The organism is Streptomyces sp. NPDC016562, assembly GCF_043076955.1.
GTDB lineage: Bacteria > Actinomycetota > Actinomycetes > Streptomycetales > Streptomycetaceae > Streptomyces.
Map to the genome: position 1 here is coordinate 1,395,249 of NZ_JBIBRZ010000002.1, position 45,001 is coordinate 1,440,249.

Annotated in this window: 48 protein-coding genes (1 of these 48 running past the window's edge); 25 read left to right on the forward strand and 23 right to left on the reverse strand. The window is 72.4% G+C overall.

The window, feature by feature from the left end:
* Positions 1 to 1,318 carry the 3' portion of an amidase gene (locus tag ACF059_RS13930; RefSeq protein ID WP_392055906.1) on the forward strand. Its footprint begins 116 nt before the window's first position, so the window shows 1,318 of its 1,434 coding nt (coding positions 117–1,434); the start codon falls outside the window, past its left edge; it ends in the stop codon at positions 1,316 to 1,318.
* An 86-nt stretch (positions 1,319 to 1,404) separates the two neighbouring features.
* Here the strand turns inward: ACF059_RS13930 and katG are convergent, their stop codons facing one another.
* Entirely contained in the window at positions 1,405 to 3,594 is a 2,190-nt protein-coding gene (gene katG, locus ACF059_RS13935) for a catalase/peroxidase HPI (RefSeq protein ID WP_392055909.1), read from the reverse strand.
* Between the two features lie 257 nt (positions 3,595 to 3,851).
* On the opposite strand from katG, the gene ACF059_RS13940 reads away from it, so the two are divergent.
* Positions 3,852 to 4,088 carry a hypothetical protein gene (locus ACF059_RS13940; RefSeq protein WP_392055912.1) on the forward strand — a complete coding sequence of 79 codons (237 nt, stop codon included), beginning with the start codon at positions 3,852 to 3,854 and terminating at the stop codon, positions 4,086 to 4,088.
* Between the two features lie 17 nt (positions 4,089 to 4,105).
* Here ACF059_RS13940 and ACF059_RS13945 read toward each other — a convergent pair whose 3' ends face one another.
* A complete protein-coding gene (locus ACF059_RS13945) occupies positions 4,106 to 4,429 on the reverse strand; it encodes a DUF3040 domain-containing protein (RefSeq protein ID WP_392055915.1) in 324 nt (107 codons plus the stop codon).
* 135 nt (positions 4,430 to 4,564) lie between these two features.
* Positions 4,565 to 4,765 carry a hypothetical protein gene (locus ACF059_RS13950; RefSeq protein ID WP_392055918.1) on the reverse strand — a complete coding sequence of 67 codons (201 nt, stop codon included), beginning with the start codon at positions 4,763 to 4,765 and terminating at the stop codon, positions 4,565 to 4,567.
* Between the two features lie 197 nt (positions 4,766 to 4,962).
* On the opposite strand from ACF059_RS13950, the gene ACF059_RS13955 reads away from it, so the two are divergent.
* Entirely contained in the window at positions 4,963 to 5,238 is a 276-nt protein-coding gene (locus tag ACF059_RS13955) for an isoamylase early set domain-containing protein (protein WP_360903638.1), read from the forward strand.
* A gap of 12 nt (positions 5,239 to 5,250) precedes the next feature.
* Here the strand turns inward: ACF059_RS13955 and ACF059_RS13960 are convergent, their stop codons facing one another.
* Positions 5,251 to 6,606: an FAD-binding protein gene (locus ACF059_RS13960; RefSeq protein WP_392055921.1), complete on the reverse strand. Its 1,356-nt coding sequence runs from the start codon at positions 6,604 to 6,606 to the stop codon at positions 5,251 to 5,253.
* 147 nt (positions 6,607 to 6,753) lie between these two features.
* Positions 6,754 to 7,185 carry a hypothetical protein gene (locus tag ACF059_RS13965; protein WP_392055924.1) on the reverse strand — a complete coding sequence of 144 codons (432 nt, stop codon included), beginning with the start codon at positions 7,183 to 7,185 and terminating at the stop codon, positions 6,754 to 6,756.
* Positions 7,186 to 7,426: 241 nt separating this feature from the next.
* On the opposite strand from ACF059_RS13965, the gene ACF059_RS13970 reads away from it, so the two are divergent.
* Positions 7,427 to 8,815 (forward strand): hypothetical protein, encoded by a 1,389-nt coding sequence (locus tag ACF059_RS13970; RefSeq protein ID WP_392055926.1) that lies wholly within the window; start codon positions 7,427 to 7,429, stop codon positions 8,813 to 8,815.
* 12 nt (positions 8,816 to 8,827) lie between these two features.
* On the opposite strand, the gene ACF059_RS13975 is transcribed toward ACF059_RS13970, so the two are convergent.
* Positions 8,828 to 9,664: a class I SAM-dependent methyltransferase gene (locus ACF059_RS13975; protein WP_392056696.1), complete on the reverse strand. Its 837-nt coding sequence runs from the start codon at positions 9,662 to 9,664 to the stop codon at positions 8,828 to 8,830.
* A gap of 286 nt (positions 9,665 to 9,950) precedes the next feature.
* Between ACF059_RS13975 and ACF059_RS13980 the strand changes: the two genes are divergently transcribed.
* Complete coding sequence (locus ACF059_RS13980; protein ID WP_392055929.1) at positions 9,951 to 10,661, forward strand: alpha/beta fold hydrolase; 711 nt, start codon at positions 9,951 to 9,953, stop codon at positions 10,659 to 10,661.
* Positions 10,662 to 10,701: 40 nt separating this feature from the next.
* On the opposite strand, the gene ACF059_RS13985 is transcribed toward ACF059_RS13980, so the two are convergent.
* Both ACF059_RS13985 and ACF059_RS13990 read right to left on the reverse strand, forming a co-directional pair.
* Positions 10,702 to 11,502, reverse strand: coding sequence for an SDR family NAD(P)-dependent oxidoreductase (locus tag ACF059_RS13985; RefSeq protein ID WP_392055931.1), 801 nt, complete (start codon positions 11,500 to 11,502; stop codon positions 10,702 to 10,704).
* A 96-nt stretch (positions 11,503 to 11,598) separates the two neighbouring features.
* Positions 11,599 to 11,874 carry an isoamylase early set domain-containing protein gene (locus ACF059_RS13990; RefSeq protein ID WP_366864629.1) on the reverse strand — a complete coding sequence of 92 codons (276 nt, stop codon included), beginning with the start codon at positions 11,872 to 11,874 and terminating at the stop codon, positions 11,599 to 11,601.
* A gap of 361 nt (positions 11,875 to 12,235) precedes the next feature.
* Between ACF059_RS13990 and ACF059_RS13995 the strand changes: the two genes are divergently transcribed.
* Complete coding sequence (locus tag ACF059_RS13995; protein ID WP_392055934.1) at positions 12,236 to 12,916, forward strand: esterase/lipase family protein; 681 nt, start codon at positions 12,236 to 12,238, stop codon at positions 12,914 to 12,916.
* A 145-nt stretch (positions 12,917 to 13,061) separates the two neighbouring features.
* Here ACF059_RS13995 and ACF059_RS14000 read toward each other — a convergent pair whose 3' ends face one another.
* The 4 genes from ACF059_RS14000 to ACF059_RS14015 all read right to left on the reverse strand — a co-directional run bounded on the left by ACF059_RS14000 (position 13,062) and on the right by ACF059_RS14015 (position 16,964).
* Positions 13,062 to 13,760 (reverse strand): UdgX family uracil-DNA binding protein, encoded by a 699-nt coding sequence (locus tag ACF059_RS14000; protein WP_392055936.1) that lies wholly within the window; start codon positions 13,758 to 13,760, stop codon positions 13,062 to 13,064.
* A 44-nt stretch (positions 13,761 to 13,804) separates the two neighbouring features.
* Complete coding sequence (locus tag ACF059_RS14005; RefSeq protein WP_392055939.1) at positions 13,805 to 14,443, reverse strand: endonuclease; 639 nt, start codon at positions 14,441 to 14,443, stop codon at positions 13,805 to 13,807.
* Positions 14,444 to 14,543: 100 nt separating this feature from the next.
* The gene (locus ACF059_RS14010; RefSeq protein ID WP_392055941.1) at positions 14,544 to 15,803 is read right to left on the reverse strand and encodes an aromatic acid exporter family protein; all 1,260 of its coding nucleotides are present in this window, start codon (positions 15,801 to 15,803) and stop codon (positions 14,544 to 14,546) included.
* Positions 15,804 to 15,956: 153 nt separating this feature from the next.
* Positions 15,957 to 16,964 carry a glutathione S-transferase family protein gene (locus ACF059_RS14015; protein WP_392055943.1) on the reverse strand — a complete coding sequence of 336 codons (1,008 nt, stop codon included), beginning with the start codon at positions 16,962 to 16,964 and terminating at the stop codon, positions 15,957 to 15,959.
* A gap of 84 nt (positions 16,965 to 17,048) precedes the next feature.
* Here ACF059_RS14015 and ACF059_RS14020 point away from each other — a divergent pair, with 84 nt between their 5' ends.
* The 4 genes from ACF059_RS14020 to ACF059_RS14035 all read left to right on the forward strand — a co-directional run bounded on the left by ACF059_RS14020 (position 17,049) and on the right by ACF059_RS14035 (position 18,823).
* The gene (locus ACF059_RS14020) at positions 17,049 to 17,252 is read left to right on the forward strand and encodes a hypothetical protein (RefSeq protein ID WP_392055946.1); all 204 of its coding nucleotides are present in this window, start codon (positions 17,049 to 17,051) and stop codon (positions 17,250 to 17,252) included.
* A 50-nt stretch (positions 17,253 to 17,302) separates the two neighbouring features.
* Positions 17,303 to 17,917, forward strand: coding sequence for a DUF2231 domain-containing protein (locus ACF059_RS14025; protein ID WP_392055948.1), 615 nt, complete (start codon positions 17,303 to 17,305; stop codon positions 17,915 to 17,917).
* A gap of 75 nt (positions 17,918 to 17,992) precedes the next feature.
* Positions 17,993 to 18,280 carry a hypothetical protein gene (locus tag ACF059_RS14030; protein WP_392055951.1) on the forward strand — a complete coding sequence of 96 codons (288 nt, stop codon included), beginning with the start codon at positions 17,993 to 17,995 and terminating at the stop codon, positions 18,278 to 18,280.
* A gap of 147 nt (positions 18,281 to 18,427) precedes the next feature.
* Positions 18,428 to 18,823: an ATP-binding protein gene (locus ACF059_RS14035; protein ID WP_392055954.1), complete on the forward strand. Its 396-nt coding sequence runs from the start codon at positions 18,428 to 18,430 to the stop codon at positions 18,821 to 18,823.
* A gap of 7 nt (positions 18,824 to 18,830) precedes the next feature.
* Here ACF059_RS14035 and ACF059_RS14040 read toward each other — a convergent pair whose 3' ends face one another.
* Positions 18,831 to 19,202, reverse strand: a complete 372-nt coding sequence (locus tag ACF059_RS14040) for a hypothetical protein (RefSeq protein WP_392055956.1) — start codon at positions 19,200 to 19,202, stop codon at positions 18,831 to 18,833.
* Between the two features lie 122 nt (positions 19,203 to 19,324).
* Here ACF059_RS14040 and ACF059_RS14045 point away from each other — a divergent pair, with 122 nt between their 5' ends.
* Positions 19,325 to 19,582, forward strand: coding sequence for a hypothetical protein (locus ACF059_RS14045; RefSeq protein ID WP_392055959.1), 258 nt, complete (start codon positions 19,325 to 19,327; stop codon positions 19,580 to 19,582).
* A 34-nt stretch (positions 19,583 to 19,616) separates the two neighbouring features.
* On the opposite strand, the gene ACF059_RS14050 is transcribed toward ACF059_RS14045, so the two are convergent.
* Positions 19,617 to 20,852, reverse strand: coding sequence for a GDSL-type esterase/lipase family protein (locus ACF059_RS14050; RefSeq protein WP_392055962.1), 1,236 nt, complete (start codon positions 20,850 to 20,852; stop codon positions 19,617 to 19,619).
* On the reverse strand, positions 20,849 to 21,463 hold the full coding sequence (locus ACF059_RS14055; RefSeq protein ID WP_392055965.1) for a TetR/AcrR family transcriptional regulator: 615 nt from the start codon (positions 21,461 to 21,463) through the stop codon (positions 20,849 to 20,851). The genes ACF059_RS14050 and ACF059_RS14055 overlap by 4 nt, the downstream gene beginning before the upstream one ends.
* A 108-nt stretch (positions 21,464 to 21,571) precedes the next feature.
* Between ACF059_RS14055 and ACF059_RS14060 the strand changes: the two genes are divergently transcribed.
* The 3 genes from ACF059_RS14060 to ACF059_RS14070 all read left to right on the forward strand — a co-directional run bounded on the left by ACF059_RS14060 (position 21,572) and on the right by ACF059_RS14070 (position 24,910).
* The gene (locus ACF059_RS14060) at positions 21,572 to 22,210 is read left to right on the forward strand and encodes a nucleoside/nucleotide kinase family protein (protein WP_392055968.1); all 639 of its coding nucleotides are present in this window, start codon (positions 21,572 to 21,574) and stop codon (positions 22,208 to 22,210) included.
* Positions 22,211 to 22,312: 102 nt separating this feature from the next.
* Complete coding sequence (locus ACF059_RS14065; protein ID WP_392055971.1) at positions 22,313 to 22,846, forward strand: hypothetical protein; 534 nt, start codon at positions 22,313 to 22,315, stop codon at positions 22,844 to 22,846.
* A gap of 210 nt (positions 22,847 to 23,056) precedes the next feature.
* Positions 23,057 to 24,910, forward strand: coding sequence for an ABC transporter ATP-binding protein (locus tag ACF059_RS14070; protein ID WP_392055974.1), 1,854 nt, complete (start codon positions 23,057 to 23,059; stop codon positions 24,908 to 24,910).
* Positions 24,911 to 24,931: 21 nt separating this feature from the next.
* Here ACF059_RS14070 and ACF059_RS14075 read toward each other — a convergent pair whose 3' ends face one another.
* The gene (locus ACF059_RS14075; protein WP_392055977.1) at positions 24,932 to 25,339 is read right to left on the reverse strand and encodes a DUF3662 domain-containing protein; all 408 of its coding nucleotides are present in this window, start codon (positions 25,337 to 25,339) and stop codon (positions 24,932 to 24,934) included.
* Between the two features lie 187 nt (positions 25,340 to 25,526).
* On the opposite strand from ACF059_RS14075, the gene ACF059_RS14080 reads away from it, so the two are divergent.
* The 5 genes from ACF059_RS14080 to ACF059_RS14100 all read left to right on the forward strand — a co-directional run bounded on the left by ACF059_RS14080 (position 25,527) and on the right by ACF059_RS14100 (position 29,515).
* Positions 25,527 to 25,976: a PRC-barrel domain-containing protein gene (locus ACF059_RS14080; RefSeq protein WP_392055979.1), complete on the forward strand. Its 450-nt coding sequence runs from the start codon at positions 25,527 to 25,529 to the stop codon at positions 25,974 to 25,976.
* A 271-nt stretch (positions 25,977 to 26,247) separates the two neighbouring features.
* The gene (locus ACF059_RS14085) at positions 26,248 to 26,883 is read left to right on the forward strand and encodes a hypothetical protein (protein ID WP_392055982.1); all 636 of its coding nucleotides are present in this window, start codon (positions 26,248 to 26,250) and stop codon (positions 26,881 to 26,883) included.
* A 214-nt stretch (positions 26,884 to 27,097) separates the two neighbouring features.
* Positions 27,098 to 27,271 (forward strand): hypothetical protein, encoded by a 174-nt coding sequence (locus ACF059_RS14090; protein WP_366864654.1) that lies wholly within the window; start codon positions 27,098 to 27,100, stop codon positions 27,269 to 27,271.
* 121 nt (positions 27,272 to 27,392) lie between these two features.
* Positions 27,393 to 27,998, forward strand: a complete 606-nt coding sequence (locus ACF059_RS14095) for a hypothetical protein (protein ID WP_392055985.1) — start codon at positions 27,393 to 27,395, stop codon at positions 27,996 to 27,998.
* A gap of 146 nt (positions 27,999 to 28,144) precedes the next feature.
* Positions 28,145 to 29,515: a globin domain-containing protein gene (locus ACF059_RS14100; protein ID WP_392055988.1), complete on the forward strand. Its 1,371-nt coding sequence runs from the start codon at positions 28,145 to 28,147 to the stop codon at positions 29,513 to 29,515.
* A gap of 113 nt (positions 29,516 to 29,628) precedes the next feature.
* Here the strand turns inward: ACF059_RS14100 and ACF059_RS14105 are convergent, their stop codons facing one another.
* The 5 genes from ACF059_RS14105 to ACF059_RS14125 form a co-directional block, all read right to left on the reverse strand.
* The gene (locus ACF059_RS14105) at positions 29,629 to 31,005 is read right to left on the reverse strand and encodes a protein kinase (protein WP_392055990.1); all 1,377 of its coding nucleotides are present in this window, start codon (positions 31,003 to 31,005) and stop codon (positions 29,629 to 29,631) included.
* Between the two features lie 387 nt (positions 31,006 to 31,392).
* Positions 31,393 to 32,067, reverse strand: a complete 675-nt coding sequence (locus ACF059_RS14110; RefSeq protein ID WP_392055993.1) for a DUF3618 domain-containing protein — start codon at positions 32,065 to 32,067, stop codon at positions 31,393 to 31,395.
* A complete protein-coding gene (locus ACF059_RS14115) occupies positions 32,043 to 32,456 on the reverse strand; it encodes a phage holin family protein (RefSeq protein ID WP_392055996.1) in 414 nt (137 codons plus the stop codon). The genes ACF059_RS14110 and ACF059_RS14115 overlap by 25 nt, the downstream gene beginning before the upstream one ends.
* A 77-nt stretch (positions 32,457 to 32,533) precedes the next feature.
* On the reverse strand, positions 32,534 to 33,307 hold the full coding sequence (locus ACF059_RS14120; RefSeq protein WP_392055999.1) for a hypothetical protein: 774 nt from the start codon (positions 33,305 to 33,307) through the stop codon (positions 32,534 to 32,536).
* Positions 33,308 to 33,706: 399 nt separating this feature from the next.
* Positions 33,707 to 34,252, reverse strand: a complete 546-nt coding sequence (locus ACF059_RS14125) for a DoxX family membrane protein (protein WP_392056002.1) — start codon at positions 34,250 to 34,252, stop codon at positions 33,707 to 33,709.
* Positions 34,253 to 34,589: 337 nt separating this feature from the next.
* Here ACF059_RS14125 and rph point away from each other — a divergent pair, with 337 nt between their 5' ends.
* Complete coding sequence (rph, locus tag ACF059_RS14130; protein WP_392056005.1) at positions 34,590 to 37,208, forward strand: rifamycin-inactivating phosphotransferase; 2,619 nt, start codon at positions 34,590 to 34,592, stop codon at positions 37,206 to 37,208.
* Between the two features lie 70 nt (positions 37,209 to 37,278).
* On the opposite strand, the gene ACF059_RS14135 is transcribed toward rph, so the two are convergent.
* Together ACF059_RS14135 and ACF059_RS14140 are read right to left on the reverse strand one after the other, a co-directional pair.
* Positions 37,279 to 39,822 carry a discoidin domain-containing protein gene (locus ACF059_RS14135; RefSeq protein ID WP_392056007.1) on the reverse strand — a complete coding sequence of 848 codons (2,544 nt, stop codon included), beginning with the start codon at positions 39,820 to 39,822 and terminating at the stop codon, positions 37,279 to 37,281.
* A gap of 106 nt (positions 39,823 to 39,928) precedes the next feature.
* Positions 39,929 to 40,873, reverse strand: coding sequence for a nucleoside hydrolase (locus ACF059_RS14140; protein ID WP_392056010.1), 945 nt, complete (start codon positions 40,871 to 40,873; stop codon positions 39,929 to 39,931).
* Positions 40,874 to 41,013: 140 nt separating this feature from the next.
* Here ACF059_RS14140 and ACF059_RS14145 point away from each other — a divergent pair, with 140 nt between their 5' ends.
* The 5 genes from ACF059_RS14145 to ACF059_RS14165 all read left to right on the forward strand — a co-directional run bounded on the left by ACF059_RS14145 (position 41,014) and on the right by ACF059_RS14165 (position 44,866).
* Positions 41,014 to 41,307: an acylphosphatase gene (locus ACF059_RS14145; RefSeq protein ID WP_392056013.1), complete on the forward strand. Its 294-nt coding sequence runs from the start codon at positions 41,014 to 41,016 to the stop codon at positions 41,305 to 41,307.
* 110 nt (positions 41,308 to 41,417) lie between these two features.
* On the forward strand, positions 41,418 to 42,515 hold the full coding sequence (locus tag ACF059_RS14150; protein ID WP_392056016.1) for a hypothetical protein: 1,098 nt from the start codon (positions 41,418 to 41,420) through the stop codon (positions 42,513 to 42,515).
* Positions 42,516 to 42,578: 63 nt separating this feature from the next.
* Entirely contained in the window at positions 42,579 to 43,919 is a 1,341-nt protein-coding gene (locus tag ACF059_RS14155) for a cytochrome P450 (protein ID WP_392056020.1), read from the forward strand.
* Positions 43,891 to 44,220, forward strand: coding sequence for a plasmid stabilization protein (locus tag ACF059_RS14160; protein WP_392056023.1), 330 nt, complete (start codon positions 43,891 to 43,893; stop codon positions 44,218 to 44,220). Before ACF059_RS14155 ends, ACF059_RS14160 begins: the two co-directional genes overlap by 29 nt.
* A gap of 85 nt (positions 44,221 to 44,305) precedes the next feature.
* The gene (locus ACF059_RS14165; RefSeq protein WP_392056026.1) at positions 44,306 to 44,866 is read left to right on the forward strand and encodes a type 1 glutamine amidotransferase domain-containing protein; all 561 of its coding nucleotides are present in this window, start codon (positions 44,306 to 44,308) and stop codon (positions 44,864 to 44,866) included.
* Positions 44,867 to 45,001 lie beyond the last annotated feature (135 nt).

The window sequence follows — 45,001 nt, forward strand, 5'->3', positions numbered from 1 at the left end:
GGTCGCCCGCGACGCGGCGCGGCGGGTCCGAGAGGTCGAGGCCCGGCTCCACGCCGTCCAGACGCACAGCGACGTACCGGCCGGACCCACCGCGAACGGCGGCGCCTTCGCCGGGAGCGGCGCCTTCGCCGGCGTGCCGACCTTCGTCAAGGACAACACCGACTACCTGGGACTGCCCACCGGCCACGGCAGCGCGAGCTTCACCCCGAGGGCCGCGCGGCGGCACGCGCCGTTCGCCCGGCAGTTCCTCAGCAGCGGCGTCACGGTGCTGGGCAAGACCCGGCTGCCCGAGTTCGGCTTCAGCCCGACCACGGAGTACGAGGGCGGCGAACCGGTGCGCAACCCGTGGAACCCGGGATACTCGGCGGGTGGCTCCTCCGGGGGCAGCGCGGCGCTCGTCGCCGCCGGAGCCGTGCCGATCGCGCACGCCAACGACGGGGGCGGCTCGATCCGGATCCCCGCCGCCTGCTGCGGACTCGTCGGCCTCAAGCCGACGCGCGGCCGGGTCGTGGCGAACGCCCAGAGCCGTCAACTGCCGCTGGACATCGTCTCCGACGGGATCGTGAGCCGTTCCGTCCGCGACACCGCCGCGTTCCTCGCCGCTGCCGAGGCGTACTGGCGCAACCCGAAGCTGCCGCCCCTGGGCCTGGTCGAAGGTCCCTCGGGACGGCGGTTGCGCATCGGCTTCCTGCTGGACTCCCCGAACGGCGTCCACTGTGACCCCGCCACCCGGGCGGCCGTCACGCAGACGGTGGCCACGCTCGAACGGCTCGGGCACGTCGTCGAGCCGGTCGAATTGGCCATCGACCCCTCCTTCACCGACGACTTCCTCGCGTACTGGGGGATGCTGTCGTTCCTCCTCGGCCTCACCGGCCGCACCCTCGGTCCCGACTTCGACCGGCGCCGCATGGACGGCCTCAGCCGCGGGCTGCGCGAGACGTACCTGACGAACTGGCAGCACACCGCCGGTGTACTGCGCAGGCTCAAGCGTACGAAGGAGGCGTACGCGGCGGGGTTCCGCGGGCTCGACCTCCTGCTGACGCCCGTGCTCGCCCACACCACACCGCCGATCGGACACCTCAGCCCGGCCGTTCCCTACCCGGCGCTGATCGAGCGGATCCTCGCGTACGTGGCGTTCACACCGGTCAACAACGTCGTAGGCACGCCGTCGATCTCGGTGCCCGCCGCGAGCGCGACGGACGACGGACTGCCCATCGGCGTCATGTTCTCCGGCCGTCCGGGCAGTGAACGCACCCTGCTGGAGGTGGCGTTCGCCCTGGAGGCGGACCGCCCCTTCCGGCGCATCCAGGACCTGTGACGACGTGAGCACCCGGTCCCGGTCGGCCGGCGAGGGGCCGACCGGGACCGGGCCGACCGGGGACGGGCCGACCGGGGACCCTGGGCTCAGGCGAGGTCGAACCGGTCGAGGTCCATCACCTTGCTCCACGCCGCCACGAAATCGCGTACGAACTTCTCTCCCGCGTCCGCGGACCCGTAGACCTCCGCGACGGCCCGCAGCTGGGAGTCCGAACCGAAGACGAGGTCGACGGCGGTGGCCGTCCACTTCACCTGGCCCGTGGCCCGGTCCCGGCCTTCGAACACGTTCTCGGCCGAGGCGGACGCCTTCCACTCCGTGCCCATGTCGAGCAGGTTCACGAAGAAGTCGTTGGTCAAGGTCTCCGGCCGGTCGGTGAACACGCCGTGCGGGGTCCGCCCGACGTTGGTGTTCAGGGCCCGCATGCCGCCGGTCAGCACCGTCATCTCGGGCGCCGTCAGCGTCAGCAGGTTGGCTCGGTCGAGCATGAGCGTCTCGGGGGACAGCTTCTCCCCGGACCGGAGGTAGTTGCGGAACCCGTCCGCCCGCGGTTCGAGTACGGCGAACGACTCCACGTCGGTCTGCTCCTGCGACGCGTCCGTGCGCCCCGGCGCGAACGGGACCGTGACGGTGTGCCCCGCGTCGCGCGCCGCCTGCTCGACCGCCCCGCAGCCGCCCAGGACGATGAGATCGGCGAGCGAAACCCGCACGCCGTCGCTCCGGGAGCCGTTGAATTCCTCCCGGATCCGGTCGAGGGTCTGGACCACCTCGGCCACCTCGGGAGAGGCGTTGACCTCCCAGTCCTTCTGCGGCGCGAGCCGGATCCGCGCCCCGTTGGCGCCGCCCCGCTTGTCCGTGCCGCGGAAGCTCGCCGCCGCCGCCCACGCGGTCGCGGCCAGCTGCGAGACGGACAGCCCCGAGCCCTGGATCCGGTCCTTGAGGTCCGCGATCTCCGCGTCCCCGACCAGTTCGTGATCGACCGCCGGGACGGGGTCCTGCCACAGCTGCGGCTCGGGGATCCACGGACCCAGGTAGCGCGAGAGGGGTCCCATGTCACGGTGCAACAGCTTGTACCACGCCTTGGCGAACGCCTCCGCGAGCCTGTCCGGGTTCTCGTGGTAGCTCTTCGAGATCGGCCCGTAGACGGGATCCAGCTTCAGCGCCAGGTCCGTGGTCAGCATCATCGGAGCGTGCCGCTTCGAGGGATCGTGCGCGTCGGGCACCGTGTCCCGGGCCGAGGGGTCCGTGGGGGTCCACTGGTGCGCGCCGGCCGGGCTCGTCGTCAGCGTCCAGTCGTACCGGAACAGGTTGTCCAGGTACCCGTTGTCCCACTTGACGGGCTGCGAGGTCCACGCGCCCTCCAGCCCACTGGTGAGGGCGTCGGGACCCTTGCCGCTGCCGTACGAGTTCATCCAGCCGAGCCCCTGCTGCTCGACCGGGCAGGCCTCGGGTTCCGGCCCGATGTACTCGGGCCCGACCGCGCCGTGGCACTTGCCGAAGGTGTGGCCGCCGACGATGAGTGCGACGGTCTCCTCGTCGTTCATCGCCATGCGGGCGAACGTCTCGCGAATGTCCCTGGCGGCGGCGAGGGGATCCGGGTTTCCGTTCGGACCTTGCGGATTGACGTAAATGAGCCCCATCTGCACGGCTCCGAAAGGACCGGTGAGTTCCCTGTCGCCGCTGTAGCGTTCATCTCCGAGCCATGTGTCCTCGGGGCCCCAGAAGATTTCCTCGGGCTCCCAGATGTCCTCCCGCCCGAATCCGAACCCGAACGTCTTGAATCCCATCGACTCAAGGGCGCAGTTGCCGGCGAAGACGAGAAGGTCGGCCCATGAGATCTTCCGGCCGTACTTCTGCTTGACCGGCCACAGCAAACGGCGCGCCTTGTCGAGGCTCGCATTGTCCGGCCAGCTGTTGAGGGGAGCGAAACGCTGAGCGCCGGAGCCGCCACCGCCGCGCCCGTCGGCGATCCGGTACGTTCCCGCGGCGTGCCAGCTCATCCGGATGAACAGCGGCCCGTAGTGGCCGTAGTCGGCGGGCCACCAGTCCTGCGACCTGGTCATGACCTCGAAGACGTCCTGCTTGAGCGCGTCGACGTCGAGCGTCGCGAACTCTTGCGCGTAGTCGAAGTCCTCACCCATCGGGTTGGAGCGGGGCGAGTGCTGGTGGAGGACCTGGAGGTCCAGCTGGTTGGGCCACCAGTCCCGGTTCGTCTTGGGGCGCGCCGGCGCGGGGGCCGGGGCGGGAATGACTGGGTTCTCGCTTTCGCTGCCGGACACGTCCGTCCCTCTTCCTGTCGTGGCAATCCGTCGTGGCAATTCCATCTGCCGGCTGTTTGCTCTCGGCGCTGTCCGCTGTCCGCTGTCCGCTGTCCGCTTTCCGCTTTCCGCTTCGGGCATGGGGACCGCGCCCGGCGTCCGTATGGTCGCGCACCGAGGACCACACCGCTACGGGAACACGCAGAACACCCCCGCATGGCAAGAAGCCAAAGTCCCGCGTTCGTGACACCCTGGCCATGAAATGGAGGCGGGTCGCCATGACGGAAAGCGCGAGTCCATACATCTCCGCGGCGCGGGTCACGGTACTCGGCGTGCAACCCGGCGACCCGCCGTTTCGCATCGTGGAAATCGACGGTGACGTCGTCAGCACGGCGACGTCCATGACGGACGTCATCCTGGCCGCGGCCGCATCCGGCATCACGATCCACGACCTGGACGACCCGGGCGAGGTCCGCTGGGTCGGCGGGGGGAAGTTCCACTGGAGGACGCACTGAGGGGGCGGGCCGCGGCCCTACCTCGGCCCGCTGCGGCCCCGACGGCACGCCATCAGGATCAGCCCGGTCGCGGTGGGCACCCACAGAGCGGCGAAGAGCCACAGCGCGGCCGCTGAGGCCGTCGCCGCAGCTCGTACGAAGAGCACCGCGCAGACGAGGGCGAGGAGCGACGTGCACAGGCCCAAACGGTGGGCGCGGGCGCTGCCGCGGGACCCCGTCCACGGTCTGAGTCCACGCTGCATGGTGCGCAGCCTGCGGTCGAGCCGTGCGTCGGCCCGCAGGTCGCCCTCGATGCCGTTGAGGATGGTGCGCTCCTGTGCGGAGAGCTCGGGGCCGTCCATGGCAGGTCCTCACGAGTGTGCGGCGTGCGCGGGGGCACGCTCCGGGCTGCGCGGTGCGTCTACCCGCTCCCGGGCCCTTCACACGGCGGCCCTGCAGGCCGGAACCCGCCGTGTGAACGGCGGGTTCCGCGCCGGTCAGAGCTCGTCGTCGAGCGCCTGCTCCTCGCCGCCGCCCTCGCGCCGCTTCTCGTCCTCCCGGCGCTGCCTGAGCTCCTCGGGACTCTTGCCGCGCGCGCCCTCCTTGCCCCGCGTGGGCGCAGCGGGGTCCTGGCCCGGGCGGTGCATCCGCTCCTGCTCCTCGCGGCCCTTGCCCGGTTCCTGGTGCTTCTCCTGCATGCCGACTCCTCTGGGGTGGTGGGGAGGTTTTCCTCCCTCACCACGCTGACACCCTCCGTGATGCCCCGCATCATTTGCGTGATCGGCCGGGGGCCGCCGCGGAGCCCACCGCGGGGAGCGGCTCGGGGTGCGGTCGGCGGGCGCGCCCCCGACGATGGGGGGCGTACCCATCCGCTGCAACCGTCAGGAGCCCGCCCATGCTGGAACGCACCCTGCGCAAGGACCGGACCGAGGTCACCTTCATCCTTCCCGCCGACACCCCGCCCGGTCCGGTCAGCGTGGTGGGTGACTTCAACGACTGGCAGCCCGGCGTCCACACCCTGAGGTCCCGCAAGGACGGCAAGCGCGCCGTCACGGTCGAGCTGCCGAGTGAGAGCACCCACTCCTTCCGCTACCTGGCCGCCGGGGACTACTGGTTCAACGACGAGAGCGCCGGTGACCGGGACGGCCCCAACAGCCGCCTGCACACCTGAGGTCCGCGCCCGTCAGAAGATGCGCTGCCCCGGCGTGAGGATGCCGTCGGGGTCGTAACGGCGCCGGGCGGCCATGAACTCGCCCCAGAAACCGCCGAAGTGACGCACCCAGTCGGCCCGGGTGAGGGGCACGGACCCGATCGGGTACCAGTGGCCACCGGCGTGGACCGTGGCGTCGTACTGCGTGCGGTTCGCGGCGACCATCTCCTCGGGGGAGTCCGCCCCGGGCGAAGCCGTCTTGAGGAGGGAGAAGAGATAGGCGAGTTCCTCGTCCGGCATGACCGGAAGCGGGGTCGCGCACTTCTCGGTGAGGACGGGGTACAGCAGGATGACCGCACTCGCCCCGAGGGACCGGGACTTGAGGCTCGCGAGCGTCGTGGTGACGACGGCGTCGACCGAGGATGCGGGGAGCAGGCTGTCGTACCAGGGGTGGGGCCGCTGCCACTCGCCGATGGACTTCAGCGTCTCCACCAGCGGGGCGATCCGGTCGAGGAACTCGAAGTAGGGCAGGTCCTGGGCCTGGACCGCGAGGTGTTCCAGATCGCCGGTGAGCCGGGCGTCGTCGGCGCGCGTCGCGTCGTAGGCGGCGGCCTCGATCACGTAGGTCCAGCCTTCGCCGGAAGGCGACTGGACCTGGCCGACGAGGTAGTCGAAGCGTCCCTCGCCGATCAGCTCGGCCTGCTGCGCGGTGAGCGCCTCGACGCTCGGGCAGGTCAGCGTGTAGAGCCGTACGGAGCGGGGCGCCCGGACCAGGGGGATCGTGGCGCGGGTGATGAGCCCGCACTGCCCCAGACCGCCGAGGACCGCCCGGAACAGGTCGGGGCGCACGGTGGGTGAACAGGTCGTCAGCTCGCCCTCGCCGGTGACGACCTGGAGTTCGAGCACGTTGTCGGCCTGGGTCCCGTAGCGGCCGATCTGCCCGCCGAGGCCTCCGGCCGACAGCGTCCCGCCTATGGACAGCTCCAGGTAGTCGGTGAAGACGGGCGGGGTGAGGCCCACGGCCAGGGTGGCCCGGACCAGGGCGCTCCACACCGCGCCGCTCTGGACGACCGCGGTGTCGTCGCGGATCTCGATGGAGTTCAGGGTGCTGAGGTCGATGACCAGCCCGGAGGGCACCTGGGCCTGCCCGTGGGTGGAGTGCCCCTGGCCCCGCGCGGCCACGTGCAGGCCGCGCTCGCGGCAGTAGCGGACCATCGCGGCGACGTCCTCGGCCGACCCGGGCTTGAGGACCGCCGCGGGCCGCCGGTGGACGAGGCCGCCGAAGTCGGTGGACGCCGCGTCGAGAGCGGCCTCGTCCCGGCACAGTTCTCCGTCCAGGGGCGGGACCGCGTCGAAGGCACCGGCGGCAGGGTGGTGGGGTAACGTCACGCTCGCTCCAGGCGGCTCGGGTACGCGGGAACGCCCCGCAGGGCGCACGGCCGCTGCGGGACGGGCCCATTCCCGCTCAGTGTGGTCGTCACCCCGTCAGAAGGTCCACCGGAACGGCACTTTGCGCTGAGAGCCGAGCTCCGGCGGTCAGGCCGGGGCGAGGAGACCCTCCGGTGCGTCGTCGAGGACGAAGCCGTTGTCGAGACGCACGCGGACCGTCACGCGCAGCCTTCGACCCTGGTAGGCGACCCATGCGGGCTCCAGCGCGAGGACCTGCTCCGCGAGCTGCTTGCGGGTGCCTGGCGGCATCTGGTGGCCGAAGTCGTCCAGGAGCGACTTGAGCCGTACGTACTCGCGGACCTCCTGGCTCTGCTGCTGATACGGCGCGTTCACCCGCTCGACGGTGCCCTCGGTGCCCGAGGCCAGGGACAGGGACAGGGGCGGGGACCCGGGCACGGCGTCAGCCGCCGCCCCGCCGTCCGTACGGCCGTCCGTCCCGCCGTCCCAAGCCGGAGCGAGCGACCCGTCCAGTCTGAGGTCCGCCGCCAGCTTCACCCGCTGGCCTTCTTCGAGTGTCATCGATCCTTCGTCTCTCCGGTCGGCCGGGCCAGGGCCGTGCACGCGCACGGCGGCACCCGGGGTCGGTGCCATTATCCGGCGGTCCCCTTCGTCCGTTCGCGCGTCCCGGTGCTCCGTCCGGGCTGTCCGCCCGCGCGTACGCAGCGGGCGCGAGAGCCGACGGCCCCCGCGCGTGGTCGGCTGGGCGCGGTGGGCCGCATCCCCTGCCGGCCGGCCGTACCCCTGACAGAGGAGTCCTTCGATGTCTCGTCGGCATGTCCCGGCCGTCCTCGGCCTGGTGGCGGGCGCAGTCGTGGCCGTCCCCGCCCCGGCCGCCCACGCCACCACGGTGCAGGTGCGCTGCTCCGTCCCGGATCTCGTCGCGGCGATCAACACCGCGAACCGTTCACCGGGCCCCGACACGCTCCGGCTGGCGCGCTCCTGTACGTACGCACTGACGGCGCCCGACCCGCTGCACCCCGGCAACGGGCTGCCCGTGATCTCCAGTGAGATCAGGATCGAGGGGCGCGGGGCCACCATCAGGCGGGACGGGGGCGAGAGCGCGGCGGCGAAGTTCCGGATCCTGTTCGTCGGCCCGACGGGCAACCTCACGCTCACCCGCACGACGATCAGCGGCGGTTTCGCGACGGACTGCCCCGCCTTTCCCGACCTGCGGGGGCTGGCCTGCGGCGGCGGCATCTCCAACGCCGGAAAGATGACGGTGAGCCGCAGCAAGTTCACCGGCAACACCGCCGCGTCGCAGGTCTTCGCCCAGGGCGGCGCCCTCGACAACCCCGGCACCGGCAAGGTGAGCGACACCGAGATCACCGGGAACCACGTCGTCTACAGCGGCAGCGAGACCGGCGGCGGAGCCGCGGGCGCCGCCATCGCCAACGACGGTCCGCTGACGGTGACCCGCTCGCGGCTCACGGGAAACACCGCGACGGTGACGGAGAACACGAAGAGCTTCGCCTTCGGGGCCGGCATCATCAGCTTCGCCGCGACCACCGTCAAGGACACGGTCATCAGCAAGAACCGGTCCTTCGCCCCGGGCGGCTTCGCACGGGGCGCCGTCTCCAACAGCATTCCGCGGCCCGGCAGGCTGACGGTGACCGGCGGCACCATCGCGGACAACGTCTCCGACGCTCCGCGCGGCTTCGCCCAGGGCGGGGGCATCGCGAACAACGCCCTGATGACCGTGAGGAAGGTGGAGATCAGCCGCAACCGGGCGGTCGCCAAGGGCGGCACCGCGCGCGGTGGAGGCGTACGCGTCGGCCCCTTCGGCAACCTCGACCTGACGGACAGCCAGATCACCGGCAACGCCGCCGCCGCACCGAACGGGACGGCCCAGGGCGGCGGTCTCGACAACCCCGACGGCGGCGCCCTGACGGCCAAGCGCAACAAGGTCGTCCACAACACGGTCACAGCGCGGGGCGGCACCGCGCAGGGCGGCGGCATCTACCACGCCGGGGGTCCCTCGGGAGCGGGCACCACCACCCTGGAGGGGAACACCATCGCCCACAACCGGGCGGCCGACGGCGGCGGCATCTTCAAGACGTCCGGCGTCCTCACCCTCAAGGGCGACGTCATCCGCGACCACCGGCCCGACAACTGCGCTCCGGCCGGCGCCGTCCCGGGATGCACCGGCTGACCCCGTCCGGCCTCACCCACCGGGCCGACGGCCCCAGGCCGTCAGCATCCCCGGGGACAGCGCCGCGCAGTCGGCAGAGTCGAGGTACCGGATCGCCGCGTCGACGTCCCCGTCGTCCACGAGCCCGGTCGCGGTCATCGACTCCCGGGCGCGGTTCCACGTCTGCGCCCAGAAACGGCTGATGGGGCTGCCGGGTACGAGGGGCGGAACGTGAATCTCCGCGGCCACGGAGGTCAGCCCCAGAGCGCGCAGCACCTGCGGGTAGCGCGGCGTGCCGGAGACGTCGGTGCCGATGGTGTCGTGCAGGCCCTGCCACATGGCCTGCACGGCCCGCGTGTACGGGCTCACGGGTGCGAGGTCGGTGGTCAGGTCGACCGCGTCGCTGAGCACCAGCGTGCCGCCGGGGACGAGCAGTTCGGCGAGGCGCGCGATCAGCTCGCGGCGGGCAGGCAGGTGCATCAGCACGAAACGGGCGTGGACCAGGTGGAACCGCCCGGGGGCGAACCCGGGCGCGCCGACGTCCGTCTCCAGGACGTCGAGTCCGGGCTGCGGACGGGCGGCGAGGAAGCGGACGTCACGGTCCACGGCCAGCACCCTCGTGACGCCGAGCTCCCCGAGCAGCCGGCGGGCCACGCTGCCCGTGCCCGCTCCCACGTCCAGGCAGCTCCATCCGGGCCCCGCGCCGAGCTCGCGCAGCCGGGCGATCGAGAGGTCGTCGTAGGCGAGCGCGCCGAGGTCGATGCGCGCGTCCTCGCCCGCCCGATCGGGCGGGAACACCGTGGTGCCGTACTCGCCGGGCGCGCCGTACTCGCCGGACGCGCGGGCGTGCCGGGGTTCTTCACCGCCGATCGGAACAGGTGGGTACACCGGTCGCCACCGCCTCGGGGGGATCGCTGTGCGCAGGGGCCCCGCGTGGTCCAGTATCGGCCACCCTGCGCGATGTGCCAGGCGGCATGCGGCGCCGACCCCGCCGTGACACGCTGGGCACAGGCCTCGGGAGGGACGTCCGCGGCGAACGGAGCGTGCGGTGAGCGGTCCGGCCCATTCCCCTGGACGACACGCCGTCACAGAAGGGCACCTCGTCCATCGCGGGGCTCGCCTGGTCTTCGAAGACGCCGGTGCGGGTCCGCTGGCCGTGTACGCCCACGGCGGCTTCGTCAGCCGGGCCGTCGAGGACCGCATGGGCCTCTTCGACTGGGCGCCGGTCCTGGACGCGGGCCGACGACTGGTCCGCTACGACGCCCGGGCGCACGGCGGCTCCAGCGGCGGGCCCTCACCCGCCGACTACACCTACCCCTGCCTCGCCGACGACCTGCTGGCCCTGCTCACCCATCTGGGTGGCGACCGGCCCGTCGACGGCATGGGGGCCTCGATGGGGTGCGCCACCGTGCTGCACGCGGCGCTGCGGGAGCCCGAGCGGTTCTCCCGGCTGGTGCTGCTCATTCCGCCGACGGCGTGGACGACGCGCGAGGCGTACGCCCGGGCCAACCGGCGCTCCGCCGACACGATCGAGCGGGACGGGCTGGACGCCTGGCTCGCCGGCCGGAGCGAGACGCCCCCCGCGGTGGTGGCAGACGTGCCCCAGTTCCCGCCCACGCCCGCGGAGCACGTGCTGCCGGCCGTCCTGCGCGGCCTGGCGCAGTCCGACCTGCCGCCGCCCGCCGAGCTCGCGGGCCTTCACCGGTCGGCGCTGATCCTGGCCTGGGTGGACGACCCCGGTCACCCCCTGTCCACCGCGCGGACGCTGGCCGACGCACTGCCCCGGGCGCGGCTGCACGTATCGGCGACGCGCGCGGACATCCGCACCTGGGGCCAACGCGCCGCGCAGTTCCTCACCGCCTCGTAGTGACCGCCTCGCAGCGGGAGGGGAGGAGGCCGGCAGCCGCTCAGAGATGGCTCCTGCTGCCGCCCGGTTCGGCCAGCCGACGGTGCACGGCCGCCTTCGCGCGGCTGGGCAGGGCGTGCCCGGCCAGCTCCTGGGCGCGGGTGTGCAGCGAGCCCGCCACCACCTGCGCGCGGCCGTCGGCCAGGGCCTCGTACGCCTGCCGGGCCACCAGGGCGGGATCGTCCTTCCTGGAGCGGCCGAGCCGGGTGTTGAGCAGTCCCGCCCGGACGAAGAAGCGGGTGTCCGTGGGCCCGGGCATCAGCACGGTGACCGTGACGCCAGTGCCGCGCAGCTCATCGCGCAGGGCCAGGCCGAAGGACCGCAGGAAGGCCTTGGAGGCGTTGTACACCGCGTGGTACGGCCCCGGGATCCGCGCCGCGACCGAGGAGGTGATCAGGAGGCGCCCCGCGCCCTGCGCCGTCAGGTCCTCCAGCAGGCACCGCGACAGGTGGACCGTCGAACTGATGTTGAGATCGATCACGCGGGTCAGATCGGCGAGGTCGGTCTCCAGGAACGCTCCGCCGTGGCCGATCCCGGCATTGAGCATCACGGTGCTCGGGGGCCGCCGTAGCGCCCGCACCTCCCGGACCAGGCTCTCCACCCCCGCGCGGGTGGCGAGGTCCGTGCGCACCGCCCGTACCTCTTGGGCGTGCGCGTCCAAACGGGCGGCCGCTGCGTGGATCGCCTGCTCTTCGGCGGCGATGAGCAGGTCGTGGCCGTGGTCGGCCGCCTCCCGGGCCAGCTCGTAGCCGATCCCGCTGGAGGCGCCGGTCACGACAGCCAACGGACGGGGCGCGTTCATATACGGCGCCTACCCGCGCCGGGAGCGCCCACACGCGGTGTGTCGCCCCCGGACGGGTGGTGGCCGGGGTGGCCAGGACGCGGGGTCCGGCCGGTTTCAGGTGTGGAGGCGGCTGTTCACGCCGTCGTGCTCGTCGGCGTGCTCGTCGTCGAACCAGTAGTCACCGGCCGCGAGGTAGCGGAAGGCGTGCGTCTTGCGCCCGGGCAGCTCGACGGTCACGGCCCGCTGGCCGTCCTTGCGGGCCGTCAGGACGTGGACCCCCGGCTGCCAGTCGTTGAAGTCGCCGACGACGCTGACCGGACCGGGAGGCGTTTCCGCCGGGAGCACGAAGGTGACCTCGGTGCCGTTCTTGCGCTGCTTGCGTTCGAGCAAGGTGGAACTCCTGTCGGGAGGAACGCGGTCGCGGGGGGCCGACGCCCATATGACGTGAACGAGCGCGTCCACTGTGACACCGGGGAGTCGGCCCGGGTGGCGGGGGCACGATGTCGGCGTTCCGGGTCGCCGCGGTTTCACCCGTACGCCACCTCTTGGGTTCACGCAGGCTGCGGGCCGCCGCACGGTCGGGAACACGGGGCGGTTGGGCCGGACGGCCCTCACAAACGCTACGGCGTGGAGCGAAACTGCACGTCATAGGCCGCTATCGATTCCTGCAAGACCATTGACCAGACGGGCCTACTGAGAAGTAACCTCCTCGCGCGCCTCCCCCCACTGAGCCGATCACCCGAGGTACGCCTTGAAGAAGTACGTGCTCGCCGCCCTCGTGAGCTCCCTGCTCGCGCTCACGTCCGCGGCTCCGGTTCACGCCGCCGGTACATCCGCTTTCGGACCGTCCAGCAACCCCATCCTCTTCGTCCACGGATACAGTTCGTCCGGCTCCTACTGGAACACCATGGCCGACGACTTCCGAGCCGACGGCTGGCCGTCATCCCACCTGGACCAGTGGAGCTACGACTGGCAACAGTCCAACGCCACCACAGCCCGGCAACTGGCCGCCGAAGTCGACCGCCTGCTCGCGGCCACCGGCGCGTCCAAGGTCGACATCGTCACCCACTCCATGGGCGGGCTGTCCAGCCGCTACTACGCCAAGAACCTGGGCGGCAGCGGAAAGATCGACGCCTGGGTCTCGCTGGCCGGCCCCAACCACGGCACCGACTGGGCCAACGGATGCGCCTACACCTCCTGCCTTGAGATGCGCATCGGGTCCACCTTCCTCACGTCGCTGAACGCCGGCGACGAGACCCCGGGTACCCCGCGCTACGGCACGTGGTGGTCGCCCTGCGACACGATCATCAACCCGGACAGCAGTGTCCCCCTGAGCGGCGCGAAGAACACCCAGACCGCCTGCCTCAGTCACATCGCCATCGGTTCCGATCCGGCCGTCTACGGGCAGGTGCGCGACTTCGTCAACAGCTGAGGCACCCCTCGTCACCGGACACACCGGACACACCGGGCGTCCTCGCGTCGCTCCGTCACGCCGTCACGGGACGAAACACCTGGCCAGTGGGCGCGGCCCCATCAGGGCCGCGCCCTTCGCGGGTGACCCCCGGCAGGGCTCCGGTTCACTCCAGCGCGGTGGCGGCCACGGACAGGTCCGCCACCAGACCCGCGAAGGCGGACTCCCGGTGGTCCGCCCGCAGGACGGCCGACGGATGCACCGTCGCCAGCAACTGCCCGTGCCCCGCGTCCTGATCGCCGCCGCCCAGCGCGGGCATCGGCAGCAGGACGCCCCGGCGCTCACCCACGCGGAACGAGGAGCCGAGCAGCGCCTTGCCCGCCGTACCCCCCAGCACCACGAGCACCTCCGGGTCGACCAGCCGCAGTTCCGCCGCGAGCCACGGCCGGCAGGCCGTCATCTCGCGCAGGCTCGGCGCCTTGTGGATACGGCGCTTGCCGCGCGGGGCCATCGTGAACTTGAAGTGCTTGACCGCGTTGGTCACGTACGGGTCCTCGTCCCCGAGGCCCGCCTCGTCGAGGGCCCTGCGCAGCAACTGCCCGGCCGGGCCCACGAACGGCTCGCCCTGCCGGTCCTCCTGGTCGCCCGGCTGCTCGCCCACCAGCATCAGCCGCGCGGGCGCGGGCCCCCTGCCGAAGACCGTCTGGGTCGCGTCCTGGAACAGCGGGCAGCCCCGGCAGCCGGCGGCCGCCCGCCGCAGGACCGGCAAGCCGCCCCGCGGCGGCAGATAGGGGCTCGCGTCGTACTGCCGGCCGTCGGCCGCGGCCGGGTCGGCGCCCGTGCCGGGCCTCGTGCTCACGCTCATCGCCACCACCTCCGTTCCCGCCGCGTCGGCGGATCGCGGCCGGGTCATGCGGCGCGCAGACGGTCGGCCGCGTCCGGGCTCAGACTCACCCGTACCAGGCCGTCCGCGAGCCGGGTGAAATCGTGCGGCGGGACGAGCCCGGCGAGGGCCTTCGGCGTGCGGGGCAGACCGACACCGGACGCCGCCTCGCGGACGCGCGCGTCGACGAAGGGGCGCAGCTCCGGCCAGACCGCCTGGGTTTCGCGGCAGAAGACGTCGGCGCCGGTGGGGCCGATCCTCGGCACCTCCTGCACCAGCTCCCGCACGCGGGCGCGGTCGCCGCCGGCCTCCTCCCGGAGCGCGCGGAGGTCACCGTGCCAGCGGTCGAGCAGCAGCCGCGCCCCGTCGCCCAGCGCGGTGGCCGTGCTCTCGTCGTACCTGCGGTAGTGCGCGCGCCCGAGCGCGTCCACCCGGTCCTGCCAGCCGGAGCCCGCCATCGCGCGCGGGGTGCGCAGCCCGGCCGCGAACAGCTCCCGGGCCGCCGCGACGGCCGTCGTCGCACGGATCGGCGCCGACAGCAGGACGCACAGCACCAGGACCTGGTAGAGCGGAGCCGGAGTGTTCCGCGGGCGGATGCCGGCCTCGTGCGCGTACGTCTCGCCGTACTCGCGCACGATCCGGCGGGCCATCGTCGTCGCGTTCATCGGCGCGTCCTCGCTGAGCCAGCGGCCGGTACGGGGCCGGCCTCCTCCCTGCCGTCAGCGCCTGCCCAGGCTTCCCGCGGACCAATCGCTCGGCCGGAGGCTACTTCGCCGCCGCGCCCTCGTCCCGGTCACGGCCCCGGTCACGGTCCCGGCCTCGCCCGCGCAGACGCCCGCGCAGACGCCCGCGCAGGCGCTCAAGGCGGCCCGCGCGCCGGGTGCGGGTGTGGTGGTCCAGTTCCTCCAGCAGGCGCTGCGAGCGCTTGTCCACGCCCAGTTCGTCGAGGACCCGGTCGATCTCGGCGAGCAGCGCGCCGTGCAGCTGCCAGTGCACCGGATCCTCGCGGGCGTCGGTCAGCAGCAGCCGCGCGAGCCGGTCGCGGTGTGTCCGGGCCACCGCCAGCTCCGCGGTCAGCAGCGCCTCCGCGTCCTCGGCGTTCGCGCTGACCTGCGCGGTGATCAGCTGGGCGAAGCTCTCCACGGCGACGGCGGTGTGACGCAGCACCTGCTGCAACGCGTCCGCGGTGTCGGCCCCGAAGAGCGGACCGTCGGGCCGGGCCCTGGCCAGGTCGGTGAGCGTACGGCAGGCCACGCGGAGCACCACCGCGCAGATCTCCAGGGTGTCCAGTCCCGTGCGCAGGACCAGCCGGAAGAGCAGGCCCTCCTTGACGCGCGGATTGAGCCGCAGGCTGTCCTCGGCCTGCCGCAGGGCGGCATCGACCTGCGCGACGTCGTTGTCGAGGCGGCGGGCCTCGTGGAGCCGGGCCGCGGCCTGTTCGACCTTGGCCGGTCCGAGGGGTTCCTCGCCGAGGTGGTCGAGCAACCGGCTCATCCGGGCGGCGAGGTCGGTGATCGCGGCCCCGGCGGGGCCGACCCAGAGGGGCGGCGCCAGGAGTAGGTTGACCAGCAGACCGACCGCCGCGCCGATCAGCGTCTCCAGGACCCGGTCCCATGCCGTGTCCGCGACCTGGGTGACACCCAGGACGAGCATGGCGCTGATCGCGACCTCGGGGACGAACTCGTCGACGCGGACCAGGTGTCCCACCACGAGGGAGGCCAGGATGAGCAGGCCCAGGCTCCACCAGGTCAGACCCACCAGCACGCTGAAGCCGATCGCGATCAGGACGCCGACGACCACCGAGTTCACCCGCCGGATGCTGGTGGTCAGGGTCGAGTAGAGGGTCACCTGGACGACGAGCAGGGCGGTCAGTGGCGCGGTCAGCGGATTTGGCTCGCTGCTCAGGCGGAGCGCGACCACATAGCTGACGACGGCCGCCGCGGTGGAGCGCAGGGCCTGGACGGCCACGGGCTCGCGGCGCCGCCGGGCGACACGGGTGGCGAAGCTGCTGATCATTTCAGGCATACCCGTGTGCCTTCCCGCGTCGGCCCCGAATGACGCGTTACAGACGTTTAGTCCTACGTCACTGCATCACGACGGGCTCATTCGGCGGTGCGGCGGTGCGGCGGTTCGGTGGTCCGGGCGCGGGGGCCAGCCCTCGATCCCCTCGCCCCCGACTCAGGCCGACGCGGTGTGCCCGGCCGGTACCTCCTCGCCCGGGGCCACCGGCCCGGGCGGGGTGCCGTCGCCGAAGGGCCGTCCCCCGAACGCCGCGCGGTGGTGCGGTTCCAGCCACCCCGACAGGTCCGGGCCCTGCGGCACGATGCCGGTGGGATTGATGTCGTCGTGCACCAGGTAGTAGTGCCGCTTGATGTGGTCGAAGTCGACGGTGTCGCCGAAACCGGGTGTCTGGAACAGGTCCCGCGCGTACGCCCACAGGACCGGCATCTCGCTCAGCTTGCGCCGGTTGCACTTGAAGTGGCCGTGGTAGACGGCGTCGAAGCGCACGAGGGTGGTGAACAGGCGTACGTCGGCCTCGGTGATCGTGTCGCCGACGAGGTACCGCGATCCCCCCAGCCGGTGCGACAGCCAGTCCAGCCGGGCGAAGAGGCGCTCGTAGGCCGAGGCGTACGCCTCCTGGGATCCCGCGAACCCGGCCCGGTAGACACCGTTGTTCACGTCCTCGTAGACCAGGCTGTTGACCGCGTCGATCTCCGGCCGCAGAGCGGCCGGGTAGAGGTCGGGCGCCCCGGGCCGGTGGTGGGCCTTCCACTCCAGCGACAGGTCGATGGTCATCTGCGGGAAGTCGTTGGTCACCACCTGCCCCGTCGCTACGTCCACGATCGCGGGCACCGTGATGCCGCGGTCGTAGTCGGGGTCGCGGGCGAGGTACGCGTCGCGCAGCCGCTCGATGCCGAGGACGGGATCGCGGCCGCCGGGGTCGAGGTGGAAGGACCAGCTGCGCTCGTCGTGCTCCGGCCCCGCGACGGCCATGCCGAGCGCCGACTCCAGCCCCAGGAGCCTGCGTACGATCACCGCCCGGCTCGCCCACGGACAGGCGCGGCTGACCACCAGCCGGTAGCGGCCCGCCTCGACGGGGAAGCCGTCCCGGCCGTCCGCCGTGATGCGCGTGGTGATGTACCGGCTGTCGCGCGAGTAATCCTTGCCGCGGGTCACATAGCTCACGCCCTCGCGGCTACCCGCAAACCCCGGCGCCAAGCGGCGGGCTCCCTCAGGGACGCGGCGGGCCGGACGTGCGATGCTCAAGGCATGAGCAACCAGAACCGGCAGCCCCGTACCACCGTCCGTGCCGAAGCCCCTGGTGAGCCCGCCGAGGGGCGTGAGGAGCACGTGCCCGCGCACCCCGGGCCCGACCCGGTTCACCCCGAAGCCAGCCGGCCGGTCCCCGGGAAGAGTCCGGAGGAACTCAGGAAGCGCCAGGAAGAGCAGATGCACCACGGCGACGAGCACTGACAAGGGCGCGCCGCGCGGGTCCGCGGCGGGAAGCCGGGTAGGCGCGGAACATGAACACGCACACCTTCGACGGATTCGACACCTACGACACCTTCGGCACGTTCGACGGGTCGACGGATCCGGGGCACTCCTCAGCGCTCGACAAGGCGTCGGAGTCGTGGCTCATCGCCGTGGCCGCCCTCGAGGGGACGACTGCCCTGGACCCGGTGATCCGCGTGCTCCAGCGCGGCATCCACGCGCTCCCGCTCGGCGGCGTCCGCGATCTGCTGCGCGGCGAGCCGCTGGGCCATCCCGCCCATCCCGTCCTGGTCCAGGTACCGATCGGCTGCTGGCTTTCGGCCGGGATCGTGGACGCGGTCCCCGGAGCGCAGCGGGCGGCCACCGTCCTCACGGCCGTCGGCCTCGCCGGCGCCGCTCCGGCGGCGGTCACCGGCTGGGTGGACTGGGCGGACCTGCCGGCGCGACAGGCCCGGGTCGGTGTCCTCCACGCCGTGACGAACCTGGCCGCGGTCGGCTGCTACACGGCCTCGCTCGTCGCCCGGCTCCGGGGCCAAGGGCTGAAGGGCCGCCTGTGGTCACTGGCCGGGCTGACCGCCGTCTCGGCGAGCGGCGCACTGGGCGGTCACATGGCGTACCGCAGGTACCAGGACAGCGACCAGCCGTAAGTTGCGGCGCGACGGGGCACTGTTCGACCGGGTACGCGGCGTGCTCGACGCGGACGTCGACGTGGCCGGTGCGACATGGGCCGTCTGGAGTTCATGGACGTCAGCGGACTGCACCACCTCCTCGACTTCGCGCGCGCGGCGAACGCGCGGGGCGCGGCCTTCCTTAGCTGGCGGTGGCAGGGCCAGCCGGCGCGGCTGCTGACCCTGATCGACGGCCCCGGGCGGTTCGTCACGGCGGCGGGCGCCGAGCGGGCGACGGTGGCCGCGCTGCTCCGTCGCGACGCGCAGGCGCGGGCGAGCGCGGCGCGCCACTGCGGCATCGACACCCTGCGGGCCCAGCAGCTCGCTGCGGCGGCGAGCTGAGCGGAGGGGTGCCGGGAGGAGGCGTGCCGTGCGCGTCCGGCCGGGATCGCGGGCCGGGGAGACATGAGAGCGCGCGGGCAGGGCAGGCGCATGGACGGGCCCAGGAAGCCGACGCCGCAGCACAGGGGAGCGAGGATGACCTTCCACGTGCGACAGCACCGAGACCTGCACGGGACCAGCGCCGCCGCCACGGCACGCGACCTGACCCGCCACTTCTTCGACGAAGCCTGGCGGGGCGGCTGTTCCGTGCCGCCGGAGACCAGGGACACCACCCTGCTCCTCGTCAGCGAACTCGTCACCAACGCCGTCCGGCACACGGCCGACGGCTGCGTCCTGGACCTCGAACTGGCGGCCAACGGGGTCGACGTCGACGTCACCGACTACAGCAGCGCCGAGCCGCGGCGCAGGACGCCGGACCTCCAGGAGGGGGGTGGGGGCTGGGGCTGGGGACTGGTCAACCAGCTGGGCCGCGACGTCCAGATCCGCCACCGGCCCACCGGGAAGACCATCCACCTCCGCGTCCCGTTGGCCCCGATGAGCTGACCAGGCCTTACGCGTCCTCGTCGTAGGCCCCCCTCTCGACCTCCAGCGCCAGCTCCTGGAGGACCTCGATCGAGGAGACGTCCGTCCGGCCCTCGTCGTGCGCCATCGCCAGACTGGTGAACGCCAGACTGAAGCCGGAGACCATCGTGTGCAGGGCCGGGCCGAGCGCCTCGGCGACCAGGGCCGCCACCTCCTGCGGGGTCGCGTCGGCCGGCACGCTGATCGACGGCAGCATTTCGTTCAGGAGCTGGGTGGCCACCCCGGCCGTCTCCGCGGAACCGTCCTCGTCGTCGTCCCGGCCGGCTTCGGTCGCCCGGCGGATGTCCTGGGCCTCGGTGAGGATGCCGATCACTCGTTTGAGCACCTCTGCGCGTTCCATCTTCCGGAGCGTAGCCCGCGACGTCCCGCCGGGCTCCACACACCGGCCGGTCCCCTCCGGTTTCCGCCGAAGGCGGACGGGCAGCCGCCTAGGAGAACTCGACCGACGACGAGGAGGCAGCCATGGACGAGCAGGGTGGCGCCGGAGGCATCCCCCCGCACGTGGGGCACGAGGAACACGACGCGGGACACGACACCCGGAAGGGCGAGCCGCACACCACGCGGTCCGGAAAGGAGACCCGCCCCGAAAAGGAGCGGACGGCCGCGGCCGACACGGATGAGGCGAGCCGCCTCGACCGGCCCAAGCCCGGGCCCGGCATGGGGCGCGGTCAGGGGGTGAGCCCACGGGACGGGCACAAGCAGGGCGAGGACGACAGGTGAGGCAGGGGCCCGGCGTCATCGCCTGAGCGGGCGCTCACGCCCGGGCGGCGAGGGAACCCCCGGAGGCGAGAGGACCCCCGGAGGCGAACGGACCCCCGGAGGCGAAGGGACCGCCGGAGGCGAAGGCCACGGCGGCGAACCGCTCGCCCATGCGACGGTGCGTCGCGGCGTCGGGGTGGAGCCGGTCGGGCAGCGGCAGCTCGGCGAAGTCCGCCTCGCCGTACAGTGCGCGGCCGTCGAGATAGTGCAGGTGGGGGTCGTCGGTCGCCCGCTGCCGTACGAGCCGGGCGAGTTCGTCGCGGATGACGCCCAAGGTGAGTTTCCCGGCGGCCCGTTCGGCGGGGTCGCCGGTGGCCCGGAACCGCATCCGGCCCGCCTTCAGCTCCTCGAAGTCCGGGGCGCTGGGACCGGGCGTGTCCTCGTGGATGGGGCAGAGGATCGGCGAGATCACCAGGAGCGGCGTCGTGGGGTGGCCCTCGCGGACGGTGTCGAGGAAGCCGTGCACCGCCGGGCCGAAGGCGCGCAGGCGCATCACGTCGGTGTTGACGAGGTTGATGCCGATCTTGACGCTGATCAGGTCGGCGGGCGTGTCGCGCATCGCCCGGGCGGTGAACGGGTCGAGCAGGGCGCTGCCGCCCAGGCCCAGGTTGGTCAGCTCCACACCGCCGAGGAAACCGGCCACTGCGGGCCAGGTCGTACTGGGGCTCGCGGCGTCGGAACCGTGGCTGATCGAGCTGCCGTGGTGCAGCCACCGGGCCCGGCCCCGGTCCGGTACGGGTTCGACGGGGGCGTCGGTGCGCAGGGCGACCAGCTCGGTGGTCTCGTTGTACGGCAGCCAGATCTCGACGTCCTTGACGCGGTCCGGAAGACCGGCGAACCGGGCGGTGCCGACCGGTCCCGTACGGGTCTGCGCCGAGCCGGTGGCCAGGTCCACCGTCAGCACGTTGCCGCCGCCGACACCGGCCTGCCCGGCCGGCTGCCCGTCGACGATGAGGTCGTAGACGCCGTCGGGGCGCGGCGGCGCACCCACGTAGGCCCGCTTGGTGCGCAGCGCGTCCAGCTCGATGACGGTGGCCCGGGTGCGCAGGACCACGCGTACGCCCGAGGGCTGTGACTGCGCCATGGCCAGCTGGCCGTCGGTGTTCTGCGCGCGGGCCCGGGCGGGCAGCCGGTGCGGCAGCACGCCGTGGGCGGTGTGCTCCAGGTCGAGGGCGCCCCGTATGAGGTCGGGGGTGAGGGGGGTGGTGATCCAGTGGAAGGGGGTGCTCATGGTTCCAGCCTGTCGTTCGCAGGGGTCGGACCCGGTGCGCCGCCGGGCGCGGGCCAGTTCCGCAGCAGGGCGTCGAGGGCGTCCAGGACCCGCGACCAGGATTCCTGCGGGTCGGGCGCGCTGTGGTCGAAGCTCCCGCCCGCCTCCAGGCTGATGTAGCCGTGGAAGACGCTGCCCAGGAGCCGGATGGCGTGGGTCTGGTCCGGTTCGGTCAGGTCGTAGCCGCGCAGGATCGCGCGGGTCATCTGTGCGTGCCTGCCGCCGGCGCTGGCGGCCGCTTCTTCGGGGGTGAGCCTCAGCTGGGCCGCGGCGTAGCGCCCCGGGTGCTCCCGGGCGTAGTCGCGGTAGGCGTGGGCGAAGGCGGTCAGGGCGTCCTTGCCGGCCCGGCCGGCGAGGGCCGCGGCCACGCGGTCGGCCAGTTCTTCCAGGGCGAGCAGGGCGATCCGCGCCTTGAGGTCGCGGGAGTTCCTGACGTGCGCGTACAAGCTCGCGACCTTGACGTCGAAGTGCCGGGCGAGCGCCGAGACGGTCACCTGGTCGAAGCCGACCTCGTCGGCGAGCTCCGCGCCCGCCCGGGTCAGCCGCTCCGTGGTCAGCCCTACGCGCACCATGACCGTCCTCCCTGTTCGCCTATAGGGATTATGAAGCTACCTAAAGCCTTTAGGCAAGCTGACTTGCTCTGAGGCGCAGGCGTCGCGGGCGTCGGGCACGATACGGGGGTGCACACGACGACAGAACTGGTCCTGAGGGCGGCCGCGCTGGCCGGGACGGGCGGGCGGGGGAGCCGCCGGATCCTCGGCATCGCGGGGCCGCCGGGGGCCGGGAAGTCGACCCTGGCCGCCAGGCTCGCCGCAGAGCTCGGCCACCGGAGGGCCGTGGTGGTCCCGATGGACGGATTCCACCTGGCCGGGGCCGAGTTGGCCCGGCTGGGGCTGGCCGACCGCAAGGGAGCCCCGGACACCTTCGACGCGGCCGGATACGTCTGCCTGCTGGACCGCCTGCGCCGCCCGCGCGGAGCCACCGCGGCGACGGTGTACGCCCCCGCCTTCGACCGATCCCTCGAAGAGCCGATCGCGGGCAGCATTCCCGTCGCCCCCGAGGTCCCGCTGGTGATCACCGAGGGCAACTACCTGCTGCACGACGCGGGGGAGTGGGCGTCGGTGCGGCCGCTGTTGGACGAGGCCTGGTACCTCGCCCCGGACGAGGAACTGCGCGTACGGCGCCTGGTCGAGCGGCACGTACGCCACGGCAAGGATCCGGCGTACGCCCGCGCGTGGGTGGCCCGTTCGGACGAGGCGAACGCCCGCCTCATCGCCCCGGGACGCCACCGCGCCGACCTCGTACTGGACGCCGGCTGACCGGCGCGGCGACGGGTCAAGGCAGGGCCGTGACGCTGTTAGGGTGACGTGCGCCCGTCAAGGCGGGCTCCCACAGGTACTGATATTTCAACGGGGTTGAACGTGAAGCTTCGCCATGTCCGTGCGGTTGCCGTCTTCGGTGTCGCGGTCGTAGCACTCACCGGAGCCCGCGGCTCCCACGGCGGCAGCTGCGGCGGTGGCCACAGTTCCGGTTCGAGTTCCAGCAGCTCGTCGAGCGGCGGCAGCACCGGCGGTAGCAGCAGCAGCGGCAGTGACGGTTCCAGCACCAGCGGCAGTTCGAGCAGCGGCACCGTCAGCGGCGGTACGAGCAGCAACAACAAGGCCGAGCGCGACATCAAGATCGACAGCTGCAAGCTGGACGACGCGGGCAAGAACCTGGTCGCCAAGGTCACCGTCACCAACAGCGGTTCGCTGGACTACACCTACAACATCACCATGAAGTTCCGTGGGAACGCCACCTCGACGGCGACCCCCGCCCAGGCCAACGTCACCGGCCTCACGGTCAAGGCGGGCGCCTCCCGCCAGGCCGAGGCCACGACGGCGTACACCGGCAAGGGCGACGGCAGCGAGTACAAGGAATGCGTCGTCGCAAGCGCGTCGAAGAACGCCCTCTGACGCACCCGCGCCTTCTGACACACCACACCCCCCGGGCGGTCGCCTGAGTACGCGTCCGGACGGGATCCCGGCCCCGTCGGTGTCACACCGACGGGGTCGTTCTCGTGTACGCCCTGTCGCCCACACGGAAAACGCTTGGACGGCGCGGAGGCGTGCGCGGGACACTGCGGTTCCGGGTCTGCCACACGACACCACAGGGTTGCCATGGGGATGGGATCGTCCGCGTCAGGAGGGGCTGCGCCCGCACGGGGCCCGGTGTTCCTCGCACTTCGTTACTACGGGCGGGAGTTGGCGCGGCTGCGGTGGCTGACGGTGCCCACCATGCTGCTGCCGGCCCTCGGCAACATCGGCATCAACTACCTCGCCCCGCTGGTCATCGCCAAGCTCGTCGGCCGCATCGCCGACGAGGCCACCCCCAGCGTCGGCTCGATGCTCCCGTACGTCCTCGGATTCGCCGGGGTCCTGCTGCTCTCGGAGGCGGCCTGGCGCCTCGGCCTGCACTGCCTGAACCGCCTGGACGCCCGCGGCATCGAGCGCCTCTACGTGATCGGCATGGACGAACTGTTCGCGAAGGACGCCGCGTTCTTCCACGACAACTTCGCCGGGTCACTGACCAAGCGGGTCCTCAGCTTCGCCTCCCGCTTCGAGGAGTTCGTCGACACGCTGACCTTCTCGGTCGTCGGCAAGTTCGTGCCGCTGCTCTTCGGGTCGGTGGTCCTGTGGCAGTACGAACCGCTGCTCGTCGTGGCGCTCCTGACCATGATCGCGCTCACGGCGGTCTGCGTACTGCCCCTCATCCGCCGCCGTCAAGCGCTCGTCCACCGGCGCGAGGAGGCGATCGCCCGCGTATCGGGGCACGTGTCCGACAGCCTGATGAACATGGACACCGTCCGGGCGTTCGCCGCGGAGGAGCGTGAGGCCGCCGAACACCGGTCCCGGGTGGCGCAGTCGCGCGGGCTCATGCTGCGCTCGTGGGACTACGGCAACCTGCGCATCGACACCATCGTGGCACCGATGTCCGTGCTCACCAACGCGCTGGGCCTGCTGCTGGCCGTCATGATCGCCGCGGACGGACACGGCGTGGAGGCGGTCGTGGTCGCCTTCACCTACTACTCCAACGCCACGCGGATCATGTTCGAGTTCAACCAGATCTATCGCCGCCTGGAGAGCTCGATGACCGAGGCCGCGCAGTTCACCGCGCTGCTGCGCAAGCCGCCGGCCGTGCTCGACCCGCCTTCGCCGGAGCCGGCGCCCACCGGGGGAGCCGACATCCGCTTCGAGCAGGTGACGTTCGCCCACGCAGGCGGCGGCACGCTCTTCGACGGGCTGGACCTGGCCGTGCCGAGCGGATCCAGGATCGGGCTCGTGGGGCGCTCCGGCGGCGGCAAGACCACCCTCACCCGGCTGCTGCTGCGGATGACGGACGTCGACGCCGGCCGGATCCTGATCGGCGGCCGGGACATCAGCAGGCTGCGCCAGAAGGACCTGCGCGGCCTGATGGCGTACGTACCGCAGGACCCGGCGATGTTCCACCGCACCCTGCGGGAGAACATCGCCTTCGCCCGGCCGGACGCCACCGAGGCCGAGATCCGCCGCGCGGCCGAGGCCGCCCACGTCACGGAGTTCGCCGACGCCCTGCCCGACGGCCTCGACACCATGGTCGGGGAGCGCGGCGTCAAACTCTCCGGCGGCCAGCGCCAGCGGGTCGCGCTCGCCAGGGCGATCCTGCGCGACGCCCCGATCCTCCTGCTCGACGAGGCGACCAGCGCCCTGGACTCCGAGAGCGAGATCCTCGTACAGGACGCGCTGTGGCGCCTCATGGAGGGGCGGACCGCGCTCGTGGTGGCGCACCGGCTGAGCACGGTGGCGCACATGGACCGGCTCGTCGTCCTCGACCACGGACGGATCGTGGAGCAGGGCACGCACCAGGAGCTGCTCGACTCCCACGGCGCGTACGCGAAGCTGTGGCGGCACCAGTCCGGCGGCTTCCTCGACGGCGCCGGCCCCGCCCCGGCCCGTACGGCCCCGTACGGCCCCCTCGGCCCACCCCGCTCCGACGGCTGACCCTGCGGAGCGCTGCCTGCGTCACGGGTCCGGAGTGCTCGGCGGTGCGGCAGTGATGTGTGTCATGGGGGCGCAGTGGACCTGGTAGCGGCCGTTGGGGATGTGTTCGGCCGCAGCGAGCCGCACCGTGAGCGGGCCGGCCCATTCGTAGCCCTGGCGCTCGCCGTGGCGCGCCAACCGGTCGGTCAGCTCCTGCCCCACGGCGGTGAGGTGCGGGCCGATCTCGGCGTACACGGGCGGAGGCAGCTCGACGGTGAACACGTTCGGCACCACGGTGCGGTGTGAGCTGCACACGACGGCCTGCTCGTCACACGTCCGCAGTAGCGCCTCGACCACCTCCGCCTCCGCCGCATCACTGCCGAGCAGCTTCTCCGCCAGTGCCTTCTCGGCCTGCTCGATCGCCAGCTCCCAGCCCTTCAACGTGCCCATGAACCGCACGTGCCCCGGTTCCGCGACGTCACGCGCACGCGAGGGCGGATTCACCCGGGACCGCACGGGTGTGGGCTGCGGGACGCCCGCCTCCGGGAAAGCCGGACCTCATCCGTCCGCTTCCCGGTGCCGTGTGCGGGTAGCCGGGCGGTGACAGCAGCGCGCGGCAGGAGGACGAGGAGAAGCGATGATCACTCAGGAGCAGCTGACGGCCATGGTCGGATGCACGGCGTACACCGACCAGGGTCAGCGTGTGGGCGGGGTGGACTACATCCTGGTGGACGACACCACCGGCCGGCCCGAATGGGCCCGGATCACCGACCGGGCCTCCGGCCTCGGCGGCGTCTTCGTCCCGCTGCGCCACGCGCTGCTGGAGGACCAGCGTCTGGTGCTGCCGTACGGCGTCTCGCTGATCGAGCGGGCGCCGTGCGCGGCGCTGGACTGCGGGAGCGTGCTGTCGGTGGCGGAGGAGCAGCAGCTGTTCGCGCACTACGGGATCAGGGACGTGCGGGAAGAGGTGAACGCCGAAAGCGGTGCGGGCTGGGGGCAGATGGACCGGGCCGGCGCCATTAGCGAGGGCGTGGCCGGTCAGGAGACGCACGCGTCCCGGCTCCGTCCGGTACAGCCCGGAAGGTGAACCGCTGAAGTAGCCGGACCCCGGCTGGGACCCCCGAGTTGTCCGGCCGCTGCTTCACACGGCAGTGGTCGGACGGCTGCGCGGGCCAGAACGGTGCGGAGGGCCGGAGCCGCATACGGGGCCGATGCCGGGATGACGGGGACGGTGACATCCAGGTACCGGCGACCACGCCTGCCGGGACACCGGCGCCCGTGGGCTGAGGCCGTGGAAGCCCTCTGTACGGCTGCGGTAGTTTCCGCTTTCCTGAGGAGGCGAGGGGGAGGGGGGAACGGTGGACTTCTCGTTGTCGCGCCCGGCGCGGGATGTTGCCACGCGCACGCGCCGCAGGCGGGCTCTTGCGGCTGTCGCCTTCCCGCTGCTCATCACCGGAGTGCTGCTCGCCTTTCTGTTGCTCGCGGCCCATGGCCCTGGTGGACGATGGTGGACCGTCGCCGGAATGCTGGCCGCCTTCGGTCTCTTGGGGTTCGGTTTCCTCGGCAGGCACGTGCGCTTCGTGCCTGCGGCCCTCCTGCTGTGGGCCCTGGGAATGACTGTTGCGTCCTTCGACGACTGGGTGCTGGCGAGCAGGGGACTCGACATCACCTGCACCGTGCTGGAGAAGGGCTCGCGCGTCGAGACTTCCACCTCTACGGACTCCAACGGTCATACCACCACGACTTCGACCACTCACTACGACTACCGTCTGGACTGTCCCGGCGGCCGGCCCACGGCCATGACGTCGACCACGGATGCCGGCAGCAAGGGCCAGCCACTCCAGGTGGTGTACGACCCTGCGGGCCGCATCGACCCGGAACCGGCGCGCGGTACTGATACGACCGCGGCGTGGGTGGCCGGTGGGCTGCTGACTGCGGCGATGGTCGTAGGAGCTGCCCGCGAGCTGTTCGGTCGCAACACCCGGTGGCGGTGAGCGGCACCCGGCAGCACGCCCCGAGTTGCGGCCCGGCGAGACCGGCCCGCCCTCGTCATCGGCTCCGTCAGCGCGCGGACGTGCGGCCGGCTGCGGCGGAACGGACCTTGTGGTAGCGAAAAGCGACGCATCCTCACTCACCGTGTTTGGAGGCGGGGTTACGCGGCTAGACGATGTAGCCACAGAACTTCTCAGCCGACCGGAAGGCAGGAACATGAACCTCGTTGCCGTGCTCATCCTCGTCGCGGTCCTCGTAGTCATCGCTCTCCTGGTGCTGGCCCCCAGTGCTCCCGCACGACGCAACCCCCTTTCCGGCCGCCACCGCTCCGGGGCCCGCCGACTGACCCGGATCCCGCGTCAGCGGCACATCCGGCACCACAGCCGCTGACACCCGGGGAGACGGGCTCAACTGAACCGAGTACGCGTCACGCACGTTTACCGGCGGCGGCCGGTGGAAGAGTCGAGTCCGACCTACGGTCGACCGACCGGCCTCGAACGGGAGCCCGCCGATGCGCCTCTACGCCCAGACCCCGGCACGCAGGAACCGGCAGGTCCTGGGGGACCTGCTGGCCGCGGCCCTGACGGCCGCCGCGGTGTGGTTCGCGCTCGCCGCTCACGAAGTGATCATGCTGCTGGCCGAGCCGGGGCGGAAGGTGGAGAGCTCGGGCGACAGCCTCGCCTCTGAACTCGACAACGCCGGCGACGCGGCCTCGAAGGTCCCGCTCGTCGGCGACCTCCTGAAGAAGCCGCTCCAGTCCGCAGCCGACGCCGGTACGGGGTTCGCCGACGCGGGACAGTCCCTCCAGGACGGCGTCAGTCAGGTCGCCACCCTGACGGCAACGGCACTGATCGTCATCCCGGTGTTCTTCGTGCTGCTCCTCTGGCTTCCCCCACGCCTGCGCTGGATCCGGCGCAGCGCCACCGTGCGACGCCTGGCCGAAGCACCTGGCGGCGCCGATCTCCTCGCCCTGCGCGCCCTCAACGGCTCCCTGCGGGACCTCGCCGCGCTCCCCGCCCCTCCGGGCGGTCTCGCCGACGCCTGGCGCCGCGGGGACCAGCGCGTCATCGCCGACCTCTGCGAGGTCGCACTCAAGCAGGCGGGCCTGCGGCCCTGACGGGCACGGACGGTGGCCGTCCGTGCGGTTCTGCACGGCGGGGCGGGTGCGCAAGGCACGCAGGGAGGATTGAGAAGGAGAGTTCGGGGCACACGCTGCCCCGAATCCGCAGGCCGACCGAAAGACGCACGAGGTGAGGCGCACCGATGGACACCCAGACCCCCACGTCGGCTGACGGAGGCAGCTCCGAGGGGACGTCCCGCGACGGAGGCTGGTTCGGCCCGAGCCCGGTCAAGAGACCTGCCGGGGAAGGGCGGGACGACCAGGAGGGCGCGGACCGGATACCCGGCCGCCCCGTCAGACCGGTTCGCCCCGTGGGCGACACCGCCGACGGCGACAAGAGCCGTACGGGCGCCGGGACCTCGCCCGAGAACAGCTCGGAGCCCGAGAACACCTCGGACGCCGTTCTGCTGCGCCGCACCATGGCCGAGGTCGAGCCCATCGCCGACAAGGTCACTTCGTACTTCTACGCCCTCCTCTTCGTCCGGCACCCCGACCTACGCGCGCTCTTCCCCGCCGCGATGGACACCCAGCGAGACCGCCTCTTCAAGGCGCTGCTCACCGCCGCGACGCACGTGCACGACCCCGCCGCCCTGACCGCGTACCTGTCCCCTCTCGGCCGCGGCCACCGGAAGTACGGCACCCTTCCCGAGCACTACCCTGCCGTCGGCGAGTGCCTCATCGGCGCCCTCTCCCACTACGCGGAGCGCAGCTGGAGTCCGCAGGCCGAGGGCGCCTGGGTGGCCGCCTACACCAAGATCTCCCAGACCATGATCGACGCTGCGGCCGAGGACGAGCTGCGCGCGCCCGCCTGGTGGCAGGCGGAGATCGTCGCCCACGAGATGCGTACACCGGACGTCGCGGTCGTGACCGTCCGCCCCGACCAGCCCTACCCCTTCCTCGCCGGGCAGTACGCCTCCCTGGAGACCCCGTGGTGGCCGCGCGTGTGGCGGCACTACTCCTTCGCTTCTGCGCCCCGCTCGGACGGCCTGCTCTCCTTCCACGTCAAAGCCGTGCCGGCGGGCTGGGTCTCCAACGCGCTCGTGCGGCGGGCCCGCCGGGGGGACGTGGTCCGGCTCGGGGCACCCGCCGGGTCGATGACCGTGGACCACAGCACCGACAGCGGTCTGCTGTGCCTCGGCGGTGGCACGGGCATCGCACCCATCAGGGCCCTGGTCGAGGACGTGGCCCGCCATGGCCGCCGGCGTTCCGTCGAGGTGTTCTACGGAGCCCGCCGCGGCGACGACCTGTACGACCTGGACACGATGCTCCACCTGGAGAAGACGCATCCCTGGCTCTCGGTCCGCCCGGTCATCGACGCCGGGACGGTCGGCGGCCCGGGCGCAGGCCTTCCGGAAGCGGTGTCACAGCACGGCCCGTGGCACGCCTACGACGCCTACCTGTCCGGGCCGCCCGGAATGATCCGCCAAGGCGTCGACACCCTCTTGGGCATCGGCATGCCCACCGACCGCATAAGGCACGACTCCATCGAGGAACTGGTCGGGGCAAGGATGTGAGCACATCCGAACCGACCGGTCACCGGCCGACGGCCCCGACGCGCACCGCCCGCCCGATGCCGCGGCCCTCGGCGGAGTCGGCCGCCGCCTCGTCCGCCGAGGGGTGAAGGCCCTCAGTTCTGGCGCCCCTTGTCCTTGTTGCCCTTCCCCTTTCCGGGGTCGGTCTTCTCCTTCACCGCCTGAGGCGGTTTCTCCCGCCCGGCGCCCGGGACGGCCGCAGGGGTGGGCGGTGCCGAATCCCCGACGGTGGGCGGTGCGGGAACCGTCAGATCCGTCCCCGTCCCCGTCCCCGTCGACGGGGACGGCGCCGGCGGCGTGGTCTGCGGAGCCGCCGTCCCGGCAGCCTCGGGCGTCGACGGCTGGTGGTGGAACGTCGTGGAGGGAGGCGGGGTCTCCCGCCCTTCCAGGACGCCGCCCACCAGGAGGAGGCAGGCCCCCGTGACCCCCACCGCCGCGAGGCCCATCGCGGCCGCACGCCGCCGCGTTCCGGCCCTCCTCGCCGACGGTGCGGGCGGTCGTACAGCCTGAGCGGAAACGGAAGCGGGAGCACGGGCGCTCTCGGGGCACGGCAAGGGTGCACGATGCGTGGAGGTGTCCGCGGCCGCCGCGTTCGCCGCGCTCACCGTGGCGGCGGCACGCGGTACGGGCGTACCGGCCATGGCCTGCAGGCGCGACTGGACGCAGGCGGCGTCCGGGCGGGCCTGGGGGTCCGGGTCGGTCATCGCCTTCAGCAGCAGGCGGAGGTCGGCCGACAGCCCCTCGGGTACCCGCGGCGGTGTGAGGAGGTGGGCGGTGCCGACCTGGACGGGTGTCCCCTCGTACTCGCGGTGCCCCGTGAGTGCTTCGAGAAGGGTCAGCCCCAGAGCGTAGACATCACTGGCCGTGCTCGCGCCCCGGCCGAGCAACTGCTCGGGAGCCATGTAGGCGAGCGTGCCGACCAGCGCTTCGGCCGAGCTGTGGGACTCGTCGCGGACGGTCCTGGCCAGCCCGAAGTCGGCCAGGTGCGGGGAACCGCTGTCACCGAGGAGGATGTTGGAGGGCTTCAGGTCGTGGTGGATGATCCCGTGGGCGTGGATGTGGTCGAGGGCGGAGGCGATTTCCGCTCCGAGCCGGGTGACCTGGACGGGGCTGAGGGGACCGGCGGATATCCGCGTGCGCAGGGTGACGCCGCGGATCAGCTCGGCCACCATGAAGGCGCCTTCTCCCTGGCGCCCGGCGTCGTAGACCGTGACGAGCGCACGGTGGGACAGCCGGGCCAAGGTGCGCGCCTCGTCGCAGAAGCGGTCGGCGGTGACCGTGTCCGTCCCGGCGCGGAACACCTTGACGGCCACCTCGCGTCCCAACACCTCGTCGACACCGCGGAACACATCCGCCGTGCCGCCGGCTCCTATGAGGGCGTGGAGCCGGTAACGGCCGCCCACCAGGGTGTGGCCTTCGTACGGTGCTCCGTGCGCGGGGTCGGGCCGGGCCGCCATTCGGGTCTCCTCCACTCGCGGACAGTGTCGCGCGTTTGCCCCTGGACGCAGGGACTACGCAACGCACCGACGCATCGGCCTCCACTCCGATCGGTGGGGACGCGGCTCTGGTCTGCATCTCGGTGAACAGCGCGGCGGCGTCGGCTGTGCCCGCGCCATGCCGGAGTTGAGGCGCACCGGCGGGTAGACGAGGTTGGCCGGGTAGACGAGGTTGGCCGGCAGGCCGTACTTCATCTCGCCCTTAACGTCACGGGCGAGCCCGGGAGTTCAGCCGGTGGCGCGTCAGGATGCGCTGACGGTAGCGGCTGTCAAGGCGCAGGGCCCGGCCTACCGGGCCGGGCCCAGCCTGCGGCCGCCGTCATAGCCGTGATGCCAGGACACGGGGTTCGCTGGGTGCGTGCGCTAACCCGGCTGGTTGGACGACCCCGGCCGACCCGGGCCGCGTACCTCCTGCGCAGCGTCACGACCCACTTCGCGCAGCCCCTCGGCGGTCTCACGCCCGGCCGACTGGGCTTCGTCCGTGGTGGTCTCCACGGCGCTCTGGGCGCTGGATTTGACGGCTTCCACCGCGTCGGTCGCCGGCTGCCTCATTTCCTCCTTCACCTCGTGTGCCGCCTCCGCGGCGACCTGCTTGACGGGTTCGAGGAGCTGGTCCGAATGCTGCCTCAGCTGCTGTCCCGCCCGCTCCTCGGCCTCGGTGGTGGGGAGCAGGGCCGCGGCGAGCATGCCGGCGCCGAATGCCATGATTCCGGCCGCCAGGGGGCTGCCCTGGGTTTGCCGCGTGACCTGGGCTGGCGCCTGCTGAAGGGTTTCTCCCACGGTTCCCACGGCTTCCTTGGCGGTTTCGGTGACGCTGTCCGCGACCCGCCCCGTGCCTCCGGCGACGCTGTGCGCCGTGTCGTGTGCCGTTCCCATCACGCGCTCCTTCACGCCGGTCAGTCCGTGCCGCACGGAGGCGGCCTTGCGCTGTGCGACCCTACGGGGCGTCAGCTTGTCGGCCAGCAGGTCTACGTTGTGCGCCAGGTGCGCGCGCCGGTGTTCCACGTCGGTCCTCAGCTCGTCGGGTGTCGTGCCCATCGGGCGTCCTCCTTCAGCGTTTCCACGGTCTGCTCGGGCTTGAGATTCACCGTGCGCAGGCGCTTCCGGCCGGTCGCGTACAGCACGGCTCCGACGACGGCCCACACGGCGGTGACGATCAGCGCTGCCCAGGCCGGATCCATGACATTGGACAAGGCGAAGATCACGGTCAGGCTGCCCAGCAGAAGGACGAGATGTCCGGCGTACCCGGCACCGCCCAGCATGCCGACGGCCTTGCCGGCCTTCGACGACTCCTGCTTGATCTCGGCCTTGGCCAGTTCGATCTCGTCACGGACGAGCTGGGACAGGTCGGAGCCGATCTCGCCGATGAGGTCGCCGATGGACGGTTCCTGCCCTGCATGCGGCGCTTGGCGAGCCGCGCCGGGCACCGGAGGCGCTGGGGGCACCGGAGGCGCTGGGGGCGCCGGCGGGGCCGGCGGTCGCTCATGCGAGGAAATGGCCACGATCAGCTCCCCTCACCCGTCCAGGTGTTGCGCGCGGACCCGGGCCGGGAGGGGTCCGGGGGCGTCGACGGATAGGCGGGCGGGGCGGGCGTGACTGGCGGCGTGTGCGTCACGTGCGGAGGCTGCGACTGCCCGTACGTGCCGGCCGGGTCCTGGTACGTGCCCTCGCCGAGGCGACTGCGCGTCGTCAGCGGCGGGTCGCCCGCGTACGGGTCGCGGCTTGCCGTCGAGGCGGTCGAGTCCGACGCGGCAGTGCCGCCCGATTCCGACGACGAAGCGGCGCCGATACCCTTGCCGGCCCTGGCCACGGCGAAGCCGGCGAGCGCGGCCCCGGCGAGGAAGACACCCGGGCGACGGCGGGCGAAGTCCTGGAGGTCGCTGACCAGTCCGTCCGGCCCGCGCTTCTCCAGGTGGTCGGCGACCTGGTGGCCGCCGTCGGCGATCTGCCGTACGAGGCCTGCGGCCGTGGAGTCCGGCTTGCCGTTGTCGCCCATCTCGCGGAGCTCGCCGGCGAGCTTGCGGACGTTGTCCGCCAGGCGCCGGGTCTGCGTGTGGGCTTGCTCCTGGAGCTGGTTGCGCAGTTCGCCTGCGAGGTCCTTGGCCTGTGCCGTGGCCTCACCGACGACGTCCGCGGCCTGTTCCTTCGCGGTCTGGGTCACGTCGGTGGCCTTCTGCCCCACCAGGGCGGCGCCTTCGCCTGCCTTGTCCTGGGCGGTGTGCGCTATCTCCGTCGGTGTGGTTCCCTGCCGACGGCCGAAGTCCTGGATGTCACTCAAGGCTCCTCCTGGTCATTCGAAGCGAGCAGCGGGTTGTCATGCGGCGTGTACCCCGCCATGCGCCTGCCATACGCCGAAAGAGGGCTGCTTTCCCCAGGCTGCGGGCACACAGCGACCTGAGCCGGTCGCCCCGTCCTGGCCCGTCAAACCCGCTGGTCAGCGCCTGGCCCGTGCGGCCCTGGGGCCTGAGGGCCGCACCGTTGGGCAGCGGCGGACACGGCGCTCAGAGCGGCAGGACGGGTCCGAGTCGAGGGCTGATGGCGAAGCCGTCCATCCTGGTGCGGTACTGCCGGCGGCCGGGCCGGTAGCGCGGAGCTCACCGACATGCGCCGGACCGGCTTCCTCGGGCACCGGGATGCCCGAGGCGCATCCCGCCAAAGGACCCGACAGGGTGCCGACTCAGGCCGGGGTGTCCATGTCCCCCTCGCCCGTGCTCGCGGGGGCCAATGCGGCGATCCGGCGGTTGACGACGACCGTCGCCGCGGCCGCGGCCAGGGTGAAAGCCACCAGTACGGCCGCGGGCTGGTTCAGTTTGTGTCCTGCGACGTGATCGAGTGAGTAGCAGCCGGGCCCCGCGAGGCCGAGACTGGCGGCCACGAAGCCGAGGAAGGCCGGGTACTCGAAGCCGCCGCCCTGGGCGAAGAACCCGGCGGGCGCGTGCACCGAAACGGCCCCCGCCATGGCGCCTGCGGCGGCCGCACCGGCAGCCGGTGTGGCCAGGCCGAGCACGAGCAGCGCCCCGCCGCCCGCCTCACCGAGGCCGGCCGCGATCGCGCTCTCCCGGCCCGGGGTGAAGCCCATGTGCTCCATGGCCTTGGCCGTTCCCTCGATGCCGCCCCCTCCGAACCAGCCGAAGAGCTTCTGCGTGCCGTGTGCGATCAGCACACCGCCTGCGCCCAGGCGCAGAGCGAGCAATCCGAGATCCTTGCGGTGGGTGAAGGGCATGGCGGTCGGGCCTTTCCGTCGTCGTCGAGTCACGCCGCCGGTCATCGGCACGCACCGCCGGCGATCGGCACGATCTGTTCCCCCGACGCTCCCGCCCCACACCGCCGCCCCCACCGTATGGCGGTGCACCGGCTGACCGGCGGGCGCCCAAGGCCGAGTCCGGCCGCCCCGCCCCACCCCGCCCGGGTCGGGAACCTGCCCCGAGGGGAAACGACAAAGGCAAGGAGAGCACTCTCCTTGCCACTCTCAACTTATAGCGCGACAGGGGGCTTGCCGCAAGGCCCCGGGCAGGGCGCAGAATCATCGCCCGACCCCTGACCGCCCTGGAGGCATCGCAGTGAACGAGCAGTACGTGTGGGACCTTCACCATGCCGACGAGACCCAGGTCGCCGTCGTCGGCGGCAAGGGCGCACACCTGGGCGCGCTGTCGCGCATCGAAGGGGTCCGCGTGCCGGGAGGATTCTGCGTGACGACCGAGGCCTTCCGGCGGATCGTCAAGGAGGCGCCAGCGGCCGGCGATCTGCTCGATCGGTTGTCGCGCGTGAACCCGGACGACCGGGAAGAGCTCCGCACGCTCAGCGCGCGGATCCGCCGGACCATCGAGGAAACCGCCATCCCGGACGATCTCGCGGCGGCGATCCTCCGCGCACTCGCCCGGTCCGGCGAACGGGCCGCCTACGCCGTGCGGTCCAGCGCGACGGCGGAGGACCTCCCGACGGCCTCCTTCGCCGGCCAGCAGGACTCGTACCTCAACGTCGTGGGCCCGGCGGCGATCCTCCAGCACATCAGCCGGTGCTGGGCCTCGCTGTTCACCGAGCGCGCCGTGACGTACCGCCACCGCAACGGGATCGACCACCGTACGGTCCACATGGCCGTGGTCGTGCAGCAGATGGCATTCCCCGACGCGTCCGGCGTCCTGTTCACGGCCGACCCTGTCACGGGAAACCGGAAGGTCGCCACCGTGGACGCCGGATTCGGCCTCGGCGAGGCACTGGTCTCCGGCCTGGTGAACCCGGACGTCTTCAGGGTGCGCGACGGTGAGGTCGTCGCCCGCACGATCGCCTCCAAGAAGCGCGCCGTGACCGCCCTGCCCGCCGGCGGTACGCACGAGGTGGCGGTCGACGCACGGCGTCAGGAACAGCCGGCGCTGACGGATGCGCAGGCCGTACGGCTGGCCGGTCTCGGGCGGCGGATCGAAGCGTACTTCGGCCGCCCCCAGGACATCGAATGGTGCCTGGTGGACGACGACTTCCGCATCGTGCAGAGCCGGCCCATCACGACGCTGTTCCCCGTGCCGGAGAGCGGCGACCGGCACAACCACGTCTACGTCTCGGTCGGCCACGGGCAGATGATGACCGATCCCATGAAGCCGCTGGGATTCTCCATGTGGCAGCTGACGGCCATGGTGCCGATGCACGAGGCCGGCGGGAGGCTGTTCGTGGACGTCACCGCCCGCCTCGCCTCGCCCGCGAGCCGCGCCGCCCTTCTGGACGCCTTCGAGAAGGGCGACCCGCTGGTCAGGGACGCTCTGGAAACGGTCCTCGACCGCGGGGACTTCATCCCGCCGCACCCTGATCCGGTCCCCTGCGGGCCGCCGCCCGCAGGGGCGCCCGCAGGTGCGCCTGAGCCGATCGCGACCGATCCCGCCCTCGTCACCGACCTGATCGAGCGCAGCCGGGTGTCACTCGCCGCCCTGAAGCGCGACATCCGGACGAAGAGCGGACCGGCGCTGTTCGACTTCCTGCTGGAGGCCTTCGAAGAGCACAAGCGCATCCTCAGCGATCCGCTGAGCATTCAGGTGATCAGGGCGGGCATGGAAGCCACCTGGTGGCTCAACGACAAGCTGGCGCAGTGGCTGGGGGAGAAGAACGCCGCCGACACGCTGACGCTGTCAGCCCCCGACAACATCACGTCGGAGATGGGACTGGCCCTGCTCGACGTCGCGGACGTCATCCGCCCGCTGCCGGAGGTGGTGGCCTTCCTGCGGGGCGTGGGCGTGCAGGACGACGACTTCCTGGACGGGCTGGCGAAGCGTGAGGGTGGCCCCGAGGCGCGCGACGCCATCGAGGCCTACCTCGACCGGTACGGCATGCGCTGCGTCGGCGAGATCGACATCACCCGGCCGCGCTGGCGCGAACACCCCGGCACGCTGGTGCCCGTGATCCTCGACCACGTGCGCACCTTCGAGCCGGGCGCCGCCGCGCGACGCTTCGAACTGGGGCGGCAGAAGGCCCTCAAGAAGGAACAGGACGTGCTGTCGCGCTTGCGCGCCCTGCCGGACGGGGACGGGAAGGCCGAGGAGACCAGGCGGATGATCGACCGGGTCCGCACCTTCATCGGGTACCGGGAGTACCCGAAGTACGGCATCATCAGCCGCTACTTCGTCTACAAGCAGGCCCTGATGGAGGAGGCCGCACGCCTCGTCCGGGCGGGCGTGCTCGCCGAGCGGGACGACGTCTTCCACCTCACTTTCCAGGAACTCCACGAGGTCGTGCGTTCGAGCCGGCCGGTCGACCCGCACCTGCTCCAGCAGCGCAAGGAGGCATTCCGGGCGCACCACGCGCTCACCCCGCCCCGGGTGCTCACCTCGGACGGTGAGGCCCTCACCGGGGCGTACCGCCGGGACGACGTCCCCGCCGGCGCGCTGGTGGGCGTACCGGTCTCGGCCGGGACCGTCGAGGGGCGGGCCCGGGTCGTCCTCGACATGGCGCAGGCCGACCTCGAAGCGGGCGACATCCTGGTCACGGCCTTCACCGACCCCAGCTGGTCGCCGCTGTTCGTCGGGATCGCGGGCCTGGTCACAGAGGTGGGGGGCCTGATGACCCACGGTGCGGTCATCGCCCGGGAGTACGGCCTGCCGGCCGTGGTCGGCGTGGAGCGGGCCACCCGGCTGATCCGGGACGGCCAGCGGATCCGGGTGCACGGGGCCGACGGGTACATCGAGATTCTGCCCTGAGCCGCCGCCTTTGGCGCCCCCGGCCCTTCCGGGCCGGGGGCAGCTCAGGTCACACGGCAAGAGAGCCGGCCTAGGAGACCGTCAGGAACGCGGCGGTGCTCGGTACCCCTTGGGCGTCCAGGGCGAAGAGCATGTAGGTCCCCGGAAGCGCCACGCCGCCGTCGGCGGGCAGGGACACCGTGTACGTGCCGGAACCGGCGGCGGGCGTGGACACCAGCGGGACCCGCCGCTGGTCGTTGTCGGTGGAGTGGGTCGCGGCCGCGGCCCGCATCAGGACGAAGGACGCCACCTGGCCCTGCGTGCTCACCGTCAGCCGGGCGCCGAGGGCGGCCCGGGGCGGCACGCCCCCGGTGATGACGGGACGCGGCTTCGGTGAGCCGTCCGCGTTGAGCAGGTACGGCGGGGTGAACACGGCCCCGTCGGCGTGGTTGGTAGCACAGTCCCCGCACAGGCCCCCGCCGCCGGAGAAGATCCGGCCGTCCGGCAACAGGTTGGCCACGCTGTGGTAGTTGCGCGGGATGGCCATGGTGGCCAGCGGGGTGAACGTGCCCGTCGCCGGGTCCCACAGTTCGGGGGCCAGGACGGACGTGGCGTCGCTGAAGGGCACGGGGTAGGCCTGGCCGCCGAAGACGGCCACCTTGCCGTCCGGCAGGACGACGCTGTTGCTGAAGGCCCGGGCGTGCTCCATGTCGCCCGTCCGGGCGGCCTGGACCCGGTCGCCCGAGATGCTCACGGTGTACGCGCGCCGGGTCGCCGGGGAGTCCTGGTAGGCGGGAGAGCCGCCCAGCGTGAGCAGCTTGCCGACGTCGTAGGCGACGGCGTTGCCGGTCATGGCGTCCGGGCTGTCGGCCCGGGTGCCTGCGGCGGTGATGCTCCCCGTGCCGGTGGTCGAGATCCAGTTCATCTGCTTGCTCGGGCCCAGGTGCAGGACCTTGCCGCCCGAAGTGGCGTGCAGCCACATGTGGTTGTCGGCGCGGTAGGGACCGGCCGGGTCGGCGGTCAGCGCGGGGGAGGCGGGGACGCCCGGCAGCCTGCGCCAGGTGCGGGTGCCCGGGGACCACACCTCGCCCGCCTTGTCGCCCGCCGTACCGCTCCACGATCCGCCCAGGACGAAGGCCTCACCGGTGGAGAGCAGCGTCATGGCCTGGTAGCCGCGTGCGATGTTCATGCTGGTGGTGGCCGACCAGGCGTCGGTGGCGGGGTCGTAGATGCTCGCCTTCTCCGCGTTGCTGCCCCCGGTGACCAGCACCCGGCCGTCGGCGAGCATGGCTATGCCCGGACAGAACATGTCGTGGCCCGTGTTGTCGATGCGGCGTTGCGTGACCCTGCCGGTCTTCAGGTCCAGGATCGCGGTCTGCGTGTAGCCGTTGCTGCCGCCGAAGCGGTCGGTGGCGTACGCCGACCAGGCCAGCAGCTTGTCGCCCGGCAGGACGGCGGTGGCCACCGGCACCAAGGGGAAGCCGGTGATGCGGTCCCAGGAGCCGTGGACCGCGGAGTCGGCCGGTCCGCTCAGGCGTATCTCGCCGGCCGAGGTCCACGGGCCGCGCCCGCCCGCCTCGGTGGTCACCGTCAGGCGTACGTAACGGGCCTTCTCGGTACGGGTGAAGGTGGCCGTTTTGACGGCGGCGTCGTCCGGCCAGGTGCCCGCGGCCACCGGAGCGCCGAAAGAGCTGCCGTCGGTGCTGGTGGTGACCGTGTACGCACCGGCCCGCCCGTTGGGCCCGCTGGTGCGGGGGTGGTAGACGAGCGCGGACACGGCCGTCGTGCGCTTCATGTCGAGGGTGATGCTGTGCGGCAGGGGGGCGGGGGTGCCCGTGTACGCGCTGTGCCAGAGGGAGTCGGCGTCACCGTCCAGCACGTTGGCGGCGCGGCCGTTCTCGCCGCTGGTCTCCTCGTCGCTCGCCGTGGCGCTCCAGCCGCTCCGCGACAGGTCGACGGTGGCGGCGGGCGTGCCGGGATCGCCCAGGAGGTTGATCTCGGCGGCGGAGCTCCACGGCCCGCGGCCGCCGGCCTCCGTGAACGCCGTCAGCCGTACGAACCGGGCGCCCTGCGGCGCGAACCCGAGCGTCTTGACGCCGGCGTCGTCCGCGAGCGTGCCGGTGGCGACCGGGCCCGTCCAGTTCTGCCCGTCCCCGCTGACGCTGATGCCGTACTCGCCGACGCGCCCGTTGGGCCCGTCGGCGCGCGGCTGGTAGACGAGCGCGGAGACGACCGCCGTGCGCTTCATGTCGAGGGTGAGGGTGTGCGGCAGGGGAGTGGGGGTTCCCGTCCACGCGCTGTGCCAGAGGGTGGTGGCGTTGCCGTCGAGGACGTTGGCGGCGCGGCCGTTCTCGCCGCTGGTCTCCTCGTCGCTCGCCGTGGCGGTCCAGCCCGTGCGGTCGAGGACCGGAGCCGTGGGCTGCATGGCGTGGGCCGGGGCGACGCCGTGGTGCGGCGCCTGCCGGGCCGTCTGCTGGTCGAAGGGTACGGGGGCGGGGGCGCGGGCGGCCGGTGCCTGGCTCGCGACACCCAGCCAGGGCGTCATCGCGATGACCAGCGCACCGAGACCGCCGGCGATCAGCAGAGGGGAACGGCGTGACCCACGGGGAAGGGCGCGGAAGGGTCGTAACGGCAATCTGACCTCCTGGGGTGAACGTGCGTCCGCCCTAGAATTTAGGTCAGAAGGGATGAACCTGACTGCGGCATAGGCGACTTGGCGTGAAACCGCGCCGCCGCGGGACCTACGCCGTGCGCGCTCCGAGCGTCGCCACGGCGGCGACCATGCGGTCCCAGAACAGCTCGGCCTCCAAGCGCACCGCGACGCGGGCGTTGACCGGGCGGTCCACGTAGCGGTGCAGGTCCACCACGGTGGCTCCGCGCGTGTACCGGCCCTGCAGCTCCACGACCACGTTCGCGTCCACGCAGTGCACGAGCCCGGGGTCGATGACCCGCGCCACCGCGACGGGGTCGTGCAGCGGCGGGTGCGGGAACCCCCACAGCGTGCGGTACGTGGACGCGAAGAAGGTCAGCAGCTCGGCGCACGTACGGCCGAGGGGCGTACCGAGCCCCTCGAAGCGGGCGACCACGTCCGGCGTGGCCAGCGCCTGGTGGGTGACGTTCAGACCGCACATGGTGACGGGCACGCCGCTGCGGAAGACGACGTCCGCGGCCTCCGGATCCGTACGGACGTTGAACTCGGCCGCCGGAGTGCGGTTGCCGCGCTCCGTCGAGCCGCCCATCAGGACGATCTCGCGGATGCGGGAGGCGTCCTGCGGATAGCGGGTCAGCAGGAGGGCGATGTTGGTCAGCGGTGCGGTCACCACGAGGGTGACCGGCTCCGGATGCTCGGTCAGCAGCCGGTGGACGAGGTCCACGGCGTGCTCCGCCGCCACGTCCACGGTGGGCTCCGGGAACATCGGCCCGTCGAGCCCGGAGACGCCGTGCACGTCCTCCGCGACCGCGAGCGCCTGGACGAGCGGCCGCGCGCACCCGGCCGCGATGGGCACGTCGGTGATCCCGGCGACCGTGCACACGCGCCGCGCGTTCAGGGTGGTCTTCTCCAGCGTCTGGTTGCCCGCGACCGTGGTGATGGCCAGCAGATCGACCGCCGGGTCACCGGCCGCCAGCATGATGGCGAGGGCGTCGTCGTGTCCGGGATCGCAGTCGATGATGATCGGGACGGGCACGTCACTCCTGCGGGTGCGGGGTCGCGGACCTTTCAGTGTGCCGCCGGTCCCGTCCCGTGACCAGGAGGCACCAGAGGAGCGGCCGGGAAACGCCCCTCGCCGCACACTCGCCCACCGCGACACCGCCCTAAGGTCGGAGCATGGTACGCAAGCGGGTGATCGTGTCGGGGACCGTGCAGGGAGTGTTCTACCGGGACACCTGCCGCCGTGAGGCGGTGGCGCGGGGCGTGTCGGGGTGGGTGCGCAACCTGCCCGACGGCGAGGTCGAGGCGCTGTTCGAGGGGGACGAGGACGCCGTGGCGGCCATGGTGCGGTGGGCGCGTACGGGACCACCCGAGGCCGAGGTCCGCGCCGTCGAGGTCCGCGAGGAGACGGCCGCGCCGCAGGAACCGCGCGGCTTCGAGGTACGGCCGACCCCGCGCCCCCAGGGCTGAGCCGCCGCCGCGCCGGGGCCGGGTCTACCTCTCCCCGGCCGGGGTAGGGGCGCAGATGAGGCATCGGAGCACCGGCCCGCCCATGCTCCCCTTCTCCGCGGGAGGAAGCCGTGAAGCTGCAGTTCCTCAACCCGCTCTACGCCCATCCCGGCCCCGTGGCCTCGGTGTACCTCGACACCTCGCGCGACCTCGACGAAGCCGACCGGGCCATCGAGTCGCGCTGGCGCCGGCTGCGCAAGTCCCTGCTCGCCCACGACGCCGACCGGGCCACCGTGGACGCGATCGACGAGGCCGTCGGCGCGGACCGCGAGGTGGCCGGACGGCACGGCCAGGCGCTCTTCGCCGCCCACGGCGAGCTCCTGCTGACGCAGTGCCTGCCCGAACCCCCGGTCCGCGACACCGCGCAGTACGGCATGCTGCCCGACACGCTGCCGCTCGCCCTCCAGCACGCCCCGGACATCCCGTACGCGGTCCTCATCCTCCACCGGGTGCACGTCGGCGAGCACGGCGACGCGGACGAGGAGCTGGAGATCGACTGCGAGAGCGGCCGCTGGCCGACGGGCCGTGTCGCGCCGGGAGCGCGCTCCCACCGCCGGACCCCGGTCGACACCTGGCCCAAGGAGGTCGAGGAGCTCGCCGGGGAGCTGGCGGCCGGGATGGACACGGCCGGTACCGAGACGGTCGTCGTGGCCGGGGATCCGTGGGCCGTCAACAGCCTCATGAGAGCGGCACCGAGTCGGCTGCAGAGCGCCCTCGTCAAACTCAAGGACGGGCAGCACCGGCACCGCGAGCCCGGTCGCGCCCTCCTGGAGGAGGAGCTCGCCGTCCTGCTCGACGGCAGGCTGCCCGAGCGCGACCGGCACCAGGTCGACACCTTCCTCGGGCAGCGGGCCCGCCGCCCCGAGTACGTCGAAGGGCTCCCCGCCGTGGTCGCCGCCCTCCAGCGCGGTCAGGCGCAGACCCTCCTCCTCAGCCGGCCCGTAAGCCTCGACCGCCATCTGTGGGTCGGAGCCGGGCCGGGCCACCTCGCGCTGACCGGTGAGGAGCTGAACGCCTTCGGCCTGCACTACTACTGGGAGGAGCCCGCGCCCGGCGCGGCCCTGATCCGCGCGGCGGCCGGCACCCAGGCCGAGCTGATCGCCGTACCGGACGAGGAGCTGCCGCTGGAGGACGGTGTCGCGGTGGCCCTCCGCTACACGAGCCCCTGACCGCTCCGCGATCACCCTCACATACGGCCGAATGTGTTCCTCCGGCCCGGGTAGGCGCTGGGCATGTCCGGTCACCCCATTGACAGCACCCTGTCGCTGCTGGCCCACGGGTACGCCTGGGCCCCGGATCTGCGCCGGGCTCACGACGGCGCTCCGGTGGTCCGCACGCGCCTGATGGGGCGGCCCGCGGTGCTGCTGCACGGCCCCGAGGCGGTCGCCCTGTTCTACGACGAGCGCCGCGTCCGGCGGGACGGCGCCCTGCCGACGCCGGTCCTCGACACGCTCTTCGGCAGGGGAGCGGTGCACACCCTGGACGGCGCCCACCACCGCCGGCGCAAGCAGCTGCTGGTGTCGCTGCTCATGTCCCCGCAGGGCGTCAGCGGCTTGAGCGCGCGGGTGCGCAGCGCCTGGGACGAGGCCGTGGCGGGCTGGGAAGGCCGCGAGGTGGTGCTCTTCGACGAGGTGGCAGCCCTGCTCGCGGGGGCGGTCTGCGACTGGGTGGGCGTGCCGGTCCCGGACGAGGCGGCCCGTGAGATCGCCGAGGACTGCGTGGCCATGGTGGACGGCTTCGCCGCGGCCGGCCCCCGGCACATCCGGGCCGTCCGCGCGCGCCGCCGTCAGGAACAGGGCCTCATGGACGCCGTCGCCGTCGCCCGCATCCGCGCACACACGGACGCGGGCACAGACGCAGAGGCAGGCGCAGGCGCAGACGGAGAAGCAGGCGCGGACGCACCGCTCCCGGCGTCCGGGACGGCGCTGGAGACGATCGCCCTGCACCACCGGGAGCCGGACGGCTCCCTCCTCGATCAGCACACGGCGGCCGTGGAGCTGCTGAACATCATCCGTCCCACCGTCGCCGTCGCCTGGTTCGTCACCTTCGCCGCGCACGCGCTCCACCGCCATCCCGGCCGCCGGGACCAGCTGCGCGCGGGCGGCGCCGCCCGCGCCCGCGCGTTCGCCCACGAGGTGCGCCGCTTCTACCCCTTCGTCCCCTTCATCGCGGGTCTGGCCGCCGAGGACCTGACCTACGCGGGCGACCACGTCCCGGCCGGGACCCTGCTCCTCCTCGACGTGTACGGGCACCACCACGACCCAGCGCTGTGGGCGCGCCCGTACCACTTCGACCCGGAGCGCTTCCTGGGCCGCGAACCGGGCCCCGGCGAACTGATCCCCCAGGGCGGCGGCGACGCGCTGACCGGCCACCGCTGCCCGGGCGAGGACATCACCCTCTCCCTGCTCACCTTCTTCTCGTCGGCCCTGGCCCGCATGGACCTGGCCGTACCGCAGCAGGACCTGTCCATCCCGCTGAGCCGGATCCCGACCCGGCCCCGCAGCGGGTTCGTCATCGAGATCGGACACCAGTCAAGGAGTCACCATGCCGCGCGGGTCCAGTCCCAAGCGTGAACGCCAGTACGAACACATCAAGGAGAGCGCCGAGGAGCGGGGCGAGAGCCCCGAGCGGGCCAAGGAGATCGCCGCCCGCACCGTCAACAAGGAACGCGCCCGTGCGGGCGAGTCGAAGACGGCGAGCCGCTCCTCCCTCCAGGACATCTCCTCCTCCAGGCGCGGCGGCCTGCGCTCCCACAGCGGCGCCCAGGGCCCGACGAAGGAGCAGCTCTACAACGAGGCCCGGCAGCGCAACATCAAGGGCCGCTCCGCCATGGACAAGGCCGAACTGGAGCGCGCCCTCGGCCACCGCTCCTGAAGCACAAGCACCAAGCACCAAGCGCCGGAGCGAAGGGCGGCAGCCCGGGCCCGGCGACCCATTCGACGGAAAGGAAGTGAGCGTCGTGCGCATCGCGTTTCTGACCGCGCCCGAAGGCGTGGAGGAGGTCGAACTCACCGCACCCTGGAAGGCGGTCGAGGACAACGGCTGGATCCCGCAGCTGGTCTCGACGCAGGCCGGACGGGTCCAGGCGTTCCGCCACCTCGACAAGGCGGGGACCTATCCCGTCGACCACGTACTCGCCGGGGACACCTCGGACGCCTTCGACGCGCTCGTACTGCCCGGCGGAGTCGCCAACCCCGACGCCCTGCGCATGAACGAGCGGGCGGTGGGCTTCGTGCGGAGCTTCTTCGAGGCCGGCAAGCCGGTCGCGGCGATCTGCCACGCGCCCTGGACGCTGGTGGAGGCGGATGTCGTACGGGGCCGCACGCTGACCTCGTGGCCGAGCCTGGCGACCGACATCCGCAATGCGGGCGGCACCTGGGTGGACGAGGAGGTGCAGGTCTGCCACGCCGCCCCGGCGGCCCTCGTCACCAGCCGCAAGCCGGACGACCTGGAGGCGTTCTGTGCCGCCTTCGTCCGGGAGTTCGCCGAGAGCCGGAGCTCCTCGCTCGCGGGGCCCTGACGCAGGACGCGGTGGGGCGTAGAACCGAGGAGGCCGCCCCCGGCCTCGGCCCGGGGCGGCCGCCGCGGTGGTCTGTGGGGAATACATAAAGAAGTCCTTGATGTTGTTCGTGGGCTGTCGGGGGGCTCCCCTGGG

Excerpts from the sequence above, each read along its gene's own strand:
- ACF059_RS13965 (WP_392055924.1), bottom strand. The coding sequence starts at position 7,185 with ATGACACTCGAAGAAGGCCAGCGGGTGAAGCTGGCGGCGGACCTCAGA.
- ACF059_RS14020 (WP_392055946.1), top strand. The coding sequence starts at position 17,049 with ATGAGCAACCAGAACCGGCAGCCCCGTACCACCGTCCGTGCCGAAGCC.
- ACF059_RS14070 (WP_392055974.1), top strand. The coding sequence starts at position 23,057 with ATGGGATCGTCCGCGTCAGGAGGGGCTGCGCCCGCACGGGGCCCGGTG.
- ACF059_RS14110 (WP_392055993.1), bottom strand. The coding sequence starts at position 32,067 with ATGGGCACGACACCCGACGAGCTGAGGACCGACGTGGAACACCGGCGC.
- ACF059_RS14125 (WP_392056002.1), bottom strand. The coding sequence starts at position 34,252 with ATGCCCTTCACCCACCGCAAGGATCTCGGATTGCTCGCTCTGCGCCTG.
- ACF059_RS14025 (WP_392055948.1), top strand. The coding sequence starts at position 17,303 with ATGAACACGCACACCTTCGACGGATTCGACACCTACGACACCTTCGGC.
- ACF059_RS14160 (WP_392056023.1), top strand. The coding sequence starts at position 43,891 with ATGCCGCGCGGGTCCAGTCCCAAGCGTGAACGCCAGTACGAACACATC.
- ACF059_RS14155 (WP_392056020.1), top strand. The coding sequence starts at position 42,579 with ATGTCCGGTCACCCCATTGACAGCACCCTGTCGCTGCTGGCCCACGGG.
- ACF059_RS13940 (WP_392055912.1), top strand. The coding sequence starts at position 3,852 with ATGACGGAAAGCGCGAGTCCATACATCTCCGCGGCGCGGGTCACGGTA.
- ACF059_RS13955 (WP_360903638.1), top strand. The coding sequence starts at position 4,963 with ATGCTGGAACGCACCCTGCGCAAGGACCGGACCGAGGTCACCTTCATC.
- ACF059_RS14055 (WP_392055965.1), bottom strand. The coding sequence starts at position 21,463 with ATGGTGCGCGTAGGGCTGACCACGGAGCGGCTGACCCGGGCGGGCGCG.
- ACF059_RS14090 (WP_366864654.1), top strand. The coding sequence starts at position 27,098 with ATGAACCTCGTTGCCGTGCTCATCCTCGTCGCGGTCCTCGTAGTCATC.
- ACF059_RS13970 (WP_392055926.1), top strand. The coding sequence starts at position 7,427 with ATGTCTCGTCGGCATGTCCCGGCCGTCCTCGGCCTGGTGGCGGGCGCA.
- ACF059_RS14040 (WP_392055956.1), bottom strand. The coding sequence starts at position 19,202 with ATGGAACGCGCAGAGGTGCTCAAACGAGTGATCGGCATCCTCACCGAG.
- ACF059_RS14045 (WP_392055959.1), top strand. The coding sequence starts at position 19,325 with ATGGACGAGCAGGGTGGCGCCGGAGGCATCCCCCCGCACGTGGGGCAC.
- ACF059_RS14030 (WP_392055951.1), top strand. The coding sequence starts at position 17,993 with ATGGGCCGTCTGGAGTTCATGGACGTCAGCGGACTGCACCACCTCCTC.
- ACF059_RS14095 (WP_392055985.1), top strand. The coding sequence starts at position 27,393 with ATGCGCCTCTACGCCCAGACCCCGGCACGCAGGAACCGGCAGGTCCTG.
- ACF059_RS14010 (WP_392055941.1), bottom strand. The coding sequence starts at position 15,803 with ATGCCTGAAATGATCAGCAGCTTCGCCACCCGTGTCGCCCGGCGGCGC.
- ACF059_RS13945 (WP_392055915.1), bottom strand. The coding sequence starts at position 4,429 with ATGGACGGCCCCGAGCTCTCCGCACAGGAGCGCACCATCCTCAACGGC.
- ACF059_RS14005 (WP_392055939.1), bottom strand. The coding sequence starts at position 14,443 with ATGAACGCGACGACGATGGCCCGCCGGATCGTGCGCGAGTACGGCGAG.
- ACF059_RS14100 (WP_392055988.1), top strand. The coding sequence starts at position 28,145 with ATGGACACCCAGACCCCCACGTCGGCTGACGGAGGCAGCTCCGAGGGG.
- ACF059_RS13985 (WP_392055931.1), bottom strand. The coding sequence starts at position 11,502 with ATGAACGCGCCCCGTCCGTTGGCTGTCGTGACCGGCGCCTCCAGCGGG.
- ACF059_RS14050 (WP_392055962.1), bottom strand. The coding sequence starts at position 20,852 with ATGAGCACCCCCTTCCACTGGATCACCACCCCCCTCACCCCCGACCTC.
- ACF059_RS14080 (WP_392055979.1), top strand. The coding sequence starts at position 25,527 with ATGATCACTCAGGAGCAGCTGACGGCCATGGTCGGATGCACGGCGTAC.
- ACF059_RS14000 (WP_392055936.1), bottom strand. The coding sequence starts at position 13,760 with ATGAGCGTGAGCACGAGGCCCGGCACGGGCGCCGACCCGGCCGCGGCC.
- ACF059_RS14075 (WP_392055977.1), bottom strand. The coding sequence starts at position 25,339 with ATGGGCACGTTGAAGGGCTGGGAGCTGGCGATCGAGCAGGCCGAGAAG.
- ACF059_RS14145 (WP_392056013.1), top strand. The coding sequence starts at position 41,014 with ATGGTACGCAAGCGGGTGATCGTGTCGGGGACCGTGCAGGGAGTGTTC.
- ACF059_RS13950 (WP_392055918.1), bottom strand. The coding sequence starts at position 4,765 with ATGCAGGAGAAGCACCAGGAACCGGGCAAGGGCCGCGAGGAGCAGGAG.